52 protein-coding genes (1 of these 52 running past the window's edge) are annotated in these 57,671 nt (G+C 37.7%); 24 read left to right on the forward strand and 28 right to left on the reverse strand.

Going from position 1 to position 57,671, the window contains the following annotated elements; genetic code table 11:
• From ccoO to AB8P06_RS00030, 6 genes are all read left to right on the forward strand, one after another.
• A partial coding sequence (gene ccoO / locus AB8P06_RS00005; protein ID WP_369836190.1) for a cytochrome-c oxidase, cbb3-type subunit II occupies window positions 1–957 on the forward strand: 957 nt, incomplete at its 5' end.
• Between the two features lie 18 nt (window positions 958–975).
• Window positions 976–1,176: a cbb3-type cytochrome oxidase subunit 3 gene (locus AB8P06_RS00010; RefSeq protein ID WP_007844173.1), complete on the forward strand. Its 201-nt coding sequence runs from the start codon at window positions 976–978 to the stop codon at window positions 1,174–1,176.
• 10 nt (window positions 1,177–1,186) lie between these two features.
• Complete coding sequence (locus tag AB8P06_RS00015; protein WP_369836192.1) at window positions 1,187–2,068, forward strand: cbb3-type cytochrome c oxidase N-terminal domain-containing protein; 882 nt, start codon at window positions 1,187–1,189, stop codon at window positions 2,066–2,068.
• A 99-nt stretch (window positions 2,069–2,167) separates the two neighbouring features.
• On the forward strand, window positions 2,168–3,622 hold the full coding sequence (gene ccoG, locus AB8P06_RS00020) for a cytochrome c oxidase accessory protein CcoG (protein ID WP_369836195.1): 1,455 nt from the start codon (window positions 2,168–2,170) through the stop codon (window positions 3,620–3,622).
• Window positions 3,623–3,631: 9 nt separating this feature from the next.
• Complete coding sequence (locus AB8P06_RS00025; protein ID WP_369836198.1) at window positions 3,632–4,084, forward strand: FixH family protein; 453 nt, start codon at window positions 3,632–3,634, stop codon at window positions 4,082–4,084.
• The gene (locus AB8P06_RS00030; RefSeq protein WP_369836201.1) at window positions 4,075–4,842 is read left to right on the forward strand and encodes a sulfite exporter TauE/SafE family protein; all 768 of its coding nucleotides are present in this window, start codon (window positions 4,075–4,077) and stop codon (window positions 4,840–4,842) included. The genes AB8P06_RS00025 and AB8P06_RS00030 overlap by 10 nt, the downstream gene beginning before the upstream one ends.
• A gap of 151 nt (window positions 4,843–4,993) precedes the next feature.
• On the opposite strand, the gene serS is transcribed toward AB8P06_RS00030, so the two are convergent.
• From serS to AB8P06_RS00075, 9 genes are all read right to left on the reverse strand, one after another.
• A complete protein-coding gene (serS, locus tag AB8P06_RS00035; protein ID WP_369836203.1) occupies window positions 4,994–6,262 on the reverse strand; it encodes a serine--tRNA ligase in 1,269 nt (422 codons plus the stop codon).
• Window positions 6,263–6,324: 62 nt separating this feature from the next.
• The gene (locus tag AB8P06_RS00040) at window positions 6,325–6,828 is read right to left on the reverse strand and encodes a hypothetical protein (protein ID WP_369836206.1); all 504 of its coding nucleotides are present in this window, start codon (window positions 6,826–6,828) and stop codon (window positions 6,325–6,327) included.
• Window positions 6,829–6,850: 22 nt separating this feature from the next.
• The gene (locus AB8P06_RS00045; RefSeq protein WP_369836209.1) at window positions 6,851–8,095 is read right to left on the reverse strand and encodes an oligosaccharide flippase family protein; all 1,245 of its coding nucleotides are present in this window, start codon (window positions 8,093–8,095) and stop codon (window positions 6,851–6,853) included.
• Complete coding sequence (locus AB8P06_RS00050; RefSeq protein ID WP_369836212.1) at window positions 8,092–9,228, reverse strand: glycosyltransferase; 1,137 nt, start codon at window positions 9,226–9,228, stop codon at window positions 8,092–8,094. The genes AB8P06_RS00045 and AB8P06_RS00050 overlap by 4 nt, the downstream gene beginning before the upstream one ends.
• A 6-nt stretch (window positions 9,229–9,234) precedes the next feature.
• Window positions 9,235–9,723: a hypothetical protein gene (locus AB8P06_RS00055; protein WP_369836215.1), complete on the reverse strand. Its 489-nt coding sequence runs from the start codon at window positions 9,721–9,723 to the stop codon at window positions 9,235–9,237.
• Window positions 9,724–9,838: 115 nt separating this feature from the next.
• Entirely contained in the window at window positions 9,839–10,624 is a 786-nt protein-coding gene (locus AB8P06_RS00060) for a (Fe-S)-binding protein (protein ID WP_126652709.1), read from the reverse strand.
• A 79-nt stretch (window positions 10,625–10,703) separates the two neighbouring features.
• Window positions 10,704–12,035, reverse strand: coding sequence for a 4Fe-4S dicluster domain-containing protein (locus AB8P06_RS00065; RefSeq protein ID WP_369836218.1), 1,332 nt, complete (start codon window positions 12,033–12,035; stop codon window positions 10,704–10,706).
• An 8-nt stretch (window positions 12,036–12,043) separates the two neighbouring features.
• Window positions 12,044–12,994, reverse strand: a complete 951-nt coding sequence (locus tag AB8P06_RS00070; protein WP_369836220.1) for an MlaD family protein — start codon at window positions 12,992–12,994, stop codon at window positions 12,044–12,046.
• 127 nt (window positions 12,995–13,121) lie between these two features.
• On the reverse strand, window positions 13,122–15,275 hold the full coding sequence (locus AB8P06_RS00075; protein WP_369836223.1) for a peptidylprolyl isomerase: 2,154 nt from the start codon (window positions 15,273–15,275) through the stop codon (window positions 13,122–13,124).
• 259 nt (window positions 15,276–15,534) lie between these two features.
• Between AB8P06_RS00075 and lon the strand changes: the two genes are divergently transcribed.
• The 3 genes from lon (at window position 15,535) to AB8P06_RS00090 (ending at window position 19,724) form a co-directional block, all read left to right on the forward strand.
• Window positions 15,535–17,940 carry an endopeptidase La gene (gene lon / locus AB8P06_RS00080; RefSeq protein ID WP_369836226.1) on the forward strand — a complete coding sequence of 802 codons (2,406 nt, stop codon included), beginning with the start codon at window positions 15,535–15,537 and terminating at the stop codon, window positions 17,938–17,940.
• A gap of 183 nt (window positions 17,941–18,123) precedes the next feature.
• Window positions 18,124–19,236: an AI-2E family transporter gene (locus AB8P06_RS00085; RefSeq protein WP_369836229.1), complete on the forward strand. Its 1,113-nt coding sequence runs from the start codon at window positions 18,124–18,126 to the stop codon at window positions 19,234–19,236.
• A gap of 110 nt (window positions 19,237–19,346) precedes the next feature.
• Window positions 19,347–19,724, forward strand: coding sequence for a DoxX family protein (locus tag AB8P06_RS00090; protein ID WP_369836232.1), 378 nt, complete (start codon window positions 19,347–19,349; stop codon window positions 19,722–19,724).
• A gap of 117 nt (window positions 19,725–19,841) precedes the next feature.
• Here the strand turns inward: AB8P06_RS00090 and AB8P06_RS00095 are convergent, their stop codons facing one another.
• Complete coding sequence (locus AB8P06_RS00095) at window positions 19,842–21,200, reverse strand: acyl-CoA dehydrogenase family protein (protein ID WP_369838351.1); 1,359 nt, start codon at window positions 21,198–21,200, stop codon at window positions 19,842–19,844.
• A 206-nt stretch (window positions 21,201–21,406) separates the two neighbouring features.
• On the opposite strand from AB8P06_RS00095, the gene AB8P06_RS00100 reads away from it, so the two are divergent.
• From AB8P06_RS00100 to AB8P06_RS00135, 8 genes are all read left to right on the forward strand, one after another.
• A complete protein-coding gene (locus tag AB8P06_RS00100) occupies window positions 21,407–22,318 on the forward strand; it encodes a DUF4349 domain-containing protein (RefSeq protein WP_369836235.1) in 912 nt (303 codons plus the stop codon).
• 177 nt (window positions 22,319–22,495) lie between these two features.
• Window positions 22,496–24,136, forward strand: coding sequence for a glucose-6-phosphate isomerase (gene pgi, locus AB8P06_RS00105; RefSeq protein ID WP_369836237.1), 1,641 nt, complete (start codon window positions 22,496–22,498; stop codon window positions 24,134–24,136).
• 86 nt (window positions 24,137–24,222) lie between these two features.
• A complete protein-coding gene (locus AB8P06_RS00110; RefSeq protein WP_369836240.1) occupies window positions 24,223–25,107 on the forward strand; it encodes a bifunctional 5,10-methylenetetrahydrofolate dehydrogenase/5,10-methenyltetrahydrofolate cyclohydrolase in 885 nt (294 codons plus the stop codon).
• Window positions 25,108–25,113: 6 nt separating this feature from the next.
• On the forward strand, window positions 25,114–25,743 hold the full coding sequence (locus tag AB8P06_RS00115; protein WP_369836243.1) for a 7-carboxy-7-deazaguanine synthase QueE: 630 nt from the start codon (window positions 25,114–25,116) through the stop codon (window positions 25,741–25,743).
• A 42-nt stretch (window positions 25,744–25,785) separates the two neighbouring features.
• Window positions 25,786–27,156, forward strand: a complete 1,371-nt coding sequence (locus tag AB8P06_RS00120) for an exopolysaccharide biosynthesis polyprenyl glycosylphosphotransferase (RefSeq protein WP_369836246.1) — start codon at window positions 25,786–25,788, stop codon at window positions 27,154–27,156.
• Between the two features lie 35 nt (window positions 27,157–27,191).
• Window positions 27,192–27,944 carry an MlaE family ABC transporter permease gene (locus AB8P06_RS00125; RefSeq protein WP_369836249.1) on the forward strand — a complete coding sequence of 251 codons (753 nt, stop codon included), beginning with the start codon at window positions 27,192–27,194 and terminating at the stop codon, window positions 27,942–27,944.
• The gene (locus AB8P06_RS00130; RefSeq protein WP_369836252.1) at window positions 27,944–28,759 is read left to right on the forward strand and encodes an ABC transporter ATP-binding protein; all 816 of its coding nucleotides are present in this window, start codon (window positions 27,944–27,946) and stop codon (window positions 28,757–28,759) included. The genes AB8P06_RS00125 and AB8P06_RS00130 overlap by 1 nt, the downstream gene beginning before the upstream one ends.
• Window positions 28,743–29,360 carry an outer membrane beta-barrel protein gene (locus AB8P06_RS00135; protein ID WP_369836255.1) on the forward strand — a complete coding sequence of 206 codons (618 nt, stop codon included), beginning with the start codon at window positions 28,743–28,745 and terminating at the stop codon, window positions 29,358–29,360. The genes AB8P06_RS00130 and AB8P06_RS00135 overlap by 17 nt, the downstream gene beginning before the upstream one ends.
• Window positions 29,361–29,398: 38 nt before the next feature.
• Here AB8P06_RS00135 and AB8P06_RS00140 read toward each other — a convergent pair whose 3' ends face one another.
• Together AB8P06_RS00140 and AB8P06_RS00145 are read right to left on the reverse strand one after the other, a co-directional pair.
• Window positions 29,399–29,710: a hypothetical protein gene (locus AB8P06_RS00140; RefSeq protein WP_369836257.1), complete on the reverse strand. Its 312-nt coding sequence runs from the start codon at window positions 29,708–29,710 to the stop codon at window positions 29,399–29,401.
• Between the two features lie 82 nt (window positions 29,711–29,792).
• Window positions 29,793–30,599 carry a M48 family metallopeptidase gene (locus tag AB8P06_RS00145; RefSeq protein WP_369836260.1) on the reverse strand — a complete coding sequence of 269 codons (807 nt, stop codon included), beginning with the start codon at window positions 30,597–30,599 and terminating at the stop codon, window positions 29,793–29,795.
• A 107-nt stretch (window positions 30,600–30,706) separates the two neighbouring features.
• Here AB8P06_RS00145 and AB8P06_RS00150 point away from each other — a divergent pair, with 107 nt between their 5' ends.
• Window positions 30,707–31,243 (forward strand): DUF4251 domain-containing protein, encoded by a 537-nt coding sequence (locus AB8P06_RS00150; protein ID WP_369836263.1) that lies wholly within the window; start codon window positions 30,707–30,709, stop codon window positions 31,241–31,243.
• On the opposite strand, the gene meaB is transcribed toward AB8P06_RS00150, so the two are convergent.
• Window positions 31,240–32,229, reverse strand: coding sequence for a methylmalonyl Co-A mutase-associated GTPase MeaB (meaB, locus tag AB8P06_RS00155; RefSeq protein ID WP_369836266.1), 990 nt, complete (start codon window positions 32,227–32,229; stop codon window positions 31,240–31,242). The two genes, AB8P06_RS00150 and meaB, sit on opposite strands and share 4 nt — an antisense overlap.
• A 380-nt stretch (window positions 32,230–32,609) precedes the next feature.
• On the opposite strand from meaB, the gene AB8P06_RS00160 reads away from it, so the two are divergent.
• Window positions 32,610–32,903 (forward strand): c-type cytochrome, encoded by a 294-nt coding sequence (locus AB8P06_RS00160; RefSeq protein ID WP_369836269.1) that lies wholly within the window; start codon window positions 32,610–32,612, stop codon window positions 32,901–32,903.
• A gap of 26 nt (window positions 32,904–32,929) precedes the next feature.
• A complete protein-coding gene (locus AB8P06_RS00165) occupies window positions 32,930–33,217 on the forward strand; it encodes a hypothetical protein (RefSeq protein ID WP_007842091.1) in 288 nt (95 codons plus the stop codon).
• Between the two features lie 16 nt (window positions 33,218–33,233).
• Here the strand turns inward: AB8P06_RS00165 and AB8P06_RS00170 are convergent, their stop codons facing one another.
• The 12 genes from AB8P06_RS00170 to AB8P06_RS00225 all read right to left on the reverse strand — a co-directional run bounded on the left by AB8P06_RS00170 (window position 33,234) and on the right by AB8P06_RS00225 (window position 49,162).
• Window positions 33,234–34,229: an enolase C-terminal domain-like protein gene (locus AB8P06_RS00170; RefSeq protein ID WP_369836273.1), complete on the reverse strand. Its 996-nt coding sequence runs from the start codon at window positions 34,227–34,229 to the stop codon at window positions 33,234–33,236.
• 25 nt (window positions 34,230–34,254) lie between these two features.
• Window positions 34,255–34,779, reverse strand: a complete 525-nt coding sequence (locus tag AB8P06_RS00175; protein ID WP_369836276.1) for a tetratricopeptide repeat protein — start codon at window positions 34,777–34,779, stop codon at window positions 34,255–34,257.
• Window positions 34,766–35,464, reverse strand: coding sequence for a peptide chain release factor H (prfH, locus tag AB8P06_RS00180; protein ID WP_369836279.1), 699 nt, complete (start codon window positions 35,462–35,464; stop codon window positions 34,766–34,768). The genes AB8P06_RS00175 and prfH overlap by 14 nt, the downstream gene beginning before the upstream one ends.
• A 3-nt stretch (window positions 35,465–35,467) precedes the next feature.
• Complete coding sequence (locus AB8P06_RS00185; RefSeq protein WP_369836282.1) at window positions 35,468–36,013, reverse strand: nucleotidyltransferase domain-containing protein; 546 nt, start codon at window positions 36,011–36,013, stop codon at window positions 35,468–35,470.
• A 128-nt stretch (window positions 36,014–36,141) separates the two neighbouring features.
• Window positions 36,142–37,533: an RtcB family protein gene (locus AB8P06_RS00190; protein WP_369836284.1), complete on the reverse strand. Its 1,392-nt coding sequence runs from the start codon at window positions 37,531–37,533 to the stop codon at window positions 36,142–36,144.
• A gap of 498 nt (window positions 37,534–38,031) precedes the next feature.
• Complete coding sequence (locus AB8P06_RS00195; RefSeq protein ID WP_369836287.1) at window positions 38,032–38,523, reverse strand: hypothetical protein; 492 nt, start codon at window positions 38,521–38,523, stop codon at window positions 38,032–38,034.
• A 58-nt stretch (window positions 38,524–38,581) separates the two neighbouring features.
• A complete protein-coding gene (scpA, locus tag AB8P06_RS00200) occupies window positions 38,582–40,699 on the reverse strand; it encodes a methylmalonyl-CoA mutase (protein ID WP_369836289.1) in 2,118 nt (705 codons plus the stop codon).
• A gap of 135 nt (window positions 40,700–40,834) precedes the next feature.
• Window positions 40,835–42,871 (reverse strand): prolyl oligopeptidase family serine peptidase, encoded by a 2,037-nt coding sequence (locus tag AB8P06_RS00205; protein WP_369836292.1) that lies wholly within the window; start codon window positions 42,869–42,871, stop codon window positions 40,835–40,837.
• 157 nt (window positions 42,872–43,028) lie between these two features.
• Entirely contained in the window at window positions 43,029–43,706 is a 678-nt protein-coding gene (locus AB8P06_RS00210) for a hypothetical protein (RefSeq protein ID WP_369836295.1), read from the reverse strand.
• Between the two features lie 86 nt (window positions 43,707–43,792).
• The gene (gene prfA / locus AB8P06_RS00215) at window positions 43,793–44,878 is read right to left on the reverse strand and encodes a peptide chain release factor 1 (RefSeq protein WP_369836297.1); all 1,086 of its coding nucleotides are present in this window, start codon (window positions 44,876–44,878) and stop codon (window positions 43,793–43,795) included.
• A gap of 55 nt (window positions 44,879–44,933) precedes the next feature.
• Window positions 44,934–46,232 (reverse strand): APC family permease, encoded by a 1,299-nt coding sequence (locus tag AB8P06_RS00220; RefSeq protein ID WP_369836299.1) that lies wholly within the window; start codon window positions 46,230–46,232, stop codon window positions 44,934–44,936.
• A gap of 89 nt (window positions 46,233–46,321) precedes the next feature.
• Window positions 46,322–49,162 carry an alpha-amylase family glycosyl hydrolase gene (locus tag AB8P06_RS00225; RefSeq protein ID WP_369836302.1) on the reverse strand — a complete coding sequence of 947 codons (2,841 nt, stop codon included), beginning with the start codon at window positions 49,160–49,162 and terminating at the stop codon, window positions 46,322–46,324.
• Window positions 49,163–49,416: 254 nt separating this feature from the next.
• Between AB8P06_RS00225 and AB8P06_RS00230 the strand changes: the two genes are divergently transcribed.
• Window positions 49,417–50,424, forward strand: coding sequence for an alpha/beta fold hydrolase (locus tag AB8P06_RS00230; protein WP_369836305.1), 1,008 nt, complete (start codon window positions 49,417–49,419; stop codon window positions 50,422–50,424).
• Window positions 50,425–50,484: 60 nt separating this feature from the next.
• Window positions 50,485–50,799 carry an Ohr family peroxiredoxin gene (locus AB8P06_RS00235; protein ID WP_369836308.1) on the forward strand — a complete coding sequence of 105 codons (315 nt, stop codon included), beginning with the start codon at window positions 50,485–50,487 and terminating at the stop codon, window positions 50,797–50,799.
• A 253-nt stretch (window positions 50,800–51,052) separates the two neighbouring features.
• Here the strand turns inward: AB8P06_RS00235 and AB8P06_RS00240 are convergent, their stop codons facing one another.
• Entirely contained in the window at window positions 51,053–53,125 is a 2,073-nt protein-coding gene (locus tag AB8P06_RS00240) for a T9SS type A sorting domain-containing protein (RefSeq protein WP_369836311.1), read from the reverse strand.
• A gap of 150 nt (window positions 53,126–53,275) precedes the next feature.
• Between AB8P06_RS00240 and AB8P06_RS00245 the strand changes: the two genes are divergently transcribed.
• A complete protein-coding gene (locus AB8P06_RS00245; protein ID WP_369836314.1) occupies window positions 53,276–54,145 on the forward strand; it encodes a helix-turn-helix transcriptional regulator in 870 nt (289 codons plus the stop codon).
• A gap of 97 nt (window positions 54,146–54,242) precedes the next feature.
• On the opposite strand, the gene AB8P06_RS00250 is transcribed toward AB8P06_RS00245, so the two are convergent.
• Both AB8P06_RS00250 and AB8P06_RS00255 read right to left on the reverse strand, forming a co-directional pair.
• Entirely contained in the window at window positions 54,243–54,521 is a 279-nt protein-coding gene (locus AB8P06_RS00250; protein WP_369836317.1) for a hypothetical protein, read from the reverse strand.
• Between the two features lie 95 nt (window positions 54,522–54,616).
• Window positions 54,617–56,224, reverse strand: coding sequence for a fumarate hydratase (locus AB8P06_RS00255; protein ID WP_369836320.1), 1,608 nt, complete (start codon window positions 56,222–56,224; stop codon window positions 54,617–54,619).
• 148 nt (window positions 56,225–56,372) lie between these two features.
• Here AB8P06_RS00255 and fumC point away from each other — a divergent pair, with 148 nt between their 5' ends.
• Window positions 56,373–57,671, forward strand: partial view of a class II fumarate hydratase gene (gene fumC, locus AB8P06_RS00260; RefSeq protein ID WP_369836323.1) — the 5' portion only. 96 nt of this gene lie beyond the right edge of the window; 1,299 of the gene's 1,395 nt are visible here — the first part of the coding sequence; its start codon is at window positions 56,373–56,375; the stop codon falls past the right edge of the window.

The following is a 57,671-nucleotide window of genomic DNA, read 5'->3' on the forward strand; positions in this document are numbered from 1 at the left end:
TTCAACCCGGACGGAACTTTATTGTGGAAAAACTGGTTAGATACCGTAACTGCAATCATTCCTTACTTTAAAATGAGATTCCTGGGAGGAGCTTTCTATATTTCAGGGGCTATCCTAATGATCATTAACGTTGTTGCTACCGTAAGAAAAGGATCATTCCAAAAAGAAGTTCCTGCAGAAGCTCCGGCTTTAGCAAACATCAGCAAAAACAGAAAAGAAGGTGAAGGAACTCACCTTTGGTTGGAAAGAACACCGGTATTATTAGGGATCTTATCATTCTTAACCATATCAATCGGTAGTTCAGTAGAGATTATTCCTACCCTTTCTCTTAAGAAAAGTGTACCTACCATTTCAGCAGTGAAGCCTTATTCACCACTTGAATTAGAAGGTAGAGATATTTATATCCGTGAAGGTTGTAACGCTTGTCACTCTCAGATGGTAAGACCGTTCAGAGATGAAATCGTAAGATTTAACGGTAAAAACGGGCAGTATTCAAAAGCCGGGGAATTCGTTTATGACAGACCATTCTTATGGGGATCAAAAAGAACAGGGCCGGATTTACATAGAGAAGGAGGTAAAAACCCAAGTTCTTGGCATTACAAGCACATGTATAACCCGAGATCAACTTCTGCAGGTTCTATCATGCCTCGTTACCCTTGGCTGATCGCTACCAACTTAGACAGATCTAAAATGGTTTCTAAAATGGAATTAATGAAAAATACTTTCGATGTTCCGTACACAAAACCACAGATCGATTCAGCTAATAAATGGGCAGATAACCAGGCAGCGAAAATCGTAAAAGATATCTTCTCTGAAGCGGCAGACTTAAAAGATGCTTATGCTAAGAGACCTAAAGGAGAATTAGAGAAAAAAGAAATCGTAGCTCTTATTTCTTACCTTCAGAGACTAGGTACTGATATCAAAACAACGGAAATAAAAACAGCAAGTAATAACTAAAAACATTAAAAGGTTCGCATGATTCCTCAGAACTTTAAAGATATATTATCAAATACAGAAAACGCTGGTTTTTACCAGACGCTGGCTCTGATTTTCTTTATGCTGTTCTTCGTAGCCTTGGTAATATATGTATTTAGCAGGCCTAAAAAATATTACAAGGAAGAAGAAGAAGCACCACTGGGGGATGATGATGAAGACGATTTTAATTTAAAAAATTAAACTATTTATTATGAAACAAAGAACACCGGTTGTTGTAAACATTTTAATAATAATTGGACTTTTAATAGTTTTTTATTATTTGTTTGTACAAAGCTACTCGTTTTTAGCTTCACCATATTTCTGGGGTACTGTTGTGATAAGTGCTATTTTAGCTTACATCCACAGTGCAATTGGAGATCTGATTGAAAATAATAAATTCAAAAGCCTTACTGCAGAAGAAAAGGCAGCTTATTTAGCAGAAAAGAAGATTCCTTTTTTAAGAAGAATGTATGATGCTGCTTTCAAAAAGCAATCTGAAACAGAAGAAAAAGATATCCTTATCGACCATGGTTTCGACGGGATTATGGAGTTGGATAACCAGTTACCAAAATGGTGGGTAGGTTTGTTCTATTTTGGGACCGCTTTTTGTATTGTTTATGTTGCGGCTTACTCGTTCACAGATTTTGCGCATCCGTTAAGCGAATATGAAAAAGAATATAAGGAGCAGATCGCAAGCATCGAAGAATACCAAAAAACCCAGCCGCCTGTAACAATTGAAACAGCAAAATATTCAGCTGATAATATTGCAGAAGGAAAAGAATTATTTAAAACAAACTGTGCCTCTTGTCACAAAGAAGACGGTAGTGGTGGTATCGGACCTAACTTAACGGATAACTTCTGGATCAACCAGCCTGAGAAAACTTTATTCAAAAACGTTTTCCATATGGACTGGAATGGTTCTCCTACTAACCCCGCGATGAGGCCATTCGGTAAAAACGGAGAGGTTTCAGGTGCTGAGATTGAAAAGATTGCAGCTTATGTGTATCACATCAACCAGGAGCAACCTCCGGTAACGCCGGCTCAGGGTGGAGCAGCTCCTCAGGGAACAGAAGCTCATTGGGAAAAAGAATAATTAATTTTAAAAAGAATTAAAAGCATATGAAAAACATAATTTGTTATTAGAATAAAAATAGTAACGAATTATGTTTTTCTTTTTTTAAATACATTACAAATGTCAGAAATAGAAGAAATAGAAGCACGCGGTGGACAGGGGCAAGTTCTGGACCCTGAGACTTACAGAGATTCTATAGGGACAATGGAGCAATCCGGAAAAAGAAAATGGGTATTTCCAAGAAAACCAAAAGGGAAATATACCAACTATAGAAACATTGTAAGCTATATTTTACTGGTTATTTATTTTACCGTTCCTTTCCTGAAGATCAACGGTAACCCATTCTTTTTATTCAATGTCATCGATAGGGAGTTTTTTATCTTCGGACAACCTTTCTATCCACAAGACTTTTTCATTCTTACCTTAGGTGCCATCGCATCTTTAATATTCATTATCATTTTTACGATTGCATTCGGAAGAATTTTCTGCGGGTGGATATGCCCTCAGACAATTTTTATGGAATCTATTTTCCGTAAAATTGAATACCTTATTGAAGGCGACCGGAATAAGCAGATGAAACTGGACAGACAGGAATGGAACAGCGAAAAGATCTGGAAAAGAAGCTTGAAATGGACGGTTTACATTATCATTTCCCTGATTATCACTCACTTTATGCTTATGTATATTGTAGGTTATAAAGAAATATTTAAAATCATATCAGAAGGGCCGTTTGCCCATCCCACCAATTTTATCATCATGATTCTCTTTACGGCAGCATTTTACTTTGTATTTGCGTGGTTCAGAGAGCAGGTTTGTACATTGGTCTGCCCATACGGAAGATTACAGGGAGTCTTGATTGACAAAGACACGATCAATGTTTTCTACGATTTCAAAAGAGGGGAAAACAGATCTAAATGGAGAAAAGGTGAAGACAGAAAAGCAGCCGGAAAAGGAGATTGTATCGATTGTCACCAATGTGTGGTAGTCTGTCCTACCGGAATTGATATCAGAGACGGGCAGCAGCTTGAATGCATCAACTGTACAGCCTGTATCGATGCCTGTGATGAAGTCATGGAAAAAGTAGGGCTTCCAAAAGGCCTGATCAGATATGCTTCTGAAAATGAGATTGAAAAAGAAACTCAGTTTAAGTTTACCGGAAGAATGAAAGGTTTTGCAATCGTTCTTGGTTTATTGGTGGTATTCTTAGGATTTTTATTATACAATCGTGGTGAGATGGAAGCCAAATTCATCAAACCTGCAGGAAGCACATTCTTTGTAAGAGACGGTAAAATTACCAATACTTATAATTACACCTTCCTGAATAAAACAAACGACAAGAAAATCGTAACCATCAAAGTAATTGAGCCTGTACATGGTGAAGTTATTTACAGCGCTTCAAGCAAAATACCTGTAGAAAGAGATAAAATTTCAAAAGGAACCATTAATATCAGCTTCCCGGAAAACGAAATGAAACTATCTAAACAGAATATTACCATAGGCGTTTATGATATGAAAGGGAAACTGATAGATTCTTATCAGACTTATTTTGAAGGACCATTTAAATTACAATTTTAATTTTTAGCAATGAAAAACTTTAGTTGGGGACACGGTGTAGTAATCGCATTATTTGCATTCATAGCTTTTATTTTATCCATGCTGTTTCTATTCCCGAACGGGCAGAAAAACTCTGAAATGGTAACCGATAATTATTATGAAGAAGAATTGCAGTACCAGGATGTAATTGATGCTAAAAAAAGAGCAGACAGCCTTCAGGAAAAACCGGTTTACAGCCAGAATGTAAACGGAATATTAGTTAGTTTTCCTAAAGATTATAATAATTCAAACACAACGGTAAAATTTGTTTTAAACAGAACCGACGACCAGAACCTGGATATAAAAAAATCTGAGCAGCTGGATACCAATCAATCTATTTTAATTCCTGCAAAAGTATTGAAGCAGGGCAATTATACTCTACGACTGATGTGGACGAAAGACAAAACAGACTACAGAATGGATTATGATGTGATATGGAAATAGCACTTATTTTATCGGCTATCGGCTTAGGCTTTGCTTCCGGTTTTCATTGTATCGGAATGTGTGGCCCTATTGCCTTGTCGATGGGATTAACGAAGAAACAGGCTACCAATTTCTATCTTCAGAATCTTACCTATCAGTTTGGGCGGATTTTCACCTATTCCCTTTTAGGAGGTATCTTGGGAATTATTGGCCAGGGGTTTGAGATGGCAGGCTTTCAGCAATATCTGACGATTGCCGTTGGAGTCTTGCTGATTATAATGGCTGTATTTTCTTTTGGCGGAAAAGATTTTGCTTCAAAAATCCCGTTCTTCTCTAAATTTTTGTTTTCAGTGAAATCAAATTTAGGAAAGCTGCTTCAAAAAGCAGATTACCGGTCAAGGTTTACAACAGGTATTCTTAATGGATTTCTACCCTGCGGAATGGTTTATATGGCTCTTACGGCAAGCCTGGCAAGCGGAGGAATATGGCAGGGAGCTTTATATATGGCTTTATTCGGTTTGGGAACCCTTCCGTTTATGTTTGCGGTAGTTCTTGTCGGAAACCTGATGAATCAGGCTTTCAGGGTCAAAGTTCTAAAAGCAATTCCTGTGATCATGATTATTCTGGGTGGATTGTTTATTGTACGGGGCCTTGAATTAGGAATTCCTTACATTTCTCCGAGAGCTGAAGCAATGACCATTTCCAAAGATAATAATGGTGACTGCCACTTACCCGGAGATCACAGTACCCACGGGCATGGCTCTGTCAATTGTCATTAATTCAAAACCATTACCACGACAAAATACATCTTCTTTTTACTGCTGAGAAGCTAAACTGAAAAATTTCAGATAAGAAAATAAAGATCGTAACAGAATAAAATAAAACCACCGGAATTTCCGGTGGTTTTTTATGTCATTAAACTTATAATGTTTAGTTGATCACATCAAATCTCGCATATTCCGCGATCTTCTTTGGAAGCTTAATTCCTTCTGCAGTCTGGTTATTCTCCAGCAATGCAGCCATGATTCTCGGTAAAGCCATTGCAGAACCGTTTAAGGTATGTACCAACTGAGATTTACCGTCTGTTTTATAACGGCATTTTAAACGGTTAGACTGAAACGTTTCAAAATTGGAAACAGAACTTACTTCAAGCCACATTTCCTGCGCAGCACTCCATACCTCAAAATCGTATGTCATTGCAGAAGCAAAACCCGTATCACCACCACAAAGTCTTAGTACTCTATACGGAAGTTCAAGATCAGTTAAGATCTCTTTGATATGCTCTACCATTTCTTCCAGGACAGCATAAGAATTCTCCGGTTTTTCAAGTCTTACGATTTCCACTTTTTCAAACTGGTGAAGGCGGTTTAATCCTCTTACGTGAGCTCCGTAGCTTCCTGCTTCTCTTCTGTAGCACTGAGAGAAAGCCGTATTTTTAATCGGAAGGTCTTTTTCTTCCAATAAAACATCACGGTATAAATTCGTTACCGGAACCTCTGCAGTCGGGATTAAATAAAGGTTGTCTTCATTAATGTAATACATCTGGCCTTCTTTATCAGGCAGCTGACCCGTTCCGTATCCTGATGCTTCATTCACAACGTGAGGCGGATTTACTTCCGTGTATCCTTTATCAACGTTTTTATCTAAGAAATACTGAACCAAAGCTCTCTGCAACCTTGCTCCTTTCCCTAAATACACCGGAAAACCTGCACCTGCAATTTTTACACCCAATTCAAAATCGATAAGGTTATATTTTTTGGCAAGTTCCCAATGTGGGATCGCTCCTTCACCAAGGCCTTCCACATCATGAGATTGATATACAATTTCATTATCATCTGCTGAAGCACCGCTTTTCACCAAATCATTCGGGATATTCGGAAGCTGATACAGGATATCTAATAAAGCTTTTTCTTTAATTTCTAACTGAGATTTCAATTCTGAGCTCGACTCTTTGTACTGTGCTGTTTTAGATTTTGCGGATTCTGCTTCTTCTTTTTTACCTTCTTTCATTAAAAGCCCGATTTCTTTGGAGATTTTATTGATTTCGGAAAGTTGAGAATCCAATTCAAACTGGATTTTTTTTCTCTCTTCATCGGTAGCAATAGCCTCGTCTACCAATTCAAGATTTTTGAATTGCCTTTTCTTAAGACCTTCTAAAACGCGTTCTTTGTTGTCGCGCAAAAAATTGACTTGTAACATTTTATTTAGATGTTAGTTATTAGAATGTCAGCATCAAGCTAACAGTTTTGCAAATTTAAAAATTATTTTACGATCGTAACTACATTGGGAGTATTTGGTTCTTTTACAAATACCTGAACATTGTTATAAAAGACTTTGGAAACCTCAAATGCCGTGGGCGACCAGTGGTACTGAATCTTCAACACATCATTTGTTACCTCATTGGTAGTTTCGTTTATCTTTTTGGTAAGTGCCAATGTTATTCTCGATTCATAGGTTCTGTCTTCCGGGCTGATCGAATCCAGGGTTACTCTTCTCGCTCCCGCAATATATTCGATATACAACGTGGAGTCTGCCGTAGCTTTTAATGAAAAACTGACCGGCGCTGTATCCGAAAGCCCGTTAATGTCATTCATTGTAATATTACTGTAAGAGCCTTCTTTTTTACTGTTCAGCAAATCCTGTCCGGCGCTGTTTTTCATGTACAGATTAAATATCTGATCTATTTTTTGTATAGAATCGTCGTCATTTCTACAGCTTAGAAATGCAAAACAGATTACCAGTGATCCCCAAAAAATATTTTTCATACAACAAATATAGTATTTATCCTCAAGAAAGTTTTTTTAAATATAAAAAGAAAAAGCAAAGATAAGCAATCCCTGAAATCAGGATCGTAGAGCTCATCGCAATCCCCATTCCGATAACACCGTATAAAGGAACCAGAATGTAAGCCATAGCTGATAAAAGGATAAGAGATCCAAGGCCGATCCATGTATTGATCTCTATTTTCCCTACGGCAGGCAAAAGATTTCCGTACAGGTTCCGGGTAAGCATTCCCAGATTGAAACCGATCAGTAAGATCATGAATAAGGTCGTATTATCCATATAGGTTTCTCCGAAAAAGAATTGCAAAATATGGCTTTTGAAAAGGTAAAAGAATATAAAGATCCCGGCACAGACCGGCAGAAATATTTTGTGAAAATTAATAAGATAAGACTTTAAAAAGCTTTTATTCTGATAATTTTTTGAAAGAACAGGGAAATCACTCTGCATAAAGCTTATCGCTAAAAATGTGATGTTGGAAGGGATCAGGATTGCCACCCTGTAATTGGCCACCATACTTTCATTGGAAAAGAACCCCAGCAATAAAATATCTAAAGAAAATAAGGTATCCGAAATCAGTGAAGTAGCTGCTGTAAACATTCCGTAACGCCAGTATTCTCTATATTGACCCGGAATGAATTTTGAGAACGAATACATATCCTTCTTTAGCCAGAATAATGAAAGATAAGGAGTAACTGCAATAGCGATCAGATAGCCGTAAATTTTAAAGAAATAAGTAAGGATCAGAATCAGTAACAGCCCGCCGATATTGGTAACGTTACTTATTCGGGCAAAAGTCTGGTTTTTGGCTGTAATTCTGTAAAACGACTGGATATGATTGACAAAATAAAAACCTCCCAACCTGATAGTACAGAACACGAATATTAAAAAGATATCTTCATATTTGTTTAAATAGAATACAGATATCGTTAAAAAAACGATCAGCAGTATAATTTCAAAGAAGATGCCTTTGAAAAAAAAATAAGAGGAAAGCTTCTGTTTTTCATCTTCGCAGGAAGCTATCGATCCGTACCGCATTAAACTCTGGCTGCTTCCGAAACCGGTAAAGGGCAGAAAAATGGCAACCACGGAAAGGGCAATGCTTAAAATCCCGAATTCCTTTTCCGGCAATAATCTTATGATCAGCAAAGAACCGGCAAAACCGCATATTTTAGCAATGAGAAAAGACAGGAAAACATAATGCCCGCTATTATTAAAAAAACTTCTTAAAAAATCTTTGAGACTTTTCATGATAGAGGAGTTTTAACCAGCTGATGGTAAATATCCGTAAACTGTTTAGCAATTGCTTCTCTGGAATATCCTGCTACAGCAAATTCCCTGATTTGGTTTTCATCTTTGAAAGAATATCCGTTTTTACAAATATTTTCCAGGGTAGTGTACAGCTGATCTGTATTGTTTTTCTCAATTCCTACTCCCAAACCATCAATTATAAATTCTGCTGCTCCGCCCACTTTTGTTGAAATGACAGGCTTTCCGCAGGCATAGGATTCAAGGATCACGCATCCCTGGGTTTCATTTTCACTGAACAGGATAAAATAATCTGAATTCTGCATTTTTTCAGCAACTTCCTGATAGCTTATCATTCCAAAAACTTTAATATAATCTTCGGCACCAATTTCTTTAATCAGATCGATCAGAGATTCCGTGTCACCGTCTCCCCCAATTTCAAGGCTTACCTGATATCCGTTTTCGTGCAGCGCATGAACGGCTTTAATAATATCTTTCGGTCTTTTACGTGGAATAAGGCTAGAGACATGCAGAAACCTGATTGATCCCTGATGTTGAGCTCCAGGCTTAATGGTAAAAACTTCCGTATCCACAACATTGGAAATGACTTTCATTGGGGTTGTGATTCCCAGTAATTTCAGACTTTCTTTTAAGTTATTGCTTACCGGAAAGATATAGCCTGCATTTCGGGCAATATACCTGGCTATTCTTTTAATGTTGGAAGATGTTTTATGCAAATTCTCTTCCTGAAACGCCGTCCAGTGCTCGGTAACGACAAACGGTATCCCAAATTTCTTTTTGAGATAAACCGCAAAAAGCATATTATTGTGAAGAACGTTAGCATGCACCAGATCAGGTTTATTCATCTTTGAAAACCCCAGCTGATAAGCCTTCATCCGCATTAAAAAATTGAGTGCCGGGTTTTTGGAGTTTTTATAATAAATAATAAGGGTCCTTAACCCGTTGATCTCCTGATCATCAAAAATAAATTTCTCTTTTTGATTAAAATCTCCTATGGCATGTAAAATTTCCACATCATGTAGCAACGAGACCGCTTCTGCATGACGTTGTACAAAATTGCCGTTGGTAGGTTCCAGCTTATTCGGAAACCAGGAGGAAATAAAGAGAACTTTCAACAGAAATTATATTATGGAAGCAGCCCAGCTTTTACCAAACGGTAACAGGAAATGACTTAAGAAATCAAGATAAGTGTTTTTTGAAAAATCAAAAACTTCAATCTCCTTTGACAACTCACCATTCCTGATCTTTGTTTTAAAATCAAGAAGCTTTAAGGTTTTCACTTCTCCGTTTTCCACAAAGCTCGCTTTCATCCTGTCAAATAATCCTAACTGATATTCCTGGTCAATTGCTCTCATGATCTGTCCTAAAGCATCAATGCTGCATCCTGAAGCCATTTCTTTCTCTTCATCCACGCACACGACAATAAACTGATTTTTCTCAATCTTAAAAGATGATGAAAGCGGTTTTCCGTGTGCTGCCCAACCTGCTAAAAAGTCAAATAACTTCTCAGTAATTACTTTTGCCTCTTTTGTTGTAAAAGGTCTTGATGCCGGATATATAATAACTCTGTAGTCGTTGGTTTCTACTATATTGGATTCTTCAATCTTCATTGTTGTAAATTTAAAGTATAAAATTAAGAATTATAATTGACTTTATCTTCGGATAAATAACAAAAACCCAGGAAAGTATCCTGAGTTTTCATTACTATTTTTAAATGTATTTGATTTATAAATCTTCTGCTTCAGCAAGAAGTTCTACAATATCTTTTACGGCAACTTCTGTATTTTTATTGAAATGCTTCACTCCGTCTGTCATCATCGTGTTACAGAACGGGCAGCCCGTAGCGATCACTTTAGGCTCAAAAGACAAAGCTTCTTCCGTTCTTTCGATGTTGATGTCTTTATTTCCTTTTTCAGGCTCCTTAAACATCTGCGCTCCTCCGGCTCCGCAACATAAACCGTTGGTTTTGCAACGCTTCATTTCCACAAGTTCTGCATCCAGCTTTTCAAGTAACATTCTCGGTGCTTCGTACTCGTTGTTGGCACGTCCCAAATAACACGGATCGTGGAAAGTGATTTTTTTACCTTTGAAAGCACCACCTTCAATTTTCAGTCTTCCTTCTTCCATTAATGTTTTAAGGAACTGGGTATGATGTACCACTTCAAAATGCCCGCCAAGGCTCGGATATTCATTTTTAAGGGTATTAAAACAGTGTGGACAGGCCGTTACAATTTTTTTCACTTCATAAGCATTCAGAACCTCGATATTCGTTAATGCCATCATCTGGAAAACAAATTCATTTCCTGCACGTTTTGCAGGGTCACCGGTACAGCTTTCTTCCTGTCCTAAAACAGCAAATTCAACTCCTATTTTATTGAGTATTTTGCAAAATGCTTTCGTAATTTTTTTGGCACGGTCGTCGAAACTTCCCGCACATCCAACCCAAAACAAAACTTCGGGTGCTTTTCCCTCGGCAGCATATTCTGCCATTGTTTTTATATTGAAATCCATTTTTTCAAATTTACCAATGCTCCAATGTATCAGTTTACCAATGATTGCTACATTGTTACATTATTTTTACATTGTTACATTAATTTTCTTTGGCCCAGTTCAGACGGTCTGCCTGATTATACTGCCATGGTGCAGCATTGTTTTCCACATTCGTCATCATCAGGTTTAATTCCTGAGGTGCAGCAGACTGCTCCATAACCAGGAATCTTCTCATCTCAAAAATGATGGAAAGCGGGTCTAATAATACCGGACAGGCTTCTGTACAGGCATTACATGTGGTACACGCCCAAAGCTCTTCTTTGGTAATATAATCGTTCAGTAATTTCTTACCGTCATCTACAAATTTTCCGTTTTTGTCGATGTTTCTTCCTACTTCTTCCAGACGGTCTCTGGTTTTCATCAGGATTAATCTTGGTGAAAGTTTTTTCCCCGTGATATTGGCAGGACATACTGATGTACATCTTCCGCACTCGGTACATGAATAGGCATTCAGCAACTGAACCTGATCCAGATCAAAAACATCTTCCGCACCAAATTTTGAAGGAACTTCTGCGGCATCTCCTTCAGCCGGAGCTGCGTAAGGATCTGCATTCGGGTCCATCATCAGTTTAATTTCCTTGGTAACGGATTCCAGGTTGTTGAATTTTCCTTTTTTCTCAAGATTGGCAAACCAAGTGCTCGGGAAAGCCAGAATAATATGTAAATGCTTTGAATAATAAAGATAATTCATGAAGAAAAGGATTCCTACAAAATGGAACCACCATGCCGCTTTTTCGGTGAAGAATAAGAAGCTGTCTCCAAAATTATTGAATATCGGTGCTAAAAATGTTGAACTGATCGGGAAACTTCCGTGCTCGGGAAGCAATCCTCTTTGCTGAAGAACCCAGTCTGCCGTATTCATTTTAAAGAACGCCATCATTAAGGCAAATTCAATAATAAGGATCCAGTTGGCATCATGTTTCGGCCACCCGAAAAGTTCTTTCATCGTTAATCTCTTAACGCCATAAAAGTTTCTTCTGATAAAGAATACCACAACCCCGATTACTACCAGAAGTGCTAAAATTTCTAAGGTCGCGGTAAAGAAGTTATAAAAACCATGTCCGAAAATAGAAGCTAAAAAGCGGTGAGTCCCGAATATCCCATCAACAATGATTTCAATAAGTTCAATATTAATAATTACAAATCCTACGTATACAAAAAGGTGCAGAATACCTGCAACAGGACGTTTCACCATTTTGCTCTGTCCCATAGCCACACGTGCCATAGTTTCCCAGCGTTCTGATTTGTTATCGCTACGGTTGATTTCTCTTCCTAATCTGATGTTTCTATATATCTTTTGCAGGCTCTTCGCAAACAGGCCAAACCCGGCAACTAATAAAATCAGAAAAATAATATTATCGATATATTGCATAAGGTGTATTAATCTTTATTGTTTTTACCAAAAACGGAGAAGTTGATGTATCTTTTCGGATTGGCTTTCATATCCTCAATCAAAGAGTTCAGATTGGTAGATGCCGAATTCAGATTATTATAAAGCTGTTCGTCCTTCATCAGTTTTCCTAAACTTCCCTGCCCGTTATTAATTCCTACAACAACCTCATTAAGCTTTCCTACGGTAGCATCCAGATTGGCAATCGTTGCATTCAATCGTTTTGTATCGATGCTTTCTGCAAGATTTCCGTATTTATCTAAGGTAACTTTACCGCTTTGCATGGTAAGGCTTGCATCATCCAGTACTTTCTGTAATTTAGGATCATTATGCCCCACTAAACTATTGACGCTTCCTGCTGTCGTTTGCAGAGCTCCAACGGTTTTGTTAAGATTGGCAAGCAATGCTCTGATCTCTTCTCTGTTTTGTGCATTCACCACCTGGTTTGCATTGGCCATTAAAGAATCTACTCTGTATAAAACAGTTTGCAGCTGATCTTTAACAGGACCTACCTGAGACGAAAGGCTTCCCAATGTTCCTAATTTGAAAGCTCCCTGTAAGGTATCACCGTCTTTTGCCGTTGGCCCGCCGTACATAAGATTCACTCTCATTTCTTTACCGGACATTAATCCCGGCTCAAAAATCTCAAGAGTAGAATTTTTTGAGAATTCAAAATTATCATCAACAGTCACTTTTACAATAAAATTGATTTTTCCCTCTTTCGTTGTCTGAGGGATGATTTTGTCAACCTGCCCCACTTTCAGCCCGTTAATAGAAACAGGTGAAGACTGCGCCAGACCTTCAACATTATCGTATTTTGCGTAAAATATATTATCGGTAGTAAAAAGACTTCTGCCTTTCATGAATTGAAATAACAGCACAAACCCTACAATGGCTAAAAGTGCGATTACACCAGCTTTTAATTCTTTACTGAACTTCACTTGCTAAATTTTTTCTAATGAGCAAATATAATACATTTTAAATTAATCCTTTTCTTTATTGCTCTGTGTTAAATACAAAAAAGCGGCAAAAAATTTTGCCGCTTTTATATCAATTATGTATGATTTTTTATTGTTGCTGGTTACCCGCCTTATTCCAGATTTCAATTCTGTAATCTTCAATATCAGCATTGTCCTGCAAGCTCTTTAACCAAGCCTGACCGAACATTCCTGCATTTCTCTGGTTAACAGACTGTATAAATTGTTTAAGATCACCAGGTTGTTTATTAATGGTTTCATTCTTTTTAATTAAAACATAAACCCCTGTTCCACCTTCAACCGGATTGGAAACTTTACCTTTTACCACACCAAATGCAGCTCCGGCAACTTTAGGTTCCATTGATCCTGCTACTGAAGGATTTAATAAGTTAACCTGCGCAGACTGTTTTGTTGTAGCAAACAGTTTGGCAACCTGATCAAGACCTGTTGCTTTTGCAGCAGCGATTTTATCAGAGATTTGTTTAGCCGCTAATTTATTTTTAACGATAACTTCAATCTGATCTCTTACTGATTCAGGATCTGCAAGGCCTTGTTCCTGCTTACCGTTTAAGTAAACAACGATTTTATCACCGGTTCCGTCTACTGTAAAGAATTCCGTATCTCCTTTTTCTCTTTTCTTATCGAAAGCCCAAGCCAGAATATCTCCGTCTTTTTCAGTTCCTAAACCTTGTAACTGACCATCAAATCTTTTAGCCGTTTTCGGATTTGAGAACTGATAGTTTCCTTTTTTAGCAATGTTTACGAAATCGTTGAAAGATTTCCCCTGAACCTGCTGGATAAATCTTCTTGCTTTTTTATCTGTATCTGCTTCTGTAGCATCAGACGGCTTGATCGCTTTTACAATATTAGCCACTTTATAACCCATTGCTCCCGGTTTTTTATCCTCAATATTGATGATGTGATAACCGAACTGAGTTTCTACAACTCCTGTAGCACCTTTAGGGTTGTTTGCTAAATAAGTTAAGAATTCCGGAACGAAAGGCGTTTCAGGTGTAGTCCACCCTAAACTACCACCTTGTGCAGCAGAATTTGGATCGTTTGAAAGCTTAAGGAATTCTGTAAATCTAGCCGGTGTAGCTTTTACAATAGCTCCGATAGAATCTGCCAGTTTTTTGGCTTCTTCTTTAGATCTTTTAACACCTTCTCCTGCAGGGCTTCCTTTGAAAGCAATAAGGATGTGTCTTGATAATGTAGAATCTGAAGTCTTTTTATTTAAAAGTTTAGAAACCACATAGAAGTTTTGTTCTTTATAAGGACCGAAAGTCTGACCGATCGCAGCAGTAGCAATTTGCCCCTGGATGGTTTGCGGTAATTGATTCGGTTTTAAATACTGGTTGTTGAAAGGCATATCAGAATTTGCCATTACAAACATCGAGTCGTTGGTTGTATTCTGGAAGTTTTCTTTCCCTCCACTTGCATCAGTGCCTCCTGAGAATAATTTTGTAATTTCTTTCTGAGCGGCAGCGTCATCAGCAGCACTTGGCTGAGAAGGGAAATACACGATTCCGATATTTCTGCTTGGTTCAGCTTTAAACATTACAGGATGCTGCTTAATGTAATTTGCCAAATCCTCAGTTGAAACTTTGATATTATTTTTTTGAAGATATGAAGCATAGTCTACTTTCACAAAATCGATATCAGCTAACTGATCTCTTTGTCTCATCAACTCTTCCGCTTCTTTTTTACCTGTAGTAATACCTGTAGAAACATTAGCAAATACCTGTCTTGCCATGATTCTGTACTCAACAGATTTTCTGGTTTTCAACCATTGGTTGTAGCCTTCTGCGCTTGTCGTTTTTAAATCTTCAACCTGCTTTTTAAGTTCCTGAGTTTTGAAATTACCTTTCTCATCAAAGAATTGTTTGTTTTGAGCAAACATCTGATCATACTGGATCTGATTCCAGAAATAATCTTCCGTCATTTCAAAGCCCATCTTATCGAATTGCTGCTTAATCAATTTGGATTGAACCAATAATTGCCATGCCTGTTCTTCAAGTCCGTTTTTCGGTTGGCCCTGTTGATCAGCCTGTTGCTGCAATACGAAAAGCTGGTCGTTAAACTCTTCGCGGGTAATTTTCTCACCATTTACTTTTCCTAAAACATCAGGATTTTTACCAAACACCTTATCGATACTATCCGGGTTTACCAGGAACGCTAAAAGCGCCAATGCAATAACTCCCATCAAAAGCCAGGGTCTATTCCTAATCTGTCCTAAAATTGCCATTATATAAATTATAGTTTTTTATCAGTTTGCGAAAATACACATTTTTAAGAAATTACAGAAATCTAAGTCTCTTTATTTAAATTTTAAAATTCAAATTATATAAAAAAGGAAATTTTGACCATATTTTTTAGCAAAAAACAAATGGCATAGGTCTTGTGCATTTTAAGGCCACACAGTATGTTCTGTACTTTTCAGGCATATTGTGAAATATCACTATAACGATTTAAAACGAGAATGACAATTTGTCATCCGATCAACTATGACAGAATTTGAAGATATTAGTTTAGAAGAAATGATCAGCGATGGATTTGATATTGTGGCTGAGGAAATCAATCTTTCCGATTTTTCGGAGACTGATAAAAATTCCGGACAGAAAATATTCCCTATACTTCCTGTAAGAAATATGGTAATGTTTCCCAACGTGGTAATTCCTATTACTGCAGGGAGAAAAGCATCGATACAGCTCCTTGAAGAAGCTCAAAAAAACGGAGATTTCATTGGAATTGTAAGTCAGAAAAATTCAGATTTGGAACAACCTACGGAAAGAGATCTTTATCAGACCGGTACACTGGCCAAAATCATCAAAATAATAAAGCTTCCCGAAGGTAATATCACAGCTATTACTAAAGGATTCCACAGGTTTAAGGTTAAGAGGTTTACGGAAACCCAGCCTTATTTCAAAGCCGAAATTTCAAAGTTAAAAGACGCAAGAGCGAAACATAAGGAAGAATATGATGCTCTATTGGAGAATATTAAAGATTTAGCTTTAAAGATTATTGAGCTTGATCCGAATATTCCCAATGCGGCCAATTTTGCGATCAAAAACATCAATAACAACGATGATTTATTAAACTTCATCTGCACCAATGCCAATTTCCCTTCTCTTGAAAAGCAAAAACTGCTTGAAGAGAAAAACCTGATGGAAAGAGCCAACAAATGCTATGAAATGATGCACGAAGATTTCAGAAAACTGGAATTGAGAAATCAGATTCATCAGAAAACATCAAAGGATCTTGACAAACAGCAAAGAGAATATTTTTTAAATCAGCAGATCAGAACCATTCAGGAAGAATTGGGTGGCGGGCCGGAAAGTGATGTTGAAGACCTGATCGCTAAAGCAGGAAAAAAGAAATGGAGCGCTGAAGTAGAAGAACATTTCCAGAAGGAAATCAACAGGTTACAAAGACAAAACCCAAATTCCCCAGACTATAATGTACAAAGAAATTATTTAGATTTCTTTACGGATATGCCATGGGAAAATTACACCAAAGATACTTTTGATATTGCCAAAGCTGAAAAGGTTTTAGACAAAGCCCATTTCGGATTGGAAGATATCAAGAAAAGAATCCTTGAACACATGGCTGTTTTGAAATTAAAAAACAACATGAAATCTCCTATCCTATTATTGGTAGGACCTCCGGGAGTGGGTAAAACATCTCTTGGTAAATCTGTTGCCGATGCTTTAGGAAGAAAATATGTTCGCGTTTCTCTGGGAGGACTTCATGATGAAAGTGAAATCCGGGGCCACAGAAAGACTTATATCGGGGCAATGGCAGGAAGAATTCTTCAGTCTATCAAAAAAGCCGGAACCTCAAATCCTGTAATCGTTCTGGATGAAATTGATAAAGTAGGCCAGGGACTTCACGGAGATCCCAGTTCTGCGCTGTTAGAAGTTCTTGATCCTGAGCAGAATAAATCTTTCTATGATAATTTCCTTGAAATGGGTTATGATCTTTCGAAAGTAATGTTCATTGCTACGGCAAACTCGCTTTCTACTATTCAGACTCCGCTTTTAGACAGAATGGAAATCATTCAGATCGCCGGATATACATTGGAAGAAAAAATAGAAATTGCCAAAAGACACTTGATCAAAAAGCAACAGGAAGAAAACGGACTGGATTCCAAATCATTCAAACTTGGAAATGCTGAACTTAAACATATTATTGAAGCGCACACTTCCGAAAGCGGAGTGAGATCTCTTGAGAAAAGGCTGGCTTCCATCGCCCGTTGGGTTGCTTTACAGACGGCTTTATTGAAAGAATATGATGCTAAAATTTCTGTTGAAAAAGTAGACGAAATCCTTGGCGTTCCAAGACCGAAGAGCTTATCGGAAATCACCGGAGTTCCGGGAGTGGTTACCGGATTAGCATGGACAAGTGTGGGCGGAGATATTTTATTTATTGAAAGTATTTTAAGCAACGGAAAAGGAGCTCTTACCATGACAGGAAACCTTGGTACCGTAATGAAGGAATCTGCAACAATTGCTTTGGAATATATTAAGGCCAGGTATGATGAGCTGGGAATTTCACAGGAAGATATCGAAAAGAAAAACATCCACGTTCATGTTCCCGAAGGAGCTACTCCAAAAGACGGACCTTCTGCAGGGATTGCAATGCTGACCTCAATGGTTTCTTCCTACAAAAATAAAAAGGTAAAACCTCATCTTGCCATGACGGGAGAGATTACCCTCAGAGGGAAAGTTCTTCCCGTAGGCGGAATCAAAGAAAAGCTTCTTGCTGCAACAAGAGCAGGAATTAAAGAAGTTATCCTTTGTGAAGCCAACAGAAAGGATGTGGAGGAAATAAAAAAAGAATATTTAAAAAACCTGAAAGTACACTATGTCAACCGAATGGAAGAAGTAGTAGAAATTGCAATTGAAAAATAACTTATACATATATCAACTTCTCAATAAAGGAAAACACATCTCAGATTTTTGGGACGTGTTTTTGATTTATACAGTCTAACCGGAATTGAATTCACAGGTATTATGAAAAGAATTCAAGTTAACTAAATTTAAAACCCTTCAATTCGGAGGGTTTTCTTATTTTTATGCTACCTATTTTGAAGTATGAATTTTCTTAGACTCCCTTTCCTCGTTAAGCTTACCCTTGTTGTCGTTTCAATCATCGGCCTCGGATACCTTCTTGCCTTAGGACAAAGCATTTTGGCACCTTTCTTTCTGGCATTTTTAATGGCAATGCTTTTTTTGCCGATTGCCACCTTTATGGAAAAGAAACTGAGATTCGCAAGATCCTTATCTACAATGACTTCCGTAATGATTATGCTGATTATTTTAACGGGACTGATTTATTTTTTCGGATCACAATTATCCAGCTTTACCAAAGACATTCCACATCTCAGGGCTCAGTTTACCACCGTATTTAACAATCTCCAAACCTGGGTTTCCCATACTTTCCATGTTAAAATTGATGAGCAACTGGATTATCTTGACCAGGGATTAGACAAGCTTCTTTCTTCATCAGGAGTAATTTTGGGCTTCACATTCGGGATATTTTCATCAGGCCTCGGCTTTATCTTATTTTTTATCCTGTTCTTTATTTTTATTTTAAACTACAGAAGAATTTTAAACAATTTCATCGTCACTGTTTTTAATGAAAGACATAAAGCAAGTGTACAGGAGGTGGTAACCGAAGTACGGATCATGACCAAAAAATACATCATCGGACTTTGCCTTCAGGTGATTATTGTAACCATACTTACCTCAACAGTCCTCACTATTTTAGGGGTAAAGTATGCCATTCTTTTAGGCGTTTTAACCGGTTTATTGAATGTAATTCCTTATCTTGGAATATGCATTTCACTGGTGATTTCCTGCTTTATTGCCTTTGCCACAGCAACGCCTTCCACCTGTATTTATGTTGCAATCGGATATATCGCCGTGCATATCATTGATGGAAATATCGTCCTTCCTTTTGTAGTAGGCTCGAAAGTAAAGATTAATGCTTTGTTTTCTTTTATCGGAATTATATTAGGTGAACATTTGTGGGGAATTGCCGGAATGTTTTTATGTATTCCTGCCATTGCCATCATTAAAATAATTTTTGAAAGAGTGGATGGACTTAAGCCCTGGGGCAAATTACTGGGTGAAGAAGAGAGGCCGCATAAAAAGAAAAAATCTTATAAAATTTCTAAGAATATCACCTTAAAAGAAATGGATTGATTCATAAGCAAGAGCAATTGAAAGTGAAAATTTGATAATTATTTTAAAATTTATTTAGTTTTTAATCAACGGATTGGAATTTTATTTAATTTTAATAAAAAAATCAACTCATGAAAATTGTAAAATTTATCCTGTCCCTTCTTTTCGGACTTATGTTTATCAATGCCGGATTAAACAAATTCTTCAATTATATGCCAATGGAAAAACCGACGCCGGAACAAATGAAACTCTTTACGGCGTTCGGAGAAATTAGTTGGTTAATGCCATTAGTGGGAACAGTAGAGGTCATCGGAGGGCTTTTATTTATTTTTCCTAAAACTAGAGCTTTGGGAGCTATTGTTATTTTACCTGTAATGGTGGGAATTGTTGCACACGTTTTCACATTAGATAAATCTCCGATGGGAATGTCTATCGCAGGAGTTATGTTTCTGATCAACCTTTGGATGATTATTGACAACAAAGAAAAATACAAAGCTTTGATCAGCTGAAATACATGATTAAATGGTCAATAGTGAATGGTGAATAGTCAATTCGCTTCGCTGTCAATTTTAAAAATTCACTTGCGTAGCAAAATTCACAATTCACTATTGACCATTCACATTATATCAGACAAATGCACTGAAACCGGTTATCGATCTGCCGACAATCAGTGAATTGATTTCTTTTGTTCCTTCATAGGAATAAATGGCTTCTGCATCTGCAACAAATCTTGCTACGTCATATTCCAGCAGGATCCCGTTTCCGCCCATCACTTCTCTGGCTCTGGAAACAATATCCCGGGTTCTTAAAGTACAGAAAACTTTAGCTAACGAAGCATGCTCATCTTTCAGAATTCCTTCATCCTGCATTTCGGATAACCTGAAAACCATAGTTTGCATGGCTGTAAGATTGGAAAGCATTTCTACAAGATGCCCCTGAATCATCTGGAATGAAGCAATCGGTTTCCCGAACTGTTCTCTTTTTCTGGTGTAATCTAAAGCACTTTCATATGCTCCTCTTGCACAGCCGGTCGCCATCCAAGCTACTCCTGCCCTGGTCATCCGCAGTACTTTCCCTGTATCTTTAAACGAATTGGCATTCTGCAACCTGTTTTCTTCAGTGACCAAACAGTCTTTTAATGTTATCAGGCCATTCTGTACGATACGGAGGGCCATTTTACCTTTAATCTTTTCAACCGAATAACCCGGATTATCTTTTTCAACGATAAATCCTTTTACTTCCCCATCATCCAGATCTCTGGCCCAGATGATCACTAAATCAGCAAAAGTTGCATTCCCGATCCATTTTTTCTGGCCATTCAGAATCCAGCCATCAGAAGTTTTTTTACAGGTAACGGTTAAGCCTCCTGCTGCTCCGGAACCTACCTCAGGCTCCGTCAGCCCAAACGCTCCGATTTTTTCAAATTTCTGCATTTGGGGAAGCCATTTTTGTTTTTGTTCCTCTGATCCACAAATATAAATCGAGCCCATTGCCAATCCTGATTGTACACCGAAAAATGTAGCGATAGAAGCGTCAATCCTTGCCATTTCCATCGCAATAACACCTTCCATCAGAAAAGGCATTCCCGGACAGCCATAGCCCTCATAGGTAACTCCACAAATATCTAATTTCTGAAATTTCGGAATAAGCTCAAAAGGAAATTCATCCCGTAACCAGTAATGGTTTACTAAAGGTTTCACTTCTTTTTCCATGAAAGCCCTCACTTTAAGTTGAATCTCTCTCTGTTCGGGAGTCAAAGTATGGTAAATGTCGTAAAAGTCCCCGTCAACCGGAGGAAGCTCTTTCTTAGGTTTGTTAGGATCCAGCATTTTCATCAATCCACCTAATTGTTTATCATCCAGTTTTGAAAAATTCTGCATCAGCTTCGGCAGGTCTACTTTTTGGGAAATTGCACTTAACTGATCAAAATCTATTGATCTGAATAATTCTATCGCGTTTCTGATTTTGGAAAAGGTATTGGACATAGTTATAGTTGTGGTTTTGATTTGTAAAAACCCAGCAAAAATCAATCCGAAAATAAATCCCTTCTTCATTATTTGTTTTACAAAATACTGTCTTACAACAAATTAAATCAACTTTTACATTTACAACTTTTTTACTTTTGATTTTCAAACATTACAAATGATTCGGGTTGAACTTTGGTGTAAGCAAAACATTAAAAATCAACATTATGAAAACTACTTACCTAAAATTATCTTTATCAGCCGTTATTCTGTTAGGAGTTTATTCCTGTAAAAAAGGGGAAGCAACGGCAAGCGAATATGAGCTTTCAGCCAATGCAGATTCAGCATCCGCAGTGGTTTCAGACAGTGTTTCTTCTGCTGCAACCATGAACGTAAAAGACAAGCAGTTCATTAAAACGGCAGATGTAAATATGGAAGTAAAGGATGTGTATGAAGCAACAATTTCCATTGAAAAATCAGTGCAGGATCTTGGTGGATTTGTTACCCACAGCAATTTGCACAGTAATGTAATTTCCGAGGATACTTATAATACTTCCGGTGAAGACGCAATGCTTGTTAAAAAATACCAGACTGAAAATACCATGCAGGTACGTGTTCCTACTGCAAAACTGGGCGAACTTTTAACACTGATCAATACTAAAAAACTCTTCCTGAATTCAAGGTCTATTAATGCAGAAGATGTGACTTCAGACATAAAATATGCCGAGCTTGAAGGAAAAAGAATTAAAAAGACAGGCGAAAATATCTCTCAACTGAAGACCAATAAAGATAAAGTGAAAATGAGCAATGAAAACATGTCTGAAGAAAATATGCAGCAACTGGCCAATATGGATGTTACAGACCATCTGAAATACAGCACCATTGATATTTACATCAGAGAACCTAAAGTTCGTATTGCTGAAATTGCAATCACCAATACCAGAAACATCGACAATAAGTATAAATTCAATTTTATCTATGATGCTAAGAATGCTTTTGTAGAAGGGTTTTATTTAATCCAGAAAATCGCAGTTGGGTTGATTACCATCTGGCCTGTTTTATTAATTGCGGCAGTGATTATTTATTTCATGAGAAAAAGAAAATCGTTTCAAAAACCGACTCAAAATATTTCCGAATAAGAGTAAAGCTATCCTAACCTTTGGGTTATCATCATAATTTTAAATTTTACAGCCTCCGATTTTTTCGGAGGTTTTATTTTTCCGTAAATTTGCACATCGGGAAATTGAAAATACGGATTTAAGCTTTTTAACCTCCAAAACATTTCCTGAAACGTATAATCTCCTAACTTCGAATATATGCTATCAAAAATAAATCCTACACACACCAACAGCTGGAAAGCACTTGACGAACATTTTGCGGAAAACGATTTCGATTTAAGAAGTCTTTTCCAATACAATCCGAACCGTTTTGAAGAATTTTCCTTGAAAAGAGAGAATTTTCTTTTCGATTACTCTAAAAACCTGATTGATGCGAGAACAAAAGGGCTTTTATTAAATTTAGCTGAAGAATGCCAGCTAAAAGATGCTATTTCCAAAATGTTTTCGGGAGACAAAATCAACGAGACTGAAGGAAGAGCGGTTCTTCATACAGCTTTGAGGGATTTTTCAGATAAAGAAATCTTGGTTGACGGTGAGAATATCAAACCTCAGATTAAAAGGGTTCTTGACCATATGAAGTCTTTTTCTGAAAGCATTATTTCAGGTGAGCACAAAGGTTTCAGCGGGAAAGAGATCACGGATGTGGTGAATATAGGAATCGGAGGTTCAGATTTAGGACCTGTGATGGTTTGTTCAGCCCTTAAGCATTTTAAAACAAGACTGGATGTTCATTTTGTTTCCAATGTAGACGGAAATCACATTGCAGAAGTTGTTAAAAACCTAAACCCGGAAACCACATTGTTTATCATTGCATCCAAAACATTTACAACACAGGAGACCATGACAAATGCCAATTCGGCAAAAGACTGGTTTTTGAAAGCGGGGAAACAGGAAGATGTGGCGAAACATTTCGTGGCTTTGTCTACCAATATTGAAGCGGTTAAAAAATTCGGTATTGCGGAAGAGAACATCTTTGAGTTCTGGGACTGGGTTGGCGGAAGATATTCTTTATGGAGTGCCATCGGATTAAGCATTGTGCTTTCGGTAGGGTATGAAAATTTTGAACAGCTTTTAAAAGGAGCTTTTGACACCGACCAACATTTCCAGACTGCGGAATTTTCAGAAAACGTTCCTGTGTTAATGGGACTTTTAGGAATCTGGTACCGTAATTTTTATGCAGCAACAAGCTACGCAATCCTGCCATACTCGCAGTATTTAGACCGTTTTGCAGCCTATCTTCAACAGGGAGATATGGAAAGTAACGGAAAATGTGTTGACAGAAACGGTGAATTTGTAGAATACGAAACCGGACCAATTATCTGGGGTGAACCCGGAACTAACGGACAACATGCTTTCTATCAATTGATCCACCAGGGAACAGAACTTATTCCTGCAGATTTTATTGCTTATGCGAAAAGCTGTAACAAAGTGTCTGATCACCAGGATAAATTATTAGCCAACTTTTTTGCACAGACCGAAGCCCTTGCATTCGGTAAATCTGAAGAGGAAGTGGAAGAAGAATTAAAAAACGCAGGAAAATCGGATGAAGAAATCGACAGGCTATTAAACTTCAAGGTTTTTCACGGTAACACTCCTACGAACTCAATATTATTCAAAGAATTAACTCCTTTTACATTGGGACAACTGATCGCAATGTATGAGCATAAAATTTTCGTTCAGGGAGTGATCTGGAATATTTTCAGTTTTGATCAGTTCGGGGTAGAATTAGGAAAAGTACTGGCCAATAAAATTTTACCTGAGCTTGAGAATAATGAAGCCATCAGCTCTCATGACAGCTCTACCAACGGACTTATCAATTATTATAAAGGAAATAAATAATTAAAGAAAATAATGTTGCCAGGCAGGATGCAGATGAATTTCAGGATATCATAGTATTAAAAAATCTAATAAAATAAAAGTATAAAATGGCAGAAATTCTTGACGGACTTAAAGTATCCAAGGAAATAAAAGCAGAAATCAAGCTTGAAGTTGAAAAAATCCTTGAAGGAAAGAGAAGAGCACCCCATTTGGTAGCCATTCTTGTAGGAAACAACGGAGCAAGTAAAGCTTATGTAAACAGTAAGGTAAAAGATTGTGAAGAAGTAGGATTCCGTTCTTCTCTTTTAAAGTTTCCAAGCACCGTTTCCGAATCTGAATTGCTGGAAAAAATTAACGAATTAAATAAATCCAAAGACGTAGACGGATTTATCGTTCAGCTGCCTTTACCGGATCAGATCGATCAGGAAAAAATCATTCTGGCTATTGATCCCAGAAAAGATGTTGATGGATTCCACCCTGAAAATTTCGGAAAAATGGCTTTGGAAATGGATACTTTCCTACCGGCTACTCCTTTCGGGATTTTAACTTTACTGGAAAGATACAATATTGAAACTAAAGGAAAGGATTGTGTCATCATCGGAAGAAGTAAAATTGTAGGAAGACCAATGAGTATTCTTATGGGCAGAAAAGACTTCCCGGGAAATTCTACGGTTACCCTTACCCACTCTTATACCAAAGATATTGAAGAGTATACTAAAAAAGCAGACATCGTCATTACCGCTTTAGGAGATCCGCACTTTTTAAAAGGAGATATGATCAAAGACGGAGCTGTAATTGTTGACGTAGGCATTACAAGAGTAGATGATGATTCTCCAAAAGGATATTATCTTGCCGGTGACGTGGATTTTGACAGCTGTGCAGCAAAAGCAAGTTGGATCACTCCTGTTCCCGGAGGTGTAGGCCCTATGACAAGAGCGATGTTGATGAAAAACACCATCATTGCTTATAAAACATCAGTCTATAACGACTAATTTAAAATGAACAAAGAAGAAGATATTTTATTAAAAGAAGGTAAAATGCTCCCTGTGATGGAGCATTTTTACACTCTTCAGGGAGAAGGGGCACATACCGGAAAAGCAGCCTATTTTATAAGATTAGGTGGTTGCGATGTCGGATGCCACTGGTGTGATGTAAAAGAAAGCTGGAACCCGGATTTGCACCCGTTGATGAATGCTGAAGAAATTGCAGAGACCGCCGCAAAACACTGCAAAACCATTGTACTGACAGGTGGTGAGCCTCTTATGTGGAATCTGGATATTCTGACATCCAGGTTAAAAGATTTGGGATGCACTATTCATATTGAAACATCCGGAGCTTACCCGATGAGCGGACAATTGGACTGGATCACCCTTTCACCAAAGAAAACAGGACTTCCAAAAGAAGAGATCTACAAAAACGCAAGTGAATTGAAAGTAATTATTTTCAACAATCATGATTTTTCCTTCGCGGAAGAGCAGGCTGCAAAAGTTTCTGAAAACTGCAAACTCTATCTGCAGAGCGAGTGGAGCAAGCGTGATGAAATGTATCCTAAAATTACAGACTTTATCTTAGCGCATCCCGAATGGCAGGCGTCTGTTCAGACACATAAATATCTGAATATCCCATAAAATTATGTAAATTAGCTTCGTATTCGTTGATAAAGCTGATAGATGCAAAGAATTCGATACTCTAGATATTTAAAATCGATTATTATTTTGCTAGACCTTTTGGTTATAGCTTCTGTTTTTGTATTCTTTTTTATCACCCGTAATGAAAATTTAAAATACAATCAGGAAACCTGGTATCAGAATACTTTTTCATTGCTGTTATTATTTTTGTTCTGGATGCTGCTGAGTGGCAGGACAAGGATTTATAATATTGCAAGAAATCTCACGTATACTTTGTTTCTTGAGCGGCTCCTTATCCATTTTATGCTCTTTATTCTGGGCGTTTTACTGATAGGAAAAGTAAGTTATAATGTATTTTTCAATTCCGATATTTACTGGCTTTCCTTTTATTTATTCTTTTTTATTTTCCTTGCCAAATCAATCATCTATTTTGCCATTAAATATGTAAGGAGTTTGGGGATCAACCATAGAAATATCATGTTTCTGAGTGAAAACAGTTCTACGGAAATATTAAAGAACATTCTTAAAGAGAGAAAGGATTATGGATATAGAATTTTCGATTATAATCATTCTTCCATCGATTCAAATGTGCTAGTCGAATTTTGGAAAACCAACGGAATACATACGTTGTTTTTACCTTCCGAAAACGCTTTCAGTGAGAAAACGGAAGATGAAATTTTCATGCTGGCAGAAGCTAATAAAGTTCATATTTCATTAATTCCAAGTATTATACAAAGTGATTTCTTTTTGTATGACTTAGGATATATTCAGACACAGCCGGTTTTGAATCAGGCAAGATATCCTTTGGATTATTATTCCAATTTTTTATTGAAAAGAACTTTTGATATTGTTTTTTCAGTCTTCGTCCTGATTTTTATATGCTCATGGCTGTTTCCTCTCATTGCGGTCATCATAAAACTGACATCAAAAGGTCCTGTTTTTTTCTTTCAAAAAAGATATGGTTTCCATGAAGAGGTATTTAATTGTATCAAATTCAGAACAATGGTCATCAATGATGAATCGACCACAAAAACAACTGCTGAGAATGATTCAAGAATCACTAAATTTGGAAAGTTTCTGAGAAAAACCAGCCTGGATGAAATGCCTCAGTTTATCAATGTATTAAAAGGTGAAATGTCTATTGTAGGACCTCGTCCTCATATGCTTGCAGTAGATAATTACTATAAACCCAAAATCGGGAGATACAGCTTAAGAAGCATGGTAAGCCCGGGAATTACAGGCCTTGCCCAGGTAAGCGGATTAAGGGGTGACTCCGGTGATGTGGAAGTGGAAATGAACAAGCGTATTCTTGCCGATGCCTTTTATGTAAGAAACTGGAGTTTTGTTCTGGATCTGGTGATTATTTTAAAAACCACTTTGTTAGTTATAAGTGGAGATAAGAACGCAAAATAAATAATGCTTTAATAAAAAAAGTCTAATTTAGCAGAATGTTAAAAAAGTTTTTTACAGCTGTGGGAGAATACATCATCCTTCTGGGTAAAGCCATGCAGAAACCTCAGAAAATGAGAGTGTTCTGGAAGCTGTTCATGAGAGAAATAAACGATTTGGGAGTCAACTCTTTCGGGTTGGTTATCTTCACCTCTATATTCGTTGGGGCGGTTGTTGCCATTCAGATGTTTAATAATTTTGATGCTTCATCTTTCCCTATTCCCCCTTCATTTGTAGGATATGCGACTAAAGCCGTATTGGTTTTAGAATTCTCGCCTACCATCATCAGCTTGATCCTGGCAGGAAAAGTTGGCTCATATATTGCTTCCAGTATAGGAACAATGAGGGTTTCCGAGCAAATTGACGCATTAGATATTATGGGTGTAAACTCACCTAACTTCCTGATCTTGCCAAAGATCATTGCATGTGTGATTTTCAATCCGCTGCTTATTGCCATCAGTATTGTATTCGGTATTCTCGGGGGATATATTGCAGGAACATTAACTGGAAACTGGACAACGGCAGATTATATAACAGGGATCCAGATGTATATGCCTAATCTCTTTATGTATTATGCATTCACCAAAACTGCGGTTTTTGCCTTTATCATTGCTACAGTTCCTTCTTATTTCGGATATACCGTAAAAGGAGGTTCATTAGAGGTAGGTAGAGCAAGTACACAGGCTGTAGTCTGGACAATGGTTTTCATCATCCTTTCTGAATTAGTATTAACCCAATTAATATTAAGCTAATGATCGAGGTAAAAAATCTTAAGAAAAGTTTTGATGATGTTGAAGTGCTTAAAGGAATTTCAACCACTTTTGATAAAGGAAAGGTAAATCTTATCATTGGGCAGAGTGGCTCAGGGAAAACCGTATTCCTGAAAAGTTTACTGAATGTATATCAGCCTTCATCAGGGGAAATCCTTTTTGACGGAAGAGATATCAATGTAATGAACAGAGAGGAAAAGCAGCATCTACGTTCCGAGATCGGAACTCTTTTCCAGGGAAGTGCGTTGTTTGACTCTTTAACGGTGGAGGAAAATATTATGTTTCCTCTGGATATGTTTACCAACCTGACTTTCAGAGAAAAGAAAAGAAGGGTTTTTGAAGTAATCGGAAGGGTACACCTGGATAAAGCCAACAGAAAATTTCCTTCTGAAATTTCCGGAGGGATGCAAAAACGGGTTGCGATTGCAAGAGCGATTGTAAACCACCCGAAATATTTATTCTGTGATGAACCCAATTCAGGGCTGGATCCATACACCTCTAATGTAATTGACGATTTGCTACTGGAAATTACAAAAGAATATAACACGACAACGATCATCAATACCCATGATATGAACTCTGTAATGACCATCGGTGAAAAGATTATCTATCTGAGATTGGGAATCAAAGAGTGGGAAGGAAATAAAGACATTCTGATCACGGCAGGCAATAAAAATCTTATTGACTTCGTTTATTCATCAGAACTGTTCAAAGAATTGAGAGAGTATTTACTCGAAAATAATAAAACGATTGAAAATACAATCACTAAAATAGACGACAATGAAAAAGGTATTTAGTATCGCATTAGTAGGTTTTTCTCTATTTGCATCAGCGCAGATTTCAATGGCAGCAAAAGCGAATTTAATTTTTCCTACAGGATCACCTTCTTGGAAAAACATTTCTAATTCGGCATCCAACGCAATAGACAATAAAGGTAAAAATAATACAGGGTTTAACGTGGGATTATCCATGAAAGTAAACCTTCCTATGGCATTTTTCGTAATGCCGGAATTGTATTACACTACTTTTAAAAATGAATTTACCGACCCTGTTTCCAATACGACTTTTGACATTAAAAACAACCGTATCGATTTACCGGTACTGGTAGGTCACAAGGTATTGGGAGATATGCTTGGCGTATTCATCGGACCTGTTGCAAGCTATAATTTAAGTAAGGAAGATACTTTTAATGACTTTAAAGAAAATGCAAGAGATAACTTCACGGTGGGTTACCAGTTCGGAGCGCAGGTTGAAATTAAAAAGTTCCTTATCAATGCAAGATATGAAGGCGCATTCAGTAAAGATGAAAGAGAATTCATCAGTGATAAGCTAGATCAAACCATCAGATATGATAACCGTCCAAACCTTTTTATGGTAGGTATCGGATATAAGTTCTAATCTGAAGAAAATAACAACTATAAAAAAATCCTCAAATATTAAATTTGAGGATTTTTATTTTCACTTTCCAGCTCTGCCTGGCGTTTTGCGATTTCGGCAGCCTGCTTTTCAAGGTCTTCTTTGTCTTTTTGCAATTGTTTGAATTCTTTTCTTTTCTGCTCAGCTTTTATCGCGCTTCCTTTACTTACATAACCAACCATTCCGCCGATAATTAAACCGATCCCTACACCGGCCATTACTCCCATGATGTGCGGAAGCCCTATTTTTTCAACAGTAAAATCGGTGGTAAGGTAAAAAAGCAAAGTTGATACAGCCAAAAGTATAAGTCCGGTAATTGATAAACTCTTCATGATAATGTGTTTTGATGATTAAAAGCCTTACCAAATTAGTGAAAATTTAATAAGGCTTTATATACAAGATTAAAAATTCAAATTATATTTTCCCGCCTGCAGCTTTATAATATTCCAAAGCTTTTGGAAGATCTTTCTGAATATCTGAAATTCTTGTTTCAGGATTCGGGTGGGTAGATAAGAATTCAGGCTGTCTGTTTCCAGAAGATGCTCCTTCCATTCTGTTCCAGAAAGGGATGGCTTCTCTAGGGTCATAACCTGCCATAGACATCAGATACAAGCCCATTTCATCTGCTTCAGACTCCTGGTTCCTGCCATATTTTAATAAGGCCACCTGTGACCCGATCGGATAGACTTTCTGGAAAACATTTGCCCATTGAGCATTGGAAATTGTTCCGCCCAAAATAGCGCCTCCATATTGTGCTACCATCGCCTGGGAAATTCTTTCGTTTCCGTGGCCCGCTAAAGCATGGGAAACCTCGTGTCCCAAAACTACTGCTAAACCGTTATCACTTTTAGTAACAGGTAATATCCCTGTGTATACGGCAACTTTACCACCAGGCATACACCAGGCATTCAGTTCGTTGCTTTGTATAAGATTAAACTCCCAGTTATAATTGGCAAGATCTGCAGATCTTCCTATACTCTGGTAATATTTCTCAGCAGCTCCTTTTATTCTGCTGCCTACGCTTGTCACTCTTTTTGCATCTGCCGTACCTGTAATAACTTTAGATTTAGACAATGTCGTTTTATATTCCTGTGAAGACATTGTTAAAATTTCCGAATTATTTGCCAGCTGCAAAGAAGATCTACCCGTAATCGGGTTTGTAGTACAAGCCGCAACTGATAAAGCAATTGCTCCTATCCCTAATAAATAAGTTAATTTCATAGTTTAGAGTGTTAATAATTCAACTTTAACAATTTTTATTCCAAAATAATTTATAACGAATATATTTGCATACATTTTGCTATTTAAATTTACTAATTATTAGTGTTATGAAAAAGTATATTTCATTAATATTGATCTCAGGATTTTTATTATTCTTTCAAAGTTGCTCTTCTCAAACTAAACTAGATTCTAAAACAGTTGATGCACTTGTCAATTCCAAAGAATTTACTTTTCATGCAGAAAGGGCAAACCCGACTAATTATGATGTCATCAACATTATGAATTCAATGCCGAATTCCACAGCAACAAGAATACTACAACTTGACGGTAATTATACGGTAGAATTGAGAAATGACAAATTAGAGGTTGTACTTCCTTATTTCGGACGTTTATTTAATCCTACTTTAGGAAACACCGATAAAAACAGCTATCGTTTTACTTCAAAAGATTTTGCAGTAGATCAGTCACAAAATAAAAAAGGAACCTGGATTGTAAAGATTAAGCCTAATGACGTAAGCAATGTTTCAGATATCATTATAGAAGTTTATAAAAACGGAAGAGCATTTACCTCTATCAGAAGCAATGACAGACAGCCTATTTCTTATGACGGTTTTGTGTCCCAGAATGAAAATGAAAAACCTTAATCCGAACCTTTAAAAAAAAATTTTTCAACAAATAATTTTGCTTCGGTACTTGGATTGAAAACCATTGCCGAAGCATTTTTTTTATGCTGAATATAAGCTTCTTCCACTGAATTATTTTTCTTCATCATAGACAGAATATATTCCTGAACCCAGTATTCAAAACGTTTTTCAGCCTGTTGAACCCTTACGCCCTCAAAGCTTCCTGTCTTTTTTTTCAGACTGATAAATTCATCAATGGTATTGTAAACATCACCCAAACCTTCATTATGAAGAGCAGAACCTAATAAAACCGGTACTTTCCATCCTTTTTCTTTAGCCGGAATAAAATCAAGTGCCCTTTTGAGCTCAAGTTTTGTCGTTTTTGCTTTCTGGAGATTGCTTTCTTCAACTTTATTGATGAAAATAATATCTACCATTTCCATGATTCCTCTTTTGATACCCTGTAATTCATCGCCGCCGCCAATAATCTTCAGGAACAGGAATATATCGGTAATATCGGCAACCAGAACCTCAGATTGCCCCACTCCTACGGTTTCTATAAGGATATAATCGTAGCCTGCCGCTTCACAGATCATCATGGTTTCAAAAGTGGTATTGGCAACTCCACCCAAAAAACCGGAACTTGGGGACGGCCGTATGAAAGCATTTTCTTCTTTGGCCAGCTCTTCCATCCGTGTTTTATCACCCAGAATACTTCCTTTATTTATTGCTGAGCTCGGGTCTATCGCTAAAACCGCTACTTTTTTGCCATTAGCAATAGCCAGTCTGCCGAAATTTTCAATAAAAGTGGATTTTCCTGCTCCGGGTACTCCGGTAACCCCTACACGTACTGATTTTCCGGTGAAAGGCATAATTTCTTTCAACAATTCTTCAGCCTGCTGCCTGTGTTCAGCCTTTTTACTCTCAACTAAAGTAATGGCTTTTGCAATCAGGCGTTTGTTACCTGACCGTATTCCTTCTATTAAATCTTCTGTAGAAAATTTCATTGATTCAAAATTAATAATTAAATGTGAATTGTCAATGGGGAAAGTGAATGGTGAATAGTCAATTAGCTGTGTTGTCAATCTTAGAGATCTACTTTTATTGTGAAAATTAATCATGTGAATGGTCAATCCGTTTCACTGTCAATTTTAGAGATGCACTGTATCATGAAGATTTATTAATGTGAATGGTGAATGGTCAATCCGTTTTACTGCCAATTTAAAAATTCACTTGCGAAGCAAAATTCACCATTGACCATTCACTTTCATGTTCATTCTTTCCAGTTTCCAATTTTTATTTCTTCTAAATTAAAACTACATACTGTTTTATCAATCACAGAGGGAATTTCCTACATTTGTTATTATTCAAAAAAAGTAAGAAAACTATGAAAAAAATAATCGCTGTAGCGTCATTTACTGCTGTTTTATTAGCTTCTTGTACTCCAAAAGTTTCAACAGCAACAGCACCTACAGGACCCGCAACATCTACCGCTGAGCAGATTGCCCAAGGAAAAACCATTTTTGAAAATTCATGTGGAAGATGCCATAAACTTCCGGACCCTGCGAAGCATAACGCTGTACAATGGGTAGGAATCATGAATGCAATGGCTCCGAAGGCTAAATTAACCGATGAGCAGCACCAGTGGGTTTACGATTATATTGTTTCTGTGAAAAAATAATATATCATTCACAAAAAAATATTATTATGAAAAAGTTAGTTTTAAGTATGATCTTAGGTTCGGCTTTTATGGTTTCTTGTGGACCTAAAAGTGTGGCTGTAACTGGCCCTAAATACACCTCATCTGAACAACTTGCTCAGGGAAAAACTGTTTTTGAAAATTCGTGTAACAGGTGCCATAAATTACCGGACCCTGCAAAACATGATGATCAGGGATGGATAAAAACCCTAAGCAGAATGGCTCCAAAAGCTAAATTGAGTGACGACCAACATCAAATGGTTTATGACTATCTGATTTCTGTAAATAAAAAATAAGCTTTCCATGGAAAGCTTATTTTTTTAACTCTAATCCGAGTCCCGGTTTTCCGGATAAGATTATTTTCCCGTTTTCTACAAAATTTCCGGTTGCATAATCATTGGAAATAAGATTTGCTCCGTCTAAATCTGTAAAGTCAACAAGCCCCGCTAAAGTACATGCGGCTGAGATCCCTACTGTGGATTCGGTCATACAGCCGATCATGATTTTATAATTTAATGATCTTGCTTTTATTATCATCTCCAGAGCAGGCGTCAAACCTCCGCATTTCATTAGTTTTATATTGATACTCTTATAATACGGAACTAATTTTTCCAGAGAATCAATATTTTGACAATCTTCATCCGCCATCCAGTTGGCAGATCCGTTTTTGTTTAAAACCTGATACTGATTGATTGGCCTTGGCTGTTCCAAATAAGAAAAATCTTTTATTTCCGGGGTTCCCTGAAGCCACAGACAATCTTCAGCAGTAAAACTTGCATTCGAATCCAAAGCGATATTTCTGTTTAGCTGCAAAAGTTTTTCAACATAGGTTTTATCCAGACCTTTACATTTTATCTTGAATTTATTCCAGCTGCTTTGTTCAATTTTCCTGACCTGATTTTCAATTGATCCGACAGATATCGTGATTGAGCTGGCCACTAAATTTTCAGAAGGAAGTGTATTAAGATCAGTAAAGCTTTTGTTTTCAAGCTTTCCGAACAGGTCCCAATATGCACAGTCTAAAGCGGATTGTAAAAAGACATGAAGATTCAAACCCTGTAAAAATTTAAAGAATTTTTTTGGATGAATCATCTTCTGAGCTTCAATTTTTAACTGAATCTCTTTTAATTTTAAAATAAAATCCTGAAGATTAATCTGATAATAATCTATGGCAACACATTCTCCATACCCTTTTTCGTTTTGATAAGATAGTTCTATAAGCAACGCTTCTCTTATATCATAATTCCCGTAAGCAATTGAGAACGTTTCTTTTAATTGAAGAACTTTAATTTCATAATTCAATTTCATCTATTAAAGCTACAAAAAAGGAGACCTATTTCGTCTCCTTCTTCTTTTTAATTTGTTTTTTTATTGGCTTTTTGGGCATTTTTGCTTTGATAAATTTTTCTTTGTTTTTTAAAAAATCGAGCATCGACTGATCGTAAGCAAATTCGACAGCTTCCTTTAACGGATCTAAAGCTTTTCTGTATTCCTTTTTAACTTCAAACCAATGAGATTTGAGGATTAATATTCTGCATTTATCAATTCCTTTGATCTTTAACGCATATTCTATCAGCTTTTGAGCCTCATCCAAATCTTCATTATCCAGAAGACACTTAATATAGTATTTCGGAGTATTGAGATTGGTGATGTCATTTTGCATGGCTTCTTCAAAATAAAGTTTTGCCTTTTCATAATCGATCAATGCTTCACTGTAGATTCTGCCCATTAAACATAAGCTGTCTGCATCTTCAGGATCGTAGGACAGTGCATAGTTCAATGCTTCCAGACAATCCGGCAGGCTATATGGATAATTATCCAAAGCCTCAAAGTAGTATTTATTTTTAGTTAAGGTCATTTTTGTAGTTTTTTAATTCATTTTTCAGCATATTTCTTTGCTTTTTGAAAGATTTATCCTGGTAATTCTTTTTGAAATCTGTTCCGGAAAATGTACGTACCGGACTTCCTCTCTGTACCTGCAGATGGTTGTTCCAGGTTTCCTGCATTCTTTTTTCCAATTGCCGGACCTGCAGTCCCATTACTTTTTCTTTTAGTCTTGTAACGGACAGTTTTTTATTCTCCAACTGTGATCTGGAATCCTGCACGAAAACACTTTGTCCCGTAGGCATATGAGTGGCACGAACGGCAGTGTTTACTTTATTCACATTCTGCCCACCGCTTCCCTGGCTTCTCGTTGTCTGAAACTGAATATCTTTTTCATTAAAGCTTATTTCTTCCAAACCTTCCAGTTCAAAAATTCCGATGAACCAATTGCTTCTTTTATGCAGTTTCCTGAATGTACTTTTCCCGGTCCAGCAGATACTTCCCAACCAATTGCTTAAAAATGCTGAGATGTCTTTTCCTTTTAAAAGCAGGGTTACGGATTTCAATGTCAGGTTTTCATCTCCGCTTTCCCTGTGAATAATTTCGTAGTCTATATTTTCCGTTTTTATTTCCTCAAGAAAAACCTTCAGAACTTTGGCGACTACCCATTGGCATTCCAAAGGCCCTCTTCCTGAGGTGATCTGTATTATTTTGTCCATTTTTTATTTTGGCATTTCACTTAACAGGGGATGACCGACGAGGTCAATTCCTTTTTCCAATAAATGCTTTGCAGCCATTACCGCCCAACATTTATCGCTGGAATGGATGTTTCTGTAAAATGAAAGCAAAAGATCAGGCTTCACCACAGTAAATCCATTGGCTTCAATGGTCTCCAGATCGTTTCTTTCAAAGAAATCGATGGTTATTCTGTGAAACTTTCCGTTTTCCGGCTCAATCGTTTTTTCGTATCTGCGAAAATTTTCTTCGCTTGGCAAATGATCGTACCGGGTCCAGACTTTCTGAAACCCTTCCTGCTGAAGAAGTGTTACAACCTCAGCAATATTTTCTTTCTTTACAAAAACATCAATATCCTTGTGGTCGTGGGCATGCTTGTATTCTGTATGTCCTTTTTCAGACATAAAATGCCATGCCCAGCCTCCTGATAGTATGATTTTATTTTTTAATTTCTCTAAAATTTCAAGTCCGTGACGGATTCTGAATTCCGGCCAGACTTCTTCGTATCTTTTTATGTTATGCGGTGCTCCCATTTTTTTAAGTTTTTGTTGTTGATTATTTGTAAAACCTTATAGGTTTTTGAAACCTATAAGGTTGAAAACTGCTGTTTATCATTGAAAGCAGAATTCTTTCAACTGACAGCTATAAACCAGCAATCCGGTTATTTATCCATTCTCACAATTCTCGGTTGAAAAGTTCCAAGAATATCCACCAGTTCACTTTGAGCATTCATCACTTCATTGATGTCTTTATAAGCCATTGGAGCTTCTTCTGCATTGCCACCCATCAGGATAACATTCTTAAGCTTCAACTCTTTTTTGATGTCATTCTGAGTGAAAAGGTTTCGGCATTCTCCTCTGGAATAAGCTCTTCCCGCTCCATGTGAAGCTGAGTTCAAAGAATCCGGATTTCCTTTTCCGCGAACGATAAAACCTTTCGCAGTCATTGATCCGGGAATCATTCCCAATTCATTTTCATTGGCGGGAGTAGCTCCCTTTCTGTGAACAATCACTTCTTTTCCGTTGTGAATTTCTTTCCATGCAAAATTGTGATGGTTTTCGATTCTTGCTTTTACCCTTCCTCCAACTGCTTTCACCAGTCTCCTGTGAATATCGTCATGGCAGGCTGATGCGTAATCTCCGGCCAGATTCATTGCCGTCCAGTATTCCAGACCGAGATGGGTATTCAGATCCAGCCATGCAAAGTTTTGTGCTTCTTTTGGTAACGGACACTGATCTATCGCAACTCTTGAATAATACTGAGCGATTTCTGCACCCAACCCACGCGATCCGCTGTGGGAGAGGATTCCAAGGTATTTCCCTTTTGGAAGTCCGATCTGTTCATCTTGTTCCGTGATTTCCACTTCACCGAATTCCACAAAATGATTTCCGCCACCTGAAGATCCCATCTGTTTGATTGCTTTTCCTTTTAATCTTCTCAAAACCGGAATCATATCAAATGTATCTCTGTCGAAAATTTCATGATCTACATGAGATTTATGCGTTTCGTACATCCCGAATTTGGTATGTTCAGCCAGTGCTTTTTCATATTTATCTTTAGCACCGTCCAGATATGAAACAGGTGTATCCAGAATACTGAGGCTCATTCTGCAACCGATATCCATTCCGACTCCATAAGGAATCACTGCATTTTCCACGGCGAGAACTCCACCGATCGGAAGACCATAACCGCTGTGTGCATCGGGCATTAAAGCTCCCCGGACTGAAACCGGTAACTTTAAAGCTGTATACAATTGGTTCATTGCTTCCTCTGAAATATTGCTTCCGAAAATCTGAAAAGAAGCGCGTTGGGTATTCAGCATTCTTTTTTCTGTTTTCCTGGATGAAAGCAAGGCTTCTGCAATTTGTCCGAAGGTTAAATCCTTTTCGAAATTCTCCGGATTAAGCATAATTTCCTTTAAAAGAGATTTCACATAATGAATATTTTTAGTTGCAAAATTTCTTTTCATTACTTCCAAAGCAATATTTACACTTTGATTATTCGGATAGCCTAATTTTAATATATCTTTTCCTTTAAGTTTTAAATTTCCCATTGTTTTTATTATTTAGACATTAGATGTGAGAGATTAGAAGTTAAATTTTACACTTCCAAAAAGCACATCAATTTTACCTCAACTATAATTTTAGTTGATTTTTATTAAATGATCATGGAATTGAAAAACTCATGACAGAGATTCTTCATTTCATTCAAATCATTCAAAATGATATTAAAAAGGGATTTCGGGGAAACTGAAGTTTGAAATATTGCGCAATAAAAAACCCGAAATCTCTACGACTTCGGGTTTTGATATTTCATTGTACTGTTATTCTAAGAATGTACCAAAACACGAAGCCTCACCACCGTAAGTGGCAAACCGATTGGAGAATTTTGATCAAATCTGAACATTGCTTCGCTGTTTTTTAAATGGTTAAACTTTATTTTCTGGTGCAAATATATTAATTTTTCTGAAATTCAAAATTTTTTGTTCATAAAATTAAAAAACCTGAATAAAATATTCAGGCTTCTTTCTATTGTTACATATGTTTTGAGATCAATCTTCTGATCCCTGACTATCCATGGTTTCATCCATTCCTTTACTTCCCGATTTATATACTCTTTCCGAATCCAGAAAATATAAATCATTTTTTGCTTTGGCAATGATTCCGTTGTAAACTTCCTCTGACATGCCTTCAGGTGCTTTAGATTCAGCTTGTTTTCTGTATATTTCTATTGCCCCGTTTTTATCAAGAATTGTTTTTGCTCTTTGTGCATCATCAGCGGTATCTGCATACACAATAATGTTGTTTTTACCTATACTCTCTTTTTTGTAGGCTTCTAACATTTCTGTATCGTGAGCAAAGATAAAATCCCAAAAACTTCTTGTTTTTACATCTTCTTCGTAATGATCATCCGGTGATCCGTCTTCGAGCCTTGATTTTGAAACTATAATACTTGCTTTATCAAAACCCTGATTCGTTAAATCTGTTTTAATTTCCTCTGTATTTACAGTAGCAGGAAATACTGAAATTACTGTATAAGCCATAATGAAATTTTTAGCAAATAATGCAAAAACCGTACAGCTTACACTTTACAAATGTTAATTAATTTAAAAACTTTTCTAAAATATCCACGGCACATTTAGGAAGATTGGTTCCGGGTCCAAAAATGAAGTCTGCTCCATTGGCAAATAAAAATTCATAATCCTGTTGTGGAATTACTCCGCCAACAACGATTGTAATATCATCTGCACCAAGCTTTTTCAATTCTTCAACAACTTGCGGAACCAAAGTTTTATGACCTGCAGCTAAGGAAGATACTCCCAGGATGTGGATATCATTTTCTACGGCCTGCTTAGCTACTTCCTCCGGAGTTTGGAATAATGGAGCCACGTCTACGTCAAATCCCATGTCTGCAAACGCTGTTGCCACTACTTTTGCACCTCTGTCGTGGCCATCCTGACCCATTTTGGCGACCATTAATCTTGGGCGGCGCCCTTCCTGTTCTTCAAATTTTTGCGTTAATTGAAGGGCTTTTTCAAAATATTCGTTTTTACCGGCATTCATGGCGTATACTCCAGAAATTGTTTTAATATTTGCTTTATATCTGCCAAAGCTTTCTTCCATGGCATCACTCATTTCTCCTAAAGTCACTCTTCTTCTTGCGGCCTCAATACATAATGCCAACAGGTTTCCTTTTCCTGTTTTTGCAAATTCTCTGATTTCGTTAAGAATTTGCTCAACAGCTTCGGTATTTCTATTTGCTTTTATCGTGTCCAGTCTTTCAATCTGTTTTCTGCGAACTTCGGTATTGTCGATATCAAGGATTTCTATTTCTTCTTGTTTTAATGAAGATTTAAATGAATTGACCCCGATAATGAATTCTTCACTGCTGTCAATTTTTGCCTGCTTTTTGGCTGCTGCTTCTTCAATTCTCATTTTAGGAATTCCGGCTTCAATGGCTTTCGTCATCCCGCCTTCTTTTTCAACCTCATCGATGTATCGCATTGCTTCTTCGATCATTTGCTGGGTAAGGCTTTCAACCAGATGACTTCCACCCATAGGATCCACTACATCGCAGATTCCGCTTTCCTGTTGTAAAATGATCTGTGTATTTCTTGCAATTTTCGCTGAATAATCTGTTGGAAGGGCAATCGCTTCATCCAATGCGTTAGTGTGTAAAGACTGCGTTCCGCCCAATGCTGAAGACAAAGCTTCAATTGCTGTTCTTGTAATATTATTAAAAGGCTCCTGCTCTGTCAAAGACCAGCCGGAAGTCTGAGAATGGGTTCTTAATGCTAAAGATTTTGGATTTTGAGGGTTGAACTGCTTTAAAAGGGTTGCCCAGATATATCTTGCGGCACGCATTTTAGCAATTTCCATAAAATGATTCATTCCGATGGCCCAAAAAAATGAAAGCCTCGGTGCAAAGTCGTCTACATTCATCCCTGCTTTAATCCCTGTTCTCACATATTCCAGTCCGTCTGCCAAAGTATAGGCCATCTCCAAAACGGGAGTTGCTCCTGCTTCCTGCATGTGATATCCTGAGATAGAGATTGAGTTGAATTTGGGGATGTTCTGGGAAGTATATTCAAAGATATCGGCAATGATTTTCATGGAAGGAGCAGGCGGATAAATATATGTATTTCTCACCATGAATTCTTTTAAAATATCATTCTGGATCGTTCCTGAAAGCAATTCCTGCTTTACGCCCTGCTCTTCGGCAGCAACGATATAGAAAGATAAAACGGGAAGCACCGCACCATTCATCGTCATGGAAACGGAGATCTGGTCTAACGGAATTTCATTAAACAGGATCTTCATATCTTCAACGGAATCAATTGCCACTCCTGCTTTTCCGACATCTCCTACTACTCTGGCGTGATCTGAATCATATCCTCTGTGAGTTGCCAAATCAAAGGCTACAGAAAGTCCTTTTTGCCCTGCTGCGAGGTTTCGTCTGTAGAATGCATTGGATTCTTCTGCTGTGGAAAACCCTGCATACTGACGGATCGTCCATGGCTTCTGCACATACATTGTGGAATAAGGACCTCTTAAGTAAGGTGCAATTCCCGGAGAAGTCTGGGTTAGGGATTCATCTTTAACATCCTGATCGGTATAAGATGATTTCAGTTCTAATCCATCCTTTTCAAAACTATAAATTTCACCGTTTTTGGGTGATATATTTACTTCCAGTTTTTTTACAGAAATTGTCTTTCGCATTCCAATGATTTTATCCCGTAAAGTTAATTTTTTTGGATGAAACATGAAACCTCATTAATCTCTTCAAAATATGTTGATTAGCTTAAAAAGAAAGCCGGACAATCGCCCGGCTTTTTCTTATATCATGGATGTTATTTACTTCTTAATTCCCATTTCGTATAATGCAAAAGATAGTAAGTCTGCATTTTCACCGATCACCTGTTCTGTTGATCTTCCTGCACCATGACCTGCATTTTTTTCGATTCTTAAAAGGATCGGATTTTTACAGGTCTGCTTTTCCTGCAGTTCAGCTCCGAATTTGAAAGAGTGAGCCGGAACTACCCTGTCATCATGATCACTTGTAATAATCATCGTTGACGGATAGCATGTTCCTGCCTTCACATTATGCACGGGTGAATAAGATTTCAGGTATTCAAACATTTCTTTGTTGTCTTCCGCAGTTCCGTAGTCGTAAGACCATCCTGCTCCTGCCGTAAATTTGTTGTATCTCAGCATATCCAATACTCCAACTCCCGGGAATGCCACTTTAGCCAGATCAGGACGCATCGTCATGGTAGCTCCTACCAGTAATCCCCCATTTGATCTTCCTGAAAGTGCCATGTATTCTTTTGAGGTATAGCCTTTAGTCTGTAAATATTCTCCGGCTGCAATGAAATCTTCAAAAACATTTTTCTTCTGCATTTTGGTTCCTGCATCATGCCATTTTTTACCATATTCACCACCACCACGGATGTTCGGTACAGCATAAATCCCTCCGTTTTCCATCCATACTGCATTCACTACTGAGAACGCAGGCTGTAAGCTGATATTAAAACCTCCGTAAGAATACAGGATCGTCGGGTTTTTCCCGTCAAGCTTGGTTCCTTTTTTATAATTAATCATCATCGGAATTTTTGTCCCGTCTTTTGAGGTATAAAAAACCTGTTCTGAAATGTAATCTTCAGAGTTAAAATTCACTTTCGGCTTTTGATAGACTTCTGATTTTCCGGTGTCTGCATTAAATTTATAGGTTGTTCCCGGAGTAATATAATTGGTAAATGAGAAATACAGCTCTTTTTCAGTTTCTTTTCCGCCAAAACCGGAAATATTTCCTTTCCCCGGAAGTGAAATTTCCCTGATCAGTTTTCCTTTTTTATCATACTGTTTTACCTGGTCGATGGCATCGATCATATAGGTTGCGAAGAAATAGCCACCACCTGTAGTAATTCCCAGCACGTTTTCGGTTTCAGGAATTACATCTTTCCATCCATCCGGAGAAGGATTTTTGATGCTTGTCTTCACTAAACGCATATTCGGGGCACTTTTATCCGTAAAGATGAAAAGGTCATCCCCTTCTGTATCCACAATGCTTGCATTGATATCAAATCCTTTTACAATCTGTATAAAATCGCCACCGTTTTTCAGGTCTTTTATGTACAGTTCGTTTCCATTGGTAGCATCGGCAGCCGAAATGATAAGGTATCTCTGGTCCTCAGAAACACCGGCTCCAATGTATCTGCGCTGTATTTTATCTCCTCCGAAAATCAGTTTATCTTCCGATTGTTTTGTTCCGAGCTTATGGAAATATACTTTATGTTTATCGGTCATTCCGGAAAGTACGGTCCCTTCTTTCGGTTTGTCATAACTGGAATAATAGAATCCCTGATCTCCCTGCCATGAAATTCCGCTGAACTTTACATCGACCAGTGTTTCATCGATCTGCTTTTTGGTAACAGCATCAAGAATAATGATCTTATTCCAGTCGCTTCCGCCTTCGGAAATAGAATAAGCCGCTAAATTTCCTTTTTTATTGAATGACAGCTGAGAAAGGGAAGTGGTTCCTTTGTCTGAAAATTTATTCGGATCTAAAAATACTTCTGTTGTTTTTGTCTTATTGTTCGTTCTGTACAAGACAGATTGCGCCTGCAGGCCATCATTTTTATAGTAATAGGTATAATCACCTTCTTTAAAGGGAGCTGAAATTTTTTCGTAATTCCAGATATCCCGGAGCTGGTTTTTAATACTTTCTCTGAAAGGGATTTTCGAAAGATAATTCTGGCTGAAGGCGACTTCTTCATCCACCCATTTTTTAGTAGGTGCAGAATCATTTTCCAGGTCTCTGAAAGGGTCTGCCACTGCAGTTCCGAAATAGGTATCAGTCTGTTTGCCTTTTAAAGCTTTAGGATAATTCATTTTTTGAGAATAAAAAGATGCTGAAAACAAAACTCCAGCCGTTAACAAGATAGGTTTAAGATTCATACCGAACGATTTTCTCAAAAATACGTAAAGTATATGAAATAAAAAAAGCCACTGGTTATCAGCGGCTCTGTAATTTATTTAAAAAGTAAATTTATTTATTATTAGGGTGAAATTTTTTAAAATAAAATTCGTGTAGTTTTTCAGCCAATTCTTCGGCACCGCCATTCCAGTAATAGGTATTCTCATCTTTTTTAACCTGATACAGTTTAAATCTCTGGGTAACTGAAATGATTTTATCTGCTTTCTTTACTTCATTTGTAACGGTATTCAGATAATTTTTAAGTTCTTCTGCAGTTACGTTCCCTTCTTTGAATTCCGGATCGGAAATTTTTGACGGTACTTTAAAAGTCACCTCAAAATTGACCCCCGAAACCTTTTGATTCTGATCTGCTTCATGCGGTAGTAATTCAATGTTTTTTACTACATATTTTGCATTTTTAAAATTGTCCAGCACTGCACGAAAGAACAGCTTGGCTTCTGCTTCAGACTGATTTGCCGTTTCTGCAGAAAAAGGGGAAAGAAGATCTTTTGTAAGGAAATCTATTTCTTTGTTGTAGGACTCTTCAGCACGGATCTGATAGACATTATCCTTTCCCAAAAAGGGTTCTAAATAGCTGTTAAGGTTGGTCAATGCCTCGTCATCATATTTTACGAAGGCATTAAAATACAAGTTAAATACTTCCTGCAGCTTTAAGTTGTTATTCTGGGCAGAAATCTTTTGAAACCCCAATAACAGCATTAAAAATAAAATAGCATTGCGTTTCTTCATAACTAACAGTTTTTTTATAGTGTTTAAAAAATTGGACCAAAAAAAAGCCCTTGAAAACATCAAGAGCCGGTATATGATAAACTTTTTTAAAAGTTTTCTTCTTCACCTTTCATTTTTTCTGCATTCTCCGCCATAATTACTGCATCGATCATTTCAGAGATATCTCCGTTCATATAAGCATCAAGGTTATACATGGATTTATTGATTCTGTGATCTGTAACCCTTCCCTGAGGATAGTTGTACGTTTTGATCTTTGCGGAACGGTCTCCCGTAGAAACCATTGTTTTTCTCTGCGCTGCAATATCTCCCTGAACTTCCTGTAGTTTGATGTCGTACAATTTGGCACGAAGCATTTCCATTGCCAATTCCCGGTTAGCCAGCTGGGAACGGGCCTGCTGACAAACGACCACCAATCCTGATGGTTTATGTGTTAACTGAACCTTCGTTTCAACTTTGTTAACGTTCTGTCCTCCTGCACCTCCTGAACGTGAGGTCTGCATTTCAATGTCTGCAGGATTGATCTCCACATCCACTTCTTCTGCTTCGGGTAAAACTGCAATGGTAATAGCAGAGGTATGCACTCTTCCCTGGGATTCGGTTTCAGGAACACGCTGCACACGGTGAACTCCCGACTCGAATTTCATGATTCCGTAAACACCTTCTCCTTCTACTTTCATGATGAGCTCTTTGTATCCTTTTGCGGCTTCATTAGAATCGGTCACTTCATGTTTCCAGCCTTTTGTTTTGAAATACATGGTGTACATTCTGTAGATGTCTTCCACGAAAATGGCAGCTTCATCTCCCCCGGTTCCGGCACGTAATTCTACGATGATGTTTTTATCGTCAGCAGGATCTTTCGGGATCAGTAATACTTTCAGTTCTTCTTCTAACCCGGGAATTTTTTCCTGAGCTTCCATTTTCTCCATTTTCGCTAAATCTACCAGGTCCCTGTCTGAACCGTCAGCGATGATCTCATCAGATTCTTCGATCGTATCTAAAGCACCTTTGTACTGGTCGTAAACTCTAACAATTTTCCCCAAATCACTATATTCTTTATTTAAAGAAGAATATTTTTTTTGGTCTGAAATTACATCAGGCTGTATAATAAGGTCTGCCACCTCATTATATCTTTGTTTTATAGCTTCTAATTTTGGAATTAATGACTTAGACATTGTAGAAATTTTGTGGCTGCAAAGATATGAATTATTAATTCAATTTAAAACTCCTTTAGTTTTCTGATTTAGAAAGTCTTCGGTCTGATAAATATAAAACAATCCCTAAAGCTACGATTCCCAATCCTATGAGGCTTTCTTTGGGATTATGAATAAACGTAAAATACAATATATAAATGCTGAATAGCAGGAAAACCGCCGGAAAAATATAGAATAAATCAGACTTAAAAATTTTCCGCTGTTCTTTTTTAAGAAAGAAAACCGTAGAAACAGACAGGCTTGCAAACAGCTGAAGGATAAATGCTGTGTAAACAAAGATCTCTTTAAAGCTCCCTGTTAAAATAATCAATGTCGCGATCACCGCATGGGCAAAAATCGCCCGCATCGGAATTCCTTTTTTATTATTAACAGATAATGATTTCCAGAAACGGGTTTCTTTAGCAAAAGCCTGTGTAAGTCTTGAACCGACCCATAAATATCCACTGATGGTTGCTACCAATTGCAATGCGATAAAAACATTTACGATTTTCCCGAAGGTATGTCCGAGCATATTATTGGCAGCTTCTCTCATGACGTCTTCTTTTCCTGCGAGCTGATCTACGGGAGCATGTTTCAGCATAATAAAATTGACCAGGATATAGGAAACCGTAACCAATAAAGTTCCTGTAATCAATGCTTTGGGAAGATTTTTCCGGACGTCTTTAATTTCTCCCGCGATGTAGGAGGCAGAATTCCAGCCCGTATAAGAATAGGTAACAAAGACCAAAGAGGTTGCAAATGCGGGAAGCATCACCTCATCTTTCCAGCTGCCGGTAAAACTAAGGCTGTTTCCTGCCTGAGGTTCTGACAGTACTACTCCCACAATGATCAGGATAATGATAAATGCGATTTTTATAAGTGTAAAAAAGTTATGAAACCTCCCTGAAGCTTTTAAACTGAATGATAAAGATATGGCCACTAAAAAGATGGCTGCTATTGCAAAACCGTTTCCGAAAGTAAAATCAAATGCAGAAAGGTATTTTGACATCGCAAGGGCTGCCAGAGCTACCGGTGAGGAAAATCCTATAATTAAAGAAATCCAGCTTACCAGATATCCTAACAGAGGATGATAGGTTTCTTTTAAATAAATAAAATCACCGCCGTTCCCTTTAAAGTGAGAGCCCAGTTCGGCATAACAAAATGCACCTGATAAAGCCAGGATTCCACCAATGATCCAGAGCAGCAAAATACTGTAGGTATTGGTGATATCTACCAACTGAAACCCGAGTGTCGTAAAAATCCCGGTTCCGATCATATTCGAAACGACGATAGCTACCGCGGTTTTCCAGCCGATCTGATGAGAGGCAGTGTTCATTAATCTATTTAAAATAATTCTTTCAAAGATAAAAGCCTGAAATAAAAAAGAGACCATTTTCAGATCTCTTTTTTTTATTTTTTTTTGGATTATTTAATGATCATCTTCTGGATTGCAATCCCTGTCTCAGATTTCAGATGAACCAGATATGTTCCTGCCGGGTAGTTTGCTTTGAGTTCATAAGTCCCGTTTTCATTTTTCAGCCTGAATGAATCCATTTTCTTACCACTCATGTCGTAGATGACAATTTCTCCGTTTTTCACCTTGTGGTAAAGCAGTTTTGCCACACCATTCTGCACGGGGTTATCTGCAATTTGAAGAGATAATCTGTCGGGTGAGTTTTCATCGATTGCAGATAAGCTTCCTGTATAATTTCCGAAAATCCTGAATTCCCCCGGCTGAAGTGTAATCGGAGCCGTAGTGGAACTAATGTTTGAAACGGTATTATCCATCAGGTTTTCCCATTGCCCGATATATGGGAAATACGGAACAATACTTTTAGCTGAAGTATTATAATTGGCTAAAACAACCACATTTTTCACACCTGTAGTAATTGTATTGTCGTACACATAAATCCTTGTAATTAATCCGTCCGGATCATTGGTAAGATTATTTGATTCTACTGTATATGTTTTTGATTTGAATACAGGGTATGTATTTCTGATGCTGATGATTTTTGCCCAGGTATCATATACTGCTTTCCGGTTTGCATCGGTGTCATATCCAAGTGTAAAAGCAACAGGTTTTTCGTCTGTACGACAACCGCTGTTGATAGAACCGTCTGCGCATCTGTTGATACTGAATGCATATCCCAGCTCTCCAAACTGCCAGATCATTTTAGGCCCGGGAATCGTAAAGAACGTTGCTCCGAAAGTCTTCATCCTGTCTAAAGCTGTATTCAGGTCTTTCACACTGTAAGATCCGTTTACGGCTCCATATTCAAGGTTTTTAAACATTAATCTTTCTTCGTCATGGCTTTCTCCGTATCCGACAGCATGCATATTGGTAAAGCCGTGAAGCTCATGATCCATTCGGTCATAATTGCTGTTTTCCTTATAGCCCATTGTGTTTTGATTATATGGCTCCGTTTGTTTATTCCAAAGCATGACTCCTTTCCCTTCTGCAATTCTGTAATTGGCCCATTGCTGCTCTTCCGCATCAGTCCCCAGATGCTCGAAAATCATATATGAGTTGGGATCAATTCCCCATTGTTTGTCTGCATAATATTTCAGGATATCTACTCTGTCCTGCTGATAAGCGTTCGTGCAGTTTTCGTCATTTTCAGAGCAGTTTTGAGTAAACCCTTTTGTTAAATCCCAACGGAATCCGTCAATTTTATATTCCGTAAGCCATTGCTGCAATGTTCTTTCGACGTAATATCTAGTTGAAGGACTTGTATGGTTAAAATCATTGAAAACGTTATAGGAATGTTTCGGAACCTGATTGAAGTATGGGTTATTGGCTGCAACATTTCCATATCCGTCGCCATCAGGATCAACATTCCAGAGTCTTACCAATGGAGATCTTCCGGTAGCATGGTTAAAGGCAACATCCAGAATTACCGCCATCCCGTTTTGGTGGCAGAGGTCTACAAATTCTTTAAATTTTTCCGGAGTTCCATAGGCTTTATCCAATGCATAATGGAAAGATGTATTGTAGCCCCATGAAAGGTTTCCTTCAAATTCCATGATCGGAAGAAGCTCAACGGCATTGATATTTAAGTTCTTTAAATAAGTAATTTTATTGATCAGCGACTGCCAGTTTTTTTCCTGTGTAAAGTCTCTCAGCAGCAATTCATAGACTACAAGGCTTTCTTTATTGGGTCTCTGGAAATTGGTTACCTGCCAGTTATAAGCAGCCTGTCCGGTTTTAAACATTGAGACTTCGAAATCCTGTCCCGCCGGGAAAGCAGGCAGATTCGGATAAGTAGATGCTGAGATCCACTGGTCATCATAAGAAGATAAAATCTGTGGAGAAAAAGGGTCTGCTACTTTTCTCAGATCATTGGTTCTGTATTGGAAAGTGTAGAGTTGTGATGGGGTGAAACCGTTCAATTCAATCCAGTAAAGATCAGGATTTGTAGTATCTCTTTTCATCAGATAGGTATCATTCACCGTCCAGTTGTTGAAGCTTCCGATCACATGAACGAAATCTTTAAAAGGGGCATATAAAGCCAGACCTACTTTTGTATTGTCTGTAGGACTGTAATTAATTCCTTGTCTGATCCAATTGGGAATCGGCTCGGAAACGACATTTCTTGGAATCTGCAGGATAAATTTTGCATTCTTTGAATTTGAGCTTGCATCTGTAGCAATCAGCTCCATATTGGCATCTGCCGTCACGGTGTAGCTGTATGAATACGATGTGGAAGGTGTAGAGGTAGAATTCACAACCGTTCCGTTTGCTTTTAACTGGAATGTAGCATTTACATTGGTTGTTGCGGTAACGTTAATCGAATTTCCTGCAGGTACAGAGGTAAGACTGTTGACTAACGGATTTGTTAAATTTAAATTGAGCACACCCACATTCACGAAAATATCCGGTGATGTCTGGTGGCTTCCTGTCTTATCTTTTAATAAAAATCCGAACCTTCCTATTCCCGTCCTGCTAAAAAATGCAGTCGGCGTAAAAGTCAGCGAATAGGAATCTGTTGTGGAATTATAAGTAAGTTTATTCAGCTCATTGGAATTGTTCCAGCTTCCGTTGGTAGGGCAATCCTGACTGTTATTATAATTGGTATCAAAAGACCATGACCAAATATAAATGGCATTATTGGTAACTCCCCATGCAGATTCATCAATCTGATTTCCGGGTACTGTCAGTGTAATCTGATCCGTCTCGTTAAACGGATTGGGTGTAATGGTATAGTTGATCTGTCCGAAAACACAGACTGCAATAAACAACAATATACCGGAATAAAATTTCTTCATAAAAATCGTTTTTTTTCAAAGTAATACTCTACGAAAGTAATTTATTTTTTGAGAAATTTTAATTTTTTAACAAAAAAAGGTTCACATTAACCTCTTAAAAAACTATGCATTAAAGAATAAAATAATCTCATGTATTTTTTAAGTCTGCATTTTGTCTGATTCAGCATTGAGTTTGTCCGCTTAACCCTATTTCTGATGGTTTTGAATGGATGAGCTTTCTACTTTTGGGGTATAAATTTTAAAACCTCACCACTATGTATCAGAATTCAACAATCCCAGGCCTTCATTTTATCAGAAAATTCCTGATCAGCAGCATCCTGATTTTAATTTTTAATATCGGATTAAATGCCCAGCAAACGAAAAGTTCATTAGGAATTTTAAAACAGATTGACGCAGGTGTACTGAACATCGGCTATACAGAAGCCGGACCTCCTGCCGGAACACCGGTCATTTTACTGCATGGATGGCCTTATGACATTCACAGTTATGAAAATGTTGTCCCATTATTGACAGCAAAAGGTTACAGAGTGATCACTCCTTATTTAAGAGGTTTCGGAACAACCCGTTTTCTGTCTGACAAAACTATGAGAAACGGACAACAATCAGCAGTTGCTCTTGATATTATAGCATTGATGGATGCTTTGAAAATTGATAAAGCGATCATTGGTGGATTTGACTGGGGAGCGAGAACTGCGGATGTGATGGCTGCACTTTGGCCGGAACGCGTGAAAGGGTTGGTTTCCGTGAGCGGATATTTAATTACGAATCTTGAAGCCAATAAAAAGCCTTTACCTCCTGCTGCGGAATCAGGATGGTGGTATCAGTATTATTTTTCAACTGACCGTGGCGAAAAAGGATATAATGATAACAGGTATGAATTCAATAAACTGATCTGGAAAACCGCTTCCCCATCATGGAATTTTGATCAAAAAACCTATGATCAAACGGCTCAATCGTTTAATAATCCTGATCACGTTGCGATTGTCATCCACAATTACCGTTGGAGATTATCTTTAGCAAAAGGGGAAACAAAATATGATGAGCTGGAGAAAAAACTTTCAACCAGACCAGTAATTACCGTTCCTGCAATTACAATTAGCAGTGATTTTGATGGTGCTGCCATTGACGGAAAAGCTTACACTGACAAATTTACAGGAAAGTATTCCCATAAAATTCTAAACGGAATCGGACATAATGTACCTCAGGAAGATCCGAAATTATTTGCTGCTGCCATTATTGAAGTGGACGGATATTCAAAATAATTTCAGGCATTTAATGTATACAACTTTAAACTAATTAATAACATCCTAAATTTTTTAATAATGGAAAATAATCAAACCTTACATTCAGAAAAAGTATTATACACAGGAAAAACTCATACAACGGGTGGTCGTGACGGATTTTCAAAAAGTTCGGATGACAATCTTCAGGTAAAACTTTCAACACCGGGAGGAACGGAACCGGGAACGAATCCTGAACAGCTTTTTGCAGCCGGCTGGTCAGCCTGTTTTATCGGAGCTTTGGGAATTGCTGCAAGAAAAAGAAAAATAAGACTCTCTCCTGAAACGGCTGTAGATGCGGAAGTGGATCTTTGTATGAATGATGATGCTTATTTTTACAGGCACGGCTTTCAATAAGCCTTCCGGGAATCGATCGGGAAACCGCAAAGCTGCTTGCTGAAGAGGCTCATCAAACCTGTCCTTATTCTAAAGCGACAAGAGGAAACATCAATGTAGAAATCAATATTATCTGATCTTTTTCAACGTTATATTATTAAAAGTGACTTGGCGCTGGACAAAGTCCAGCGCCAGGTCTATGTAATTTAAAATGAACTCATATTAAAACAAAAGTCTTGTAAAGGCTTTTGTTAATCAATCAAATAGATGGAAATTAATTTTTAACCACTTTTTTAACAACGGTCTGTCCGTTCTTTAATTTTAGCTCTATAATGTAAATCCCGTTTGGAAGTCCCGGCATATTCACCTGGTTTCCGGAAAGCTGAATTTTAACCTGCTGCCCTACCACATTGACTATATTTACGTTTTCTATGACAGAATCTGTTTTGATGTTTAAAATCCCGTTGGTAGGATTCGGATAAATTCCGACAGGATTCAACTGAAGATTGGAAGTGCCTAATCCTGTAAAATCTTTGATACATCTCACCGATTCACCCTGGCCCCTTGGTGCTCCTGAACCCGGGTTCGCAATGGTAGTTCCTATATAAAAATATTTTCCGCCGGATGATGATGTTGTTGAACTCCAGTAATAGCCTCTTTCCCCTACAAAAGTAAATCCTCCCGTACCTGAACTTCTGTATCCTGCAGCAGGTAATTTCAAATAACTGTTATAAGCTGTAGTGGGATTGCTGATGTTTTCGGCATTTGACAAGCTTTCCCAATCAGTTTGGTTGGGCATTTTCCAGCCCTGTCCTATTGCTTTACAGGGATCTGCTCCGTTAGTAGATGTTACCGCTGTGGCATTACCTGCTTCCCACAGGTCAGTTAATGAATTGGGAGACCACCATGCAGGAGAGCTTCCGATGATATAGGATGTGATTCCTGTTAACCCGTCAGGAGAATTTGTTGCCGGTAAGCCGGTAGTAGATGAAGTTCTTGATTGGTGACCATCATCCCATCTTCCCCACTGGAAAAGATCTCCGTAAGAATCCTGGTCATTCACGGCTGTTGCCACCTGAGAGCTTCCTAAATTCTGCTGAAGCCATATCTTTCCGTCTGCCCCTCTTACCGTAGTATAAGAAACCGGTTGCCCTTTGTAAATAAAACTTACGCAGCCAATATCTCCGGGGTTATTTCCGGGATCTGTATTATTGCATATCTGAGAAGTTCCGGCAATCGAAATTCTTTTAACCCTTGTTCCGTTCTGTGAATAAGCTAAAACCAGATAATGATTTGTTTTATCGATCGCAAGGTCATTATATGTAGCTTCACCATCGGAAATAAAATCCCCTCCGAAGCTCACCCACGTCTGGCTTGAAGGATCTAATCTGTACACTGTATTTCTCCGGAAGTTATCATTTTCAAAACGGCTTGCCACTACATAAGGCTCACCCGTAACTGTTACGGCAATAGCAACCTCCTGAACTGTTCCCGGAGAGAAGTTGGCGTTTCCAACCTGTACCCAGGAAGCTCCGTCGAATTTTTTAACATTTAATTTTTTCCCATTTGCTGTATTGGAAACATAAGAAACATATAAATTATTATTGACATCAATTGCAATATCGGAAGTGTATTGCTCACCTGAAGAAGATGCATCTACAATACTACCACCAACTAGTGTCCAATTGTCTGTGCTTGTTGCTGTAACCGAGTTTTCATATACTTTTACTCCGCCTGCAACATTACAGGTATACACTTTATTATTGGTTCCGATAACCATTTCAGCAAATACAGCACCACCGGAAAACCCGGTATTTCCTACCTGCTCCCAGGTTCCGTTGATATATCTTTTCACCGTTCCCGAATCATAAGAAGCGTAAGTGAACAATACATTTGCCGGAGAAACTGCAGACGCCTGATAATTGACTGGAGCATCCGTAACATTCGGTAATTGTGCCCAGCCTGTTCCTGTAAACTGACGAATCTCCATTCCCGATCCCGGATAACCGACCTGATTGGTATAATAGATATTTCCGGCATTATCTAATGATAATGAATTGAACAATGCAGAACCATTTGTAATCCCTGCGCTACCGCCCAGATAAGTCCAGCTGCTTCCATCGAATTTCTGAACAGAACCTTTGGCTGCGGATACATCATAATAAGAAAGAAAATAATTCCCAGTATTATCCACAACTAAATTATTATTGCTGCTTCCGCCTGCTGAAACCGTCTGTACCCCGCCTACATTTTCCCATTGCTGGGCATAGATATAACTTCCTGCGGCGCAGAGCAACCCAATTCCTACTCCAATATTGCGCATCACAAAATATAAATTTTTGAACATAATTAATATTATTTTTATTTATTCTAAATTTAATTTAATTTTGTGCAAAATTAACGGACTCATATAATCAGCAGTTATCATTTCCAAACTTTTTGTTATCTGATATCCCGTTTTTATTTCAAATTGTATCATGATAATAAAAAATGTCGCATGAAGAATCAATACAATAAAGGGTCATTATTCTCATCGGAAGACATCACCATAACCATGCAGGAGGATATTGTACCCAAAAAGCTTTCAAGAGCGGGGATCGTTGAGGGCCGGGCAAGTTTTAACCTGCTTTTCCTGTTAAGTCCTAATATTCATCTGGAAGCCCAGGATTGCAGGACTAAATTTCAGTTTAAAAAAAATCAGTACATTCTTCATTATTCTTCCGAAGAAACCCGGGCAGAGCTCTGGACTGAAAACCAGGAAATTTTAAAATACCTTCAGATCCGGCTTGATTATCAGTTTATCACCCATTTAATCAATCCCGAATCTAATCCGGAAAGTGCAGAAATCCTGGAAAATATGATCACTAACAACTTTATTTTCCTCCACAAAGAAACCCCACCCTATATGACTGTAGAAATGCATATGATCTTAAAGGAGATTTTAAGTTATTCCAAAAAGGGGGTTATGCAAAAATTATTTATTGAAGCTAAAATCATTAAACTGCTGATTTTAATTTTCGAGCAGTTCAGTGAGAAAAATACGGTTGAAAATACTCCCAGGATTCCAACCATTATTAAAAAATATATTGATGAAAATTATCACAAATCTATTACTGTCGAAGAAATAGCAAAAATAACAGGCATTAATCAGAATATGATCAGAAAAGAGTTTAAAGCCCAGTACCACACCACGATCTCGAATTATATTTCTGAACTGAGAATGCTTAAAGCTAAAAAACTCATCATCAACAAGGATATTCTGATTAAAGAAATCGCCATTGAATGCGGCTATGAATATGTACAGAACTTTACCCGGGCATTCAAGAAAAAATTCGGGGTTTCACCGGAGAAGCTGAGAATTGAATGAAAACAAAAAAACCACTTAAAAAATAAGTGGTTTATATATGTTGTTTTGCTTTGATATTGCTTTTTCAGAATTCAGGTGAAAAAGCAATGACAATCAATTAATGATGTCCGTGACTATCGTGTAAGAAAGGCCCGTGTCCTTTAGGTTCGTTGAAGATCACTTCCACTCCTTTCTGCTCATAAATATTTTTTCTTCTGATATCTTCCGGATCGAAAGGTTTTACTTTCCCGAAATATTCCATCAAACCTTCAGTTAACCACATTGGGATTACTAAACCGAAGAACATGAAGATACACCAGAACCCCACTAAGAACATTGTGAAAAAATAGATCGTCCAAAGGAACTGATAAAACGGCCAAAATGCTGATAACATCATCTTTCTTATAGATTTTAGGCAAAAATAAAACTTTTTTCCTTTTTACACAAAAGATACACGCTCTATTTTTACAATTTATTTTTATTTTAAACTAATTAATGGGCAAGGGCAGCAAAGAAGTCATTCCCTTTATCATCAGTAATGATGAATGCCGGGAAGTCTTTTACTTCGATCTTTCTTACCGCTTCCATTCCTAATTCAGGGAAGTCTACTACTTCAACCGACAGAATATTGTCTTTTGCCAGGATGGCGGCAGGTCCACCGATTGATCCTAAATAGAAACCACCGTATTTATGGCAGGCATTGGTCACATCTTTGGTTCTGTTTCCTTTTGCCAGCATAATCATACTTCCGCCATGGCTTTGGAATTCATCGACATATACATCCATTCTTCCCGCCGTGGTAGGCCCGAAGCTTCCTGATGCCATACCTTTCGGAGTTTTTGCAGGACCGGCATAATAAATCGGGTGATTTTTAAAATATTCCGGCATCGGTTGCCCGCTATCTAAAAGTTCTTTGATCTTTGCGTGGGCAATATCTCTTGCTACAATCAGGGTTCCGTTTAGTTTTAATCTTGTTTTGATCGGATATTTTGAAAGCTCAGCAAGGATTTCAGGCATCGGCTTATTCAGGTTGATTTCTACAGCTTCTTCTAAATGAGGAGGTGTTGCAGGTAAAAATTTCTGTGGATTTTCTTCCAGTTGCTCAAGGAAAATTCCTTCTTTCGTTATTTTTCCTTTGATATTTCTGTCTGCAGAGCATGAAACACCCATCCCGACCGGGCAAGAAGCCGCGTGGCGTGGAAGTCTGATCACTCTTACATCATGGGTCAAATATTTTCCTCCAAACTGAGCTCCGATGGCGCTTTCCTGGCAAATCTTCTGAACTCTGGCTTCCCATTCGAGATCTCTGAAAGCCTGTCCGCCTTCATTTCCTTCTGTCGGAAGATTGTCATAATATTTTGCAGAAGCTTTTTTTACAGCAGCCAGATTCGCTTCGGCAGATGTTCCACCGATCACCAATGCCAGGTGATAAGGCGGGCAGGCAGCCGTTCCAAGATCTGAAATTTTCTCTTTGATAAATTCTTCAAGAGACTTTTCGTTCAATAAAGATTTTGTCTTCTGGTAAAGGAAAGTTTTGTTGGCAGAACCGCCACCTTTCGTTAAAAATAAAAATTCGTAAGAATCTCCTTTTTTAGCATACAGATCGATCTGTGCAGGAAGGTTTGATCCGGAATTTTTTTCATCAAACATCGTCAAAGGAACTACCTGGGAATATCTCAGATTCCTTTTCTGATACGTATTGTAAATTCCTTTGCTTAGATATTCACCATCATCAACTCCGGTATATACATTTTCCCCTTTTTTACCCATCACAATGGCTGTTCCTGTATCCTGACATGAAGGTAAAGCTCCTTCTGCCGCAACAGCTGCATTCTGCAGTAAATTATAGGCTACGAATCTGTCATTATCTGTCGCTTCAGGATCGTCAATAATTCTTTTAAGACTTGCTAGGTGAGAGGAACGAAGCATAAAAGAAACATCTGCCATGGCTTCTTCAGCCAACAGTTCCAATCCTTTCGGATCTACGGTTAAAATTTCTCTGTCTCCTAATTTTTCAATTTTTACATAGTCTGATGTAAGCTTTTTATACACCGTATCATCTTTCTGAATCGGATACGGATCCTGATATCTAAATTCCATTCAAATTTTTCTTTGTGCAAAAATAAGGCTTACGTAAAAAGCATGAGTAAAATCAGTCATTTAGATTGATATTTATAATGATTATAAATTGTGAGAGTTTTCATTATTAAGTAACTTTATAAATCATAAAAATGAAAATTTCAATCCAATGAATTACAGAATAGAAAAAGATACGATGGGCGAGGTTCAGGTACCTGCTGATAAATTCTGGGGTGCCCAGACTGAGCGTTCAAGAAATAATTTTAAAATCGGCCCTGAAGGTTCAATGCCCCATGAAATTATCGAAGCTTTTGCTTATCTGAAGAAAGCTGCTGCTTATGCCAACACGGATCTGGGAGTTCTTCCCGCAGAAAAAAGGGATATGATCGCTAAAGTCTGTGATGAAATCCTGGAGGGAAAATTAAATGACCAGTTTCCTTTAGTGATCTGGCAAACAGGCTCAGGAACCCAATCGAATATGAATGTGAATGAAGTGGTTTCAAACAGGGCTCATGTAAATAACGGCGGAACTTTAGGAGACCAATCTGAGATACATCCGAATGATGATGTGAATAAATCTCAGTCATCGAATGACACCTATCCAACAGCCATGCACATTGCAGCCTATAAAAAAGTGGTGGAAGCAACGATTCCTGCGGTTGAAAAACTAAAAGGAACATTAGCCGAAAAATCAAATGCATTCAAAGATATCGTTAAAATCGGGAGAACTCATTTAATGGATGCTACTCCTCTGACTTTAGGACAGGAATTTTCAGGATATGTAGCGCAACTGGAGTTCGGATTAAGAGCTTTAAAGAATACTCTTCCCCATCTTTCCGAGCTTGCTTTGGGCGGAACTGCAGTAGGAACCGGATTGAACACTCCACAAGGATATGATGTGAAAGTTGCAGAATATATTGCAAAATTTACAAACCTTCCTTTTGTAACGGCTGAAAATAAATTTGAAGCGCTGGCAGCCCATGATGCAATTGTAGAATCTCATGGAGCATTGAAGCAGTTAGCCGTTTCATTATTTAAAATTGCCCAGGACATCAGATTACTGGCTTCAGGACCGCGTTCCGGAATCGGAGAAATTCATATTCCGGAGAATGAACCCGGATCTTCCATTATGCCCGGGAAAGTAAATCCTACTCAAAATGAAGCATTGACCATGGTTTGCGCCCAGGTTTTAGGGAATGACACCACAATTTCTTTTGCAGGAACCCAGGGAAATTATGAGCTGAATGTTTTCAAACCGGTCATGGCCTATAATTTCTTACAGTCTACTCAGTTAATTGCAGATGCCTGTATTTCATTCAATGATCATTGTGCGGTAGGTATTGAGCCTAATCATGAGAGAATTAAAGAGCTGGTTGACAAATCTTTAATGCTCGTAACGGCCTTAAACACTCATATCGGTTATGAAAATGCCGCTAAAATTGCCAAAACTGCCCATAAAAACGGTACA

Source organism: Chryseobacterium tongliaonense (genome assembly GCF_041224435.1).
Classification (GTDB): Bacteria; Bacteroidota; Bacteroidia; order Flavobacteriales; family Weeksellaceae; genus Chryseobacterium; species Chryseobacterium tongliaoense.

What these genes read in the sequence shown, in the direction of transcription:
- AB8P06_RS00125 (WP_369836249.1), top strand. Translation starts at nt 27,192, where the DNA reads ATGTTAAAAAAGTTTTTTACAGCTGTGGGAGAATACATCATCCTTCTG.
- AB8P06_RS00120 (WP_369836246.1), top strand. Translation starts at nt 25,786, where the DNA reads ATGCAAAGAATTCGATACTCTAGATATTTAAAATCGATTATTATTTTG.
- AB8P06_RS00030 (WP_369836201.1), top strand. Translation starts at nt 4,075, where the DNA reads ATGGAAATAGCACTTATTTTATCGGCTATCGGCTTAGGCTTTGCTTCC.
- lon (WP_369836226.1), top strand. Translation starts at nt 15,535, where the DNA reads ATGACAGAATTTGAAGATATTAGTTTAGAAGAAATGATCAGCGATGGA.
- AB8P06_RS00130 (WP_369836252.1), top strand. Translation starts at nt 27,944, where the DNA reads ATGATCGAGGTAAAAAATCTTAAGAAAAGTTTTGATGATGTTGAAGTG.
- AB8P06_RS00010 (WP_007844173.1), top strand. Translation starts at nt 976, where the DNA reads ATGATTCCTCAGAACTTTAAAGATATATTATCAAATACAGAAAACGCT.
- AB8P06_RS00150 (WP_369836263.1), top strand. Translation starts at nt 30,707, where the DNA reads ATGAAAAAGTATATTTCATTAATATTGATCTCAGGATTTTTATTATTC.
- AB8P06_RS00015 (WP_369836192.1), top strand. Translation starts at nt 1,187, where the DNA reads ATGAAACAAAGAACACCGGTTGTTGTAAACATTTTAATAATAATTGGA.
- AB8P06_RS00210 (WP_369836295.1), bottom strand. Translation starts at nt 43,706, where the DNA reads ATGAAGAAACGCAATGCTATTTTATTTTTAATGCTGTTATTGGGGTTT.
- AB8P06_RS00140 (WP_369836257.1), bottom strand. Translation starts at nt 29,710, where the DNA reads ATGAAGAGTTTATCAATTACCGGACTTATACTTTTGGCTGTATCAACT.
- pgi (WP_369836237.1), top strand. Translation starts at nt 22,496, where the DNA reads ATGCTATCAAAAATAAATCCTACACACACCAACAGCTGGAAAGCACTT.
- ccoG (WP_369836195.1), top strand. Translation starts at nt 2,168, where the DNA reads ATGTCAGAAATAGAAGAAATAGAAGCACGCGGTGGACAGGGGCAAGTT.
- meaB (WP_369836266.1), bottom strand. Translation starts at nt 32,229, where the DNA reads ATGAAATTTTCTACAGAAGATTTAATAGAAGGAATACGGTCAGGTAAC.
- AB8P06_RS00115 (WP_369836243.1), top strand. Translation starts at nt 25,114, where the DNA reads ATGAACAAAGAAGAAGATATTTTATTAAAAGAAGGTAAAATGCTCCCT.
- AB8P06_RS00065 (WP_369836218.1), bottom strand. Translation starts at nt 12,035, where the DNA reads ATGCAATATATCGATAATATTATTTTTCTGATTTTATTAGTTGCCGGG.
- AB8P06_RS00060 (WP_126652709.1), bottom strand. Translation starts at nt 10,624, where the DNA reads ATGGATTTCAATATAAAAACAATGGCAGAATATGCTGCCGAGGGAAAA.
- AB8P06_RS00195 (WP_369836287.1), bottom strand. Translation starts at nt 38,523, where the DNA reads ATGGCTTATACAGTAATTTCAGTATTTCCTGCTACTGTAAATACAGAG.
- AB8P06_RS00220 (WP_369836299.1), bottom strand. Translation starts at nt 46,232, where the DNA reads ATGAACACTGCCTCTCATCAGATCGGCTGGAAAACCGCGGTAGCTATC.
- AB8P06_RS00040 (WP_369836206.1), bottom strand. Translation starts at nt 6,828, where the DNA reads ATGAAAAATATTTTTTGGGGATCACTGGTAATCTGTTTTGCATTTCTA.
- AB8P06_RS00160 (WP_369836269.1), top strand. Translation starts at nt 32,610, where the DNA reads ATGAAAAAAATAATCGCTGTAGCGTCATTTACTGCTGTTTTATTAGCT.
- AB8P06_RS00165 (WP_007842091.1), top strand. Translation starts at nt 32,930, where the DNA reads ATGAAAAAGTTAGTTTTAAGTATGATCTTAGGTTCGGCTTTTATGGTT.
- AB8P06_RS00230 (WP_369836305.1), top strand. Translation starts at nt 49,417, where the DNA reads ATGTATCAGAATTCAACAATCCCAGGCCTTCATTTTATCAGAAAATTC.
- AB8P06_RS00225 (WP_369836302.1), bottom strand. Translation starts at nt 49,162, where the DNA reads ATGAAGAAATTTTATTCCGGTATATTGTTGTTTATTGCAGTCTGTGTT.
- AB8P06_RS00090 (WP_369836232.1), top strand. Translation starts at nt 19,347, where the DNA reads ATGAAAATTGTAAAATTTATCCTGTCCCTTCTTTTCGGACTTATGTTT.
- AB8P06_RS00145 (WP_369836260.1), bottom strand. Translation starts at nt 30,599, where the DNA reads ATGAAATTAACTTATTTATTAGGGATAGGAGCAATTGCTTTATCAGTT.
- AB8P06_RS00170 (WP_369836273.1), bottom strand. Translation starts at nt 34,229, where the DNA reads ATGAAATTGAATTATGAAATTAAAGTTCTTCAATTAAAAGAAACGTTC.
- AB8P06_RS00240 (WP_369836311.1), bottom strand. Translation starts at nt 53,125, where the DNA reads ATGTTCAAAAATTTATATTTTGTGATGCGCAATATTGGAGTAGGAATT.
- AB8P06_RS00110 (WP_369836240.1), top strand. Translation starts at nt 24,223, where the DNA reads ATGGCAGAAATTCTTGACGGACTTAAAGTATCCAAGGAAATAAAAGCA.
- AB8P06_RS00075 (WP_369836223.1), bottom strand. Translation starts at nt 15,275, where the DNA reads ATGGCAATTTTAGGACAGATTAGGAATAGACCCTGGCTTTTGATGGGA.
- prfA (WP_369836297.1), bottom strand. Translation starts at nt 44,878, where the DNA reads ATGTCTAAGTCATTAATTCCAAAATTAGAAGCTATAAAACAAAGATAT.
- AB8P06_RS00045 (WP_369836209.1), bottom strand. Translation starts at nt 8,095, where the DNA reads ATGAAAAGTCTCAAAGATTTTTTAAGAAGTTTTTTTAATAATAGCGGG.
- AB8P06_RS00255 (WP_369836320.1), bottom strand. Translation starts at nt 56,224, where the DNA reads ATGGAATTTAGATATCAGGATCCGTATCCGATTCAGAAAGATGATACG.
- AB8P06_RS00085 (WP_369836229.1), top strand. Translation starts at nt 18,124, where the DNA reads ATGAATTTTCTTAGACTCCCTTTCCTCGTTAAGCTTACCCTTGTTGTC.
- AB8P06_RS00095 (WP_369838351.1), bottom strand. Translation starts at nt 21,200, where the DNA reads ATGTCCAATACCTTTTCCAAAATCAGAAACGCGATAGAATTATTCAGA.
- AB8P06_RS00025 (WP_369836198.1), top strand. Translation starts at nt 3,632, where the DNA reads ATGAAAAACTTTAGTTGGGGACACGGTGTAGTAATCGCATTATTTGCA.
- AB8P06_RS00100 (WP_369836235.1), top strand. Translation starts at nt 21,407, where the DNA reads ATGAAAACTACTTACCTAAAATTATCTTTATCAGCCGTTATTCTGTTA.
- AB8P06_RS00135 (WP_369836255.1), top strand. Translation starts at nt 28,743, where the DNA reads ATGAAAAAGGTATTTAGTATCGCATTAGTAGGTTTTTCTCTATTTGCA.
- AB8P06_RS00250 (WP_369836317.1), bottom strand. Translation starts at nt 54,521, where the DNA reads ATGATGTTATCAGCATTTTGGCCGTTTTATCAGTTCCTTTGGACGATC.
- AB8P06_RS00190 (WP_369836284.1), bottom strand. Translation starts at nt 37,533, where the DNA reads ATGGGAAATTTAAAACTTAAAGGAAAAGATATATTAAAATTAGGCTAT.
- AB8P06_RS00205 (WP_369836292.1), bottom strand. Translation starts at nt 42,871, where the DNA reads ATGAATTATCCTAAAGCTTTAAAAGGCAAACAGACTGATACCTATTTC.
- serS (WP_369836203.1), bottom strand. Translation starts at nt 6,262, where the DNA reads ATGTTACAAGTCAATTTTTTGCGCGACAACAAAGAACGCGTTTTAGAA.
- prfH (WP_369836279.1), bottom strand. Translation starts at nt 35,464, where the DNA reads ATGGACAAAATAATACAGATCACCTCAGGAAGAGGGCCTTTGGAATGC.
- AB8P06_RS00245 (WP_369836314.1), top strand. Translation starts at nt 53,276, where the DNA reads ATGAAGAATCAATACAATAAAGGGTCATTATTCTCATCGGAAGACATC.
- AB8P06_RS00185 (WP_369836282.1), bottom strand. Translation starts at nt 36,013, where the DNA reads ATGGGAGCACCGCATAACATAAAAAGATACGAAGAAGTCTGGCCGGAA.
- AB8P06_RS00055 (WP_369836215.1), bottom strand. Translation starts at nt 9,723, where the DNA reads ATGAAGATTGAAGAATCCAATATAGTAGAAACCAACGACTACAGAGTT.
- scpA (WP_369836289.1), bottom strand. Translation starts at nt 40,699, where the DNA reads ATGCGAAAGACAATTTCTGTAAAAAAACTGGAAGTAAATATATCACCC.
- AB8P06_RS00235 (WP_369836308.1), top strand. Translation starts at nt 50,485, where the DNA reads ATGGAAAATAATCAAACCTTACATTCAGAAAAAGTATTATACACAGGA.
- AB8P06_RS00175 (WP_369836276.1), bottom strand. Translation starts at nt 34,779, where the DNA reads ATGACCTTAACTAAAAATAAATACTACTTTGAGGCTTTGGATAATTAT.